We start from the raw sequence: 57,671 nt of genomic DNA on the forward strand, positions 1-57,671 counted from the left end.
CACCTATGGTAAATTTCAATGGTGCATTCATTCACCACCCGTATGATAATAATTGGGATGCAGTTCACTCACCTCTCCCCAATCGAACAGCTAAAGAAATCATACAATCCTGTTATAAATTAGAAGTAGATAATATATTGGCTGAAATTCAAGATGATATTTATTTGGACCAGTACGATGAAAGCATTATACAGTTCTTCACTAACCCTGAAGAATCTGAACAAATTACAATTGGAAGTTTAAAAAATAATCTAAAAGGAGATCCAACCTCCCTAATGATTCAACCTAAGGAAGGTAAAGTGGATTCCATTCGTGAATATTTAGATAAACATCATGCATCCATAATAGAACATCGGAAGTGGGGCGTACCTTGGGATGTTATCGAAATCGTAAAAAAAGGTGTAAATAAAGCTACAGGGCTTGAAAAAGTAGCTCATTACTTTAATATTCCTGCGGCTAATATTATTGCTTTTGGTGATGAAGATAATGACCTAGAGATGATTGAATACGCAGGAATTGGTGTTGCAATGGGAAATGCTATTGATGAATTAAAAGAGAAGGCAACACATGTTACTAGTTCAAATGACGAGGATGGTATAGGTAAATTTTTGGAGGCGTATTTCAATGAAAAGATTCAACATACTTTTACCAATTAGCTTTCATGAATAGTTTTATCCTTAAGAGCCATAATAAGTAGCGAGCACGAAAGAAGTGCTCTCTTAACTATACTTTTAAGCGGTATTTCCGCTAACGAATCGAATAGTAATCAATAGGTTAACTTAACGATTCGACATGATCAGGAGGGTATAGGATGGCTAACAACATGTTCCAGCAAGCAAAAGATGCAGTAACTCGTATGATGAATGGCGAAAATGGCGGTTTCAGCGAGCAAGATAAGGAAGCGGCTAAACAAGCTATTCAGTCTGCATATCAGAATGCATCTGCTGAAGAAGAGAAAGAACTAAGAGCTTTAGAAGCACAGCTTAGACAAGAAGACGAGTTAAAATAAGCGGTGTTTACAGCAAAGCCAAAGAGAATCTTTATCTCTTTGGCTTTTGCTTATTAATATAGAAGTTCAATAAAAGATTCGACAACATTTTATCCTACATACAACAAGCAAGGACTTTTTGCCTTCCTCTTTTTAATTGTGACAATATTTGATATGATAGTAGTAATGTTATCGTACAGGAGGTAAACGAGATGAGTATACATGTAGATGCTACACCAAATCCTAATGCAATGAAATTTACGACTGATAAAATGATCTTTCAAGGCGATGCTAGCGTATCGGTCATGCCAGGTGAAGAAAGTGAACACGAAATTATGAATGAGCTATTACAATTAGATGGTGTCGCTAATGTCTTTGGGTTCCAAAACTTTATCACAATTAATAAAGAACCTGATGCAGAATGGGAAGGTCTAATTGAAAGAGTGAAAGACGTAATGAGTAACAAAGGATTCTAAGTACGTACTAGTTAACTTCAAGAAGCTGAGCATCCAGAAGACTGCTCAGCTTTTTTCATGTCACAATGAATGCCACTTTATAAATTTATAAAGTTAGTCATTTTTTCTGAAAAAGCCATACACTCCAGCTGTCTGGATAACATTCGTAAAGGCATTTTCATCGACTGACTGAATAATTTTTTCTAAATCATATAGCTCATATCTTGTGATCACCAAATACAACATATTTTTATTTTCTCTTGTGTACGCACCTGTAACTGGTAATATTGTAATTCCTCGAACCATTTTATTATGGATGGCTTTTTGTAGTTCTTCCGCCTTCTTCGTTACAATCATCGCAGTTACTTTCTCATGTCTTGTATGTATCGTATCAATCACTCGTGTCGTCACGTATAATCCAATCAATGTATAAAGCGCGTTTTCTGGTTCGTTTAAAATACCAGCAACTAAAATAATCATACCATTTATAACCATTAAATAACCGCCGATTGGTTTATCACGAAGTCTCGAGAAAAACATAGCAACAATGTCGGAACCACCAGTAGAAGCACCCCACTTTAACGTTATACCAACACCAACTCCTGAGATAACTCCTCCAAAAACGGCATTAAGTATGATATCATTGGATAGTTGAATAATGGGTAATACTTCTAATGCAAGCGAGGTAAACAAAACAGAAATAAGACTATAAACGGTAAATCCTTTTCCTACTTTTAACCAACCTAGAATAAAGACGGGAATATTTAAAAGTAATAATAGGACACCTGTAGTAATATTAATACCAACATAATCTACAAATATCGTATTTAATATTTGGGACATACCTGTAAATCCGCTCGCATATACATTAGCGGATATAAAGAAAAAATTGAGCGCAATGGCATTTAGTATTGCGCCCACAATTACTATTGCAATACGTTTCGCTTCCATGAAAAACATGTATGATAACCCCCTAGCTTAAGAATCTAACAACTATGTATAATACCATACCCTTATCGTAAACACTTTAAAAAGCACTCTTACAAACTTATACCATTCTTTAAATCGATTACATAAGGGAATCTTATATTGTTTCTCGTGAATATGTTTACCCATTAATTTTGACGTATTTGTTGCTTGAGATTAAACTTATATTAAGCTATTATCGTAAAAACATACCAAAAGGGGAGGTAAAAATTATGGCGATAAAAATTTTAGCCGATTCCGCATCCGACTTAACAACAGAAGATTGTCAGAAGTATGATATAGAAGTTTTACCATTAACGGTTCAGCTTGATGGAGAGGAATACCAAGATGGTGTTACCATATCACCGAAAAAAGTATATGACGCAATGCGTAACGGAAAAGCACCTAAAACTGCACAAGTGAGTCCGCAATTATTCAAGGATAGTTTTGAGAAACACATTGAAGAAGGAAATACTGTTATTTATTTAGCATTTTCATCCGAATTATCAGGGACGTACCAAGGTGCTAAGCTAATGGAACAGGAAGTAAAAGAAAAGCACCCAGACGCAAATTTACATATTATTGATACAAAATGTGCTTCTTTAGGTTATGGACTTGTTGTCCTTAGAGCTGCTGAACTTGCTCAATCCGGCGCTAGTGTGGAAGAAATATTAGAGGCTAGTAAGCACAATGCACTTCATATGGAGCATATTTTTACTGTCGATGATCTTGAGTATCTATATCGTGGAGGTCGTGTTAGTAAGACAGCCGCATTTGTCGGTACGTTACTAAAGATTAAACCTTTATTACATGTTGAAGATGGTAAATTAATTCCATTAGAAAAAATTCGGGGATCGAAGAAAGTTTACAAACGTATGTTAGAAATTATGGATGAACGTGGTATGGATTTAAGTGATCAAGTAATTGGCATTAGTCATGGAGATGCTTTAGATGTTGCAGAGTCCATCGCAGATATGTTCCGTGAAAAATGGAATGTAAAAGATGTCAAAATTAACATGGTCGGTTCTTCGATCGGCGCGCATGCAGGGCCAGGTACAATTGCTGTTTTCTTTTTAAATGATAAACAAAAATAACTGCAAAAATAGAATTTTGGAATCGGAGTATTCTTTAGATGCGTTCGATTCCTTTTTCTTTAGCACTTTTGATCACTAATTTATTTTTAACACGATTCTTAAAACCTAACGATACTCCTCTTTGTTGCAAAAAATCTACAGTCCACTTTAAATCGTCTTTACCTAATTGAAACTCTTTATGGATCCTATCCATCCAGTCTTCGATATTATTAAATTTAGTTGTTCTGTCTTCTTTACTGTGTCGAACCGTAATCTGATTGTTACGAACCCATATATACTTAGTTCCTGTCACCTTTGCCATACTAACTCTTCGCATAAATGGATTGGCGTCGCTATCATGAAAAGATGCTTCTATATTTGTTTGGAAGTCGATTTCCTTCATAGGTGAAAGATGAATTTACTAGTAAGTTCGTAAGGAACACGCGCGAGATGATGCTGATAGAGTTTTATTAGAAAGTCCTTTGTTGGTTCTTCCTTTTCTAAGCCAAGATAGGCGATGTATTTATTTAGCCATGTATTCATCACAAATCCTCCCCTTTTTTTAACTTTATTGTACCAGAAATTCCCTCTTTGAAATTATTTAAAAAAACAACTTTTTTATAAAGTTTATATGTATCTTTTTCAAACTATTTCGTGTAAAGTAATTCTTTATAGAACAACTATATAGAAAAAGAGGATTGCAAATGGAAAAGACAGAAAAGAAACTGAGTTTATTCGCTCTGACATGGCCAATCTTTATTGAAATTCTTTTACACATGTTAATGGGGAATGCGGATACACTCATGCTTAGTCAATACTCGGATAATTCTGTAGCTGCAGTTGGTGTGTCTAATCAAATTTTATCGTTTATTATTGTGATGTTTGGCTTTGTAGCAGGTGGTGCAGCAATACTAGTTGCGCAAAATCTAGGTGCCAAAAAGCCACTTGATGCTGGTAAAGTAGCCATGACCTCTATTAGTCTTAATTTATTAATAGGTTTATTGCTCAGCTTTATCCTAGTCATATTTAGTAAACAAGCTCTGAATCTTATGGATATACCTAGTGAACTTATGGGCGAAGCTTCTACGTATATGAGTGTTGTTGGTGGATTTATGTTTATTCAAGCGCTCATTATGACGATTGCAGCAGTATTAAGAAGTTACGGTTTTACGAAGGATCCAATGTTTGTAACAATCGGAATGAACATTATTAATGTAATAGGTAACTATTTTGTTATTTTTGGGCCATTCGGCTTCCCAGTTCTAGGTGTTGAGGGGGTTGCATACTCTACTGCTATTAGTAGATTACTAGGATTCATTGCACTTATCATCATTCTAATCATAAGAAGTAATCGTCAGTTACCTTTTCAATCTATTTTTAGATATCGAAAAGATGATGTAATGGGATTATTACGAATTGGTGTTCCTGCTGGAGGAGAACAACTCTCCTACAATGGAAGTCAGATGGTAATCACATATTTTATTGCACAAATGGGAACGATTGCTCTGACAACGAAAGTATACGTTCAAAATATCGGGATGTTTATCATGTTATTCTCTGTCGCCATTAGTCAGGGAAGTCAAATATTAATTGGACGATATATTGGTGCAGGTGAGATTGATAGCGCCTACCAACGAGGTATAAAAAGCTTAAAGATCTCTATCCTAATCAGTACAATTGCGGCCGTTATCGTCTATACCTTTAACCAGCCACTTCTTGGAATATTTACGGATGATGCTAGTATTCTAGAACAAGGTGCTATGTTATTATTAATGACGGTTATTTTAGAACCTGGTAGAGCCTTTAACCTAGTCTTAATAAACTCTCTTCGAGCTGCAAGTGATGTTAAATTTCCTGTATACATAGGTATTGCTGTTATGTGGGGAGTCGGCGTTACATTTGCATGGTTCTTTGGAATTTTCTTAGGTCTAGGTCTTATTGGTATATGGATTGCTTTCATTGCAGATGAATGGATACGAGGTTTCTTCATGCTAAAAAGATGGAATTCTCGCGCATGGTCTACTAAATCCTTTGTTAAACAGAAAAGTGCCGTCAACGAATAAAAATTCTCATATACACCTCCTGATAATCATTCATTATCAGGAGGTTATTTTGTTGGGTAATAATGTTTCTTCCATCGAAAAAGAAGCTGAGACGGAATTATTTAATCATACTAAAAACCAAATGATTCGGTAGAATCAGTTCAGTTTGTATGTTTTTTATAATTACTTCGCTAAAACACTTCGCTTTCCGCAGGCAACGCTTCAACTAATTACAAAAGTTCAATTGAACTTTTGTAATGGATTTTCAGCTGTTGCTTTCCTGCAGGAGTCTACGTGTTTTTGCTGCGTAATTTATATTTCATTTTTTAATTGTTCGCCTTTAATATTGTAAAATTTAGTTATTTCCCAGCCTCTCGATTTATGCGAACGCAAAGCACTATACTTGAGGTAAATGTATGTTGAGATCATATACACATGTTAGTAAGTATGCCCTCGATATTAAGCGTATCTCAATCTATGGGATATTTAATAGGGAAAAGTAGTGTAATTGGATCGTCACGCCAATCTCAAATATAAATACGGAAATCGCAAGTTTTGGTGCTGTGGTTTATTAGGAATCAGCTCAAAGAAGATTACATGACGGGCCAATTAACAATATTCGAAGAGTTTGATCCGTTTACAGGAAAAAAACAATAAGGGATCCTTTTAGAATCAGTGAGTAAATGTGGTGCAGAGGAGAATCATTCGATAGGCCTTTCAGGCCGAGACAAAAAAATAGCACGAACATCCAACTAAATCATAGAAATGATATAAATAGCCAAGTCAAAATACAAGACTCCTGCAGGAAAAGCAACAGCCGAGGGATTACAGGATGTAATTCAGTTCGGCGTTGCAACAGGACGTTGCGTTATTCGCTGAACATCACAAACTAAAGTTTTTATATAACTTTTGTAATTAGTTGAGGCGTTGCCGAGGTATAGGAAACACTGTGCAAGTGTTATTTCTTGCACAGATGTTGACTTATACCCTATGGGTAAAAGCGAAGTATTTTGACTTGGCGTTAGTATAACATTCGAATTTTGTATTATGAAAATTACTTCTGTCTTAGTCTCATTCGATTAGTTATCCTTGTTGTTGTTTTGCTTTTTTATTATGACGCTCTAATCGAACGATAACCCATACAAATCCGACAAGCACGAATACCATCGGCAATAAAAACAACCAATTAATACCTGTATTGTTTTCCATGATGAATATATTACTTGATTCACGATCTAAGATGATTTTATGTGTACCATCATCTTGTTTCCTTACGATATCGTCTTCTAATAGGCCTCGCAATTGTAATTCTTCAGATATATCATCAATTTCTAGCATTTTGGTTTCCACATCATTGTTAATTGCAATATACATTGTCTCTTCCTCGGTGAATCGCTTATAAACTACCATGCCATCAATTTCACCAACTATTTCTAATTGCCCGTTTTGCATAGCATCTGATATAGAAACAATATTAATTAATTTGTCTAAATGTTCTTCGAGCTCTTCGTCTTTTTTATTTAATTCTGCTACTCGATGATCAGGTTCTTCTACACCACTATCCATCGGTACCTCTGTTCCTTGATAAATCATAGACGAACCAGGTAGTGTGTAGATAAAAGTAGTTGCCAATTTCCACCTAGTAACCGGGTGATAACCTGCCTTGTTTGATTCAAAAGCAAACCTTGTCGTAGTAGGAGAATCCAAATAATAGACAGATTCTGTTTCGTCAGCTTGGATTTGTTCAAGAACTGGTAAAAGTGATTCTCCTGCATGTTGTAAAGTATCTACAGTTTTCTCCTGGAAATCATGATTCATTGAGCAAGTCGAAGAAGCTCCATCCATTATTACGATTGCTTCTTTATTCTCTGCCTTTAGACGAGTTTGTAGCTCTTCAATTAGCAAGGTAGGTGTCGTCTCATCTACATAAAAGTGAAAACCATCAATTCCAGCTACATTCATCCAATGAATCGCTGTCTCTATTATATACTTTTGAACTTCTGGATTATTTGTGTCCAATTTAGGCAAATTGTCGCCCCAATGATTCGATAATGTTCCGTTAATCCACTCACTATTTTCATTAGCCCATGGATGGTCAGGAGAAACGTGAGTCAGTACAAAGTCTAGCACAACCCTGATATCTTTTTCATGTGCTTCTTCTACTAAATTCTGCAAATCTGTGACTGTTCCAAAACGCTCATCAATTGTCTGATGATCCATCGTTGTGTATCCATGATACGTATCAGTTTTCATGATTGGACTTAGGTTAATCGCTGAAATACCTCCGAGCTTATCTAAACTGTTGGTAATCCCTTGTATGTCTCCACCATGAAACGCCTTTGGGTCTTTAATATCTATCTCAATATCATTGTCACTACTTCCATTAACAAACCGATCTACAAGTATGTAATAGAATTGTTCATCTGAACATTCATCAACCGCTAATAATTGCGGGGAAAACAGCAAAAATCCAATCATCGTTAAGCAAATTATCTTTTTAATGTGACCCATAAATATCTCCTTCGTTTTCTCTAAAGTATGTCCTATTACTATTATCCGTTATGAAAAATAAAAGTCAACGCGATTCCGTTACAATTTAGTGAAGGAAGTAATGTCCGATTCCAAGTCGTAAAGACAACTTGCCTAGCGCCTTGCTCACCATCTAAGGATTGACGTTGTCTGACCTCGAGAGGGCGGCGTAGAAGCTAGACATAGAAAAGCTTTATGAATACTTCTTCTCTTCCATTAGTTTACAGGAGCGCCGTTCTGCTTTCAAATAGAAAAGTCCGAACCTGTTAATTTCTAGGTTCAGACCGTCTGGATTATTTTTCTATTGTGACATTGTATTTTCGTAACCAAAAATCAATCTGTCCTAAATGTGCCAACAATTGTGGTCCACTCATTAATTGACCATACCAAGGGATTTTATAACTCTCAGCCCCAGAATGTACCAATCGGGCCACCTTATCTTTATCCAAAAGCTCAAACAAGCGGGACTCTTTATCATTTATGATGTTATCAAGCCATGCTACGACAGCTTTTGTGTAGCCTGGATGATGTGTTTTTGGGTATGGACTCTTTTTGCGATACAGAACCTCGTCTGGTAAAATTCCTTCCATCGCTTTACGTAAAATACCCTTTTCTCGGTCGTTATACATTTTTATTTCCCAAGGAATATTCCAAACGTACTCCACTAAATGATGGTCCCCAAACGGTACTCGAGCTTCTATACCCGCTCCCATACTCATTCTATCTTTTCGATCCAAAAGTGTAGGCATAAACCAATGCATATTCAAATAGAACATTTGGCGGAGTTTCACTTGTTCTGGTGTTTCACTTGCCAATAATGGTGTCTCTTGAATTGTTTCTTGGTACTTTTCTTTTGCATATCCTTCCAAATCTAAGTCATTTCGTAAATCTTGACGTAGTAATTGCTGTCTCTCATCGGATGAACGTATCCATGGAAACCCTTCTCCCTTTAAATCTTCTTCTCGATGAAACCAAGGATATCCACCAAATATTTCATCTGCTCCCTCACCCGATAAAACCACTTTCACTTCTTTACTAGTTTGCTGACAAAACCATAATAAGGAGGAGTCAACGTCGGCCATACCTGGTAAGTCACGATAATAAACTGCATCCTCTAGCAATGATTGTAATGTATCATGATTAAGCTCATAATTAAAATGCTCTGTCCCTAAATATTCTACCATTTTCTTAATATAATCTTTGTCTTGGTTTGGTTGAAAGCCACTCTTTTTAAAGTGTTTTTCGTTATCTTCATAATCAATTGAAAATGTTTGTAATCGTTCAAGATTGTTTGCTTTACGATACGTATTTACGATTGAGCTTATTGCACTTGAATCAACCCCACCGGATAGAAAGGTTCCAACTGGTACATCTGCTCCCAGTTGTGACTCAACCGCTCGAATCAATAAGTGTCTCACTTTTTCTGCTGTTTCTTCAACCCCATCTACATGTTCTTCACTTTTGACATTCCAATAACGTCTCGTCACTAAGCCATTTTTGTTAAAAATAGCGAAATGTGCTGCTCTTAATTCTTGTATTCCTGAAAATACCGCACTGCCCGGTGATTTAGATGGGCCTACAGCAAATAGTTCTGTTAAACCTTCGGAATCAATCTTTGCTTTTATATCATCATGCGCGAGTATCGCTTTAATTTCTGAACCGATTAATATACCGTTCTGATATAAGGAATAGAATAGCGGTTTAACTCCTAATCGATCACGAGCTAAGAAAAGCTGTTCTTTTGCTTCATCCCAAATTGCGTAGCTAAAGATGCCATTTAAGTGCTCTAAATGATCTGCTCCCCATTCTATATAAGCCTTTAATAGCACTTCTGTATCCGAAACTGATTCAAATGACCAGCCTCGTCTTTGCAACTCATCGCGTAGTGAGGGCGCATTATAAATCTCGCCATTGAATGCAATAATGTATTGATTTGTATCATTTTTGACACTCATCGGTTGTCGTCCACCATCACGATCAACAATTGCCAGACGTTTATAACCCAATCCAACATGCTGATCAAAATAAAAATTGGTATCATCGGGTCCTCGATGTGCTAATGTATTTGTCATATTTTCTACCGTTCTATAATAGCTGGGAATATGTCGGGAAAAGTCTATCCATCCTGCTATACCGCTCATTTCCATCCCGCCCTTCTCGTTTTTCCTTTATTAATGTATGATAAATGACCAGAAAAGTGACCTACTATTTTGTGCAAACAAGCTAAGGACATTAAAAAAATACCCCAGTAAGAGGTCATTCCATCTCTTAACTGAGGTATTTGTAATTACATAGGTAAACGGAAGAATCCAAGAATTACTGCAATAAGGAACGCAATAACAAATTGAATCCAGAAACTCTTTGCTGGTTTAGATTTCGATGTTTTTACTAATATCATTTCCATCGCAGCGATAACCCATAAGCCGGCTATTCCTTTAACGATAAGCTCTCCTAAGAACGGAAATCCTTCTCTCGCATATTCTGCAAATAAATCTCCACCCGTATAAAGAATCAGTAGATAATCTAGTCGTAAAACCATATGCAAGATTTTACCTGCTTTATTACCCTTCTTATACATGACATAGGAAACGATCAGTAAAATAACTCCTAGTACCCATGCAGTAACGTGTAAATGTGTCATTAACAATTAGCCACCTTTCCTACTTTTCCTTGGTCTATCATACCATGTCCTTGTTAACATTTCATTTTTTATCCCTGCTGTTCATACAACTGTCATGAATCTCAGCTAGCCAGCTTATCTTTTCTTATAAATGGTATTGGTTTACCATATATTAAACGTCTCCAAATCCATTCTACTGGTCCCCGCTCAAATCGTTTTAACCATAACGTACTTAAAATGACTTGAAGGATGTAAACAACAAGTACGAAAACTAATGTTTGCTCCATAGAAAGCTCTCCATACCAACCTAAACCAATCGAATAAAAACAGAACACACTAATAATGGATTGGAATAGATAGTTGGACAGAGCCATTTTTCCAACATTTCCAATGAGATCAAAGAATTGCTTAGCATAAGAATAAATAAAAGCAATGCTTATACAGTAAAAAATGGCCGATGCTGTACCACCAATACTATCTTGGAACAAGCTAAACCAGAACGGATTTCCAATTGCATATGGTCCTGCTTTAAACAGAATAAATAATCCAAGTGTAATCAGCCAAATTTTCATTAAAAACTTTTTATTTCCTTGAATATCATGCAACCATTTATTACGTGCAAACATAAGTCCCAATAAAAAGATGGGAAGTAAGTTACAAATAATAAAAAACAACTGAAATGGATTATTCGCATACAACCAATCTGTCATATTCTGCCCTAGTATGTCTCCCCATGAGCCATTACCATAATTTTGAAAGGACGCCTCAACAGCTGCTTGCTGAATCAAGCTTTCATTTGGTGCCAGTGCAGTAGCAAGGAACAACAATGCTGACAACATAACAGTTGGGATAAGCATGAGACACAAACTCCAAACTAGTAAACTTGTATTACTTTGCTTCATAAATAATAGCAATAAGAAACCAATGATCGCGTAACTTATTAAAATATCTCCGTGCCAAATTAAGAAGGCATGTATCATACCGATACCTAACAAAATGAATAGGCGTTTAACTAATATCGTGTTCGGTTTTTCTATTTGTTTAGCCTGTAAGTTGCTATAAATGATATACATACCGAAACCAAACAAAAAGGAAAATAGTGAGTAAAAACTTGCTTGTACAAAAATATCAATTATACTTTGCCAAAGCGTAGATTGGTTCGGACCCCACATATTTTGTCCATCACCATAAAGAAAATATGGACTATTAAATGTAGCGATATTTACTAAAAATATTCCTAGAATAGCGAACCCTCTTGCAGTGTCTATCCACGGTAGACGTTTGGAAACCGTAAGTGGTTGTAACTCTTGCATTTCCCTTCCCCCTAATATCTTTATAGATTTATTGTAGCCAATTTCTTCCTACTTAACAAATAATAATATGTACTTCACCAATTAAATATTTGGTCATAAGATAATAACAAAAGACATCTTTTATGAGGATGATTCATGTGCCAGGATTTGTAGGAGCAGTGAAAATTAATACGATTGGATCCTCTAGTATTTTTCATATTGGCGATGTTTATAAAATGGAGCCGTATACACAATCAAAGACCTTTGCTGGTGGAGGCTCTTTCAATACAGGAAACGGTATGCAGGTCCGATTAAATCATGCACAGACAACAATCGTTGATGATGACAAATTTGATCAAACAATACTAAGATAAACAGAAGGTGAGAACATGGCATCAATTACTGTTCATCAATCTATTCAAATCCATTTTCTGAAGGTGGAAAACATTTCAAACTCATCGATTTTACAAATCGGTAGTACTGGGAATTTCACAGCTCTCTCCGAGCAATATAACACTGGCCAATTTAAAGAGCCAGCTATGGAAGCGACTATTTCTTCCACTCCCCCACTTGTTCCTTTGTCGTCGTTTGCTTAATACTTTTTCCTAGAGATTTCTTGAGTGATTAAGGGGGTATGTATGTGGATTATCAATTACTTCTTCACTATATGAAACAATTAGAGCAGCAGATTATCATCTTAAATCAAAATATAGAGAGTCTACAAACAAGAATTGATCAATTAGAAAATCAGGAATCACGAAGAACATCAATAGAAAAGATAGAGTATAATTTTGATCAATTAAAAATAGAACAGCTAGATGGCATGCTGCAAATCGGACTCTCCCCTGAACAGTTAAAGCAGTTAGACGAATTCACTGTCCCTACACCAACCAATGATCCGTCCTCACAGATTGAGAAGGATCTCCAAGAATATACAGAAAATCATTTATCATCCTTTATCAAACATTTAGAGGAAAAATATAAACACCCTCTAACTGATGAGCAACGTCGAATACTTTTAGATGACGTCCAGAGTCAGTTAAAGGAAAGAGTCGCATTCCATTTAAAGTCCTATGATAGGATCAGTTTCAATGAAGAAAAGATTACAGATTCTATTATTCAGGAGATCGAGAAAGGTATAGATAAGTGGTTTCATAATCATTAGCTTAATAGGAGAGGATTAAATGAAATACAATGTATATAATCATGAGCTTTCTGTCGGTAATATATATGTTTCAAGCGTGTCAGGTTCCTCTCTTTTTGTTATAGGAGACAGTCACGTTGTAGAACTTCAGTCTCTTTTTGATACACCACCTGAATCGTATATTGTTCTTGGTAACAATGAAGTTGTTCAAAGTGACGTTCAAATAGGAGCTCAGGATGGATAAGCGAGCAACTAGGATTCGATACTTGGATGTGGAGACAGTTAGCTTTAGCTCGATTGTTCAAATTGGAGATAGCCGTAGCGTGAAGCCTTCAGCAGATATCTTAGCCGTTCAAAAATCTGGGCAACCTCCAAGTGATTTAGGATTCGCTTGGGATCGGTATCCTATTTTTCAAACAAAACTTCTGCCTAAGATTCGCACAAATATAATAGATGGGGACCATTTCCATGCGAGTGATATTAAAATTCGTAAAGTAGACGTTTTAGGTGTATCTGCTTCCTCTATCATTCATGTTGGAAATACTTCTCACGTAAACTCCTTAGCACGCACGAAGCATATACGACTTGTTCATTCTAACGATCATTCCTAACGGATACTATCAAAAGTTAGAAAGCGTAAGCACGGAATTTAAACAAATTCATTCTGGATATCATTACTTCCTTATCTTATGAAAAAAGGATGTGAAGGAAACATGCCTTCGATTGTTGGACCAATTAAAATTAATAGTGTTGGTGGAGGAGTTATTAACTTTGGAGATAGCTTTTACTTATCACCAAAAAGTTCCTCAAAATCTGCTTCTGGAGCAGGTGCCAATAATACTGGTGACTTCTTAAACACCAACACAGGTTTTAATATTACAAATGCCATTAATCCCGACGCTGTAGATCAACTTATGGGCGGCAATGCGTAAATTTTTTTGACTGAATTCAAAATACGAATTCAGTCTTTATAGTTTGTAACAACCGGAATATTGGATAAGAGGAATGTAACGTTGGATTCTTGCTCTTAACATTCGATTCTAGCTCTCAACATTCGATTCGTACGTTTAACACGGGATTCAGAGGCAGCAATGTTGGATTAGGATATCTTTATTGAAAGTGAGCGTCTATTTTTCTTTTATCTAACGTTCAAGTGAGTTATCCGATTTTAACGTCCTGTAATCTAATGTTCAAGCGAGTTATCTGATTTTGACGTCTCGCTATCTGATGTTCAAGTGAGTTATCCGATGTTGACGTCCTGTAATCTAATGTTCAAATGAGTTATCCGATTTTGAGGTTCAGGGATGTTTTATATGTATAGAAAAACAGCGGTGTTTTAAATTACCGCTGTTTTTGCCTAACTTTTTATTAATAGTCCTTTGTCGAAGAAGTATAAGTACTTCTCGATAACGGGTTGTTTCCAAATGGACTCAAGTGCCTTTGCATATAGATTGATTTGAATTTGGTACCGTTCCATTAGCTTAGCTTTCGTTTCTTCAGTTATCGTTTCATTGATTTGATCTGTTTTGTAATCTACTAGAACGATTCCGTTTTCGGTTTTCATTACACAGTCAATAACCCCTTGTAGAAAGATCCTTTCCTCTTCCCCATCTCTCCATTGTGGATACACTTCTGTTGCTGGTAGTGTAATACTAAACGGAATTTCCTTCTCTATTTGTGAAGCATTAATAAAGCGTTGGGCAATGTCCGTAGCAAAAAATTGTTCAATAGATTGTAAGTCGATAACCTCTGTTTCTTGTTCGGTTAAAATCTCTCTAACTTGTAGGGATGATACAAACTCTTGTAAATCGTTCACTTTCCATTGACGGTCAAATGGTAAATGCTGCATGACTGTATGCATCGCTGTCCCAATCTCTGCTTTCGTTAGTTTTGCTTCTTCTTGAATAAAACGAGGTCTTTTTTGAATCGGTGTACGAAAAGCATCTATTATTTGTTGGTCACTGTACACGTCCTTCATTTCATATTGCCGCTTTAACTCTGTAACTGTCTGTTTAGCTCGATAAAACACCGCATCTTCATAGCGATATTGATAGGTCAATCTTCGCTCTGCCTCTATTTTTGTATCACTATCTTCCAAAGGAACTGGTTTCCATTCTTCGATAGCTTCCTTTAGTTTTTCTTGCGTCTGACGATTTTCTTCTTCAACTTTTTGGTACTTATTACTTTGCACTCGCTGAATCTTCCATTCAGAAGCATCTTCCACAATATCACGTTTGATGGTTAGATGCTCTCCGTCCCGAAGTAGTTCCCCTTGTTGATGGCGTGCCAGAGCTGCACCTATCCAATCTAAATACGAGACGGATTCCAATCGATAGTGAGATGGTAGAACCCAATCATCATGATGAATAATATCTTCCCATCTTTTTTTCTTCTTTTCAAAAGAAGCAATATTACCTACTAGAACGAGTCGTTCCTTTGCACGTGTAAGGGCTACATAAAGAACTCGCATTTCTTCTGCAATCATTTCCCGTTGTGTCTCTTTTTTTACTGCTTGATAAAATAAAGTTGGATAAATAATTCGAGTTACTGGATCAATATACTTTGTAGCAAACCCATACTCTTTATGAAGTAAATACTTCTGGCGAATATCTTGTTGATTAAATTGATTATCCAATCCACCTACAATTACAAAAGGAAATTCTAAACCTTTACTTTTGTGAATGGTGATGAGTCGGACTACATCCTCTTCCTCACCTAAAGCTTTTGCTGCTCCTAAATCTTCGCCCTTTTCTTCCATTCTCTCGATAAATCTAAGAAATCGGAATAGGCCTCTGAAGGATGTAGCTTCATAGCTTTTCGCTCGGTCAAATAATGCTCTTAAGTTCGCCTGTCTTTGTCGTCCACCTGGGATACCACCAACGAAATCATAGTAGCCTGTTTCCTGATAGATTCTCCAAATTAAACTAGACAATTCTCCTTGTCTTGCTTCCTGTCGCCAGTTTTCAAGACTTTTCAAAAATGCTTCAACTTCTTCATGATGATTGGATTTCATATATTCCTTTAAAGCATCGTAAAACGGAGCACCTTTTTTAGCTAAGCGTATTTCTGCTAATTCATTTTCATTGATGCCAACAATCGGAGACTTTAGTACAGATGCTAAAGCAATATCTTGTCTAGGATTATCAATTGTTTTAAGCAAGCTTATCATTACTTGTATTTCAATTGCCGCAAAATAACCCGTAGATAATTCTGCATACACGGGAATTCCTTGGCGTTTGAATTCCTCCATAATTGTAGGTGCCCATTTCATGGAACGAAGTAAAATCACCATATCACGGTAATTGGCAGGACGTAATCTGCCTGTCTGCTTGTCCATTACCATCGCTGGTTCATTTTCCTGTGAGCCAATCCACTGTTTAATTTTCTCTGCATATGCTCGAGCCTCAATTTGGGCTTTTTCTAAATCTTCCATACTTTCTAGCTCATCGTCTGTGTAGTCTTCTCGATCCTCTTCTTGCATTTCTCGATCTAATAAAAGTAACTCAATCTCTAAGTCATTTATTACAGCTTCGTCATACATCTTATTTCCATATTTCAGTTCAGCGTCCTCATCGTATACAATATCGCCAGCTTCTTCATCAAATAGTTGGCGAAAAATGTAGTTGGCTGCCTGAAGCACTTCGTTTCGGCTACGAAAATTCTTTGCTAAATCAATTCGATAGCCAGGATTATCTGGGTAAGAGAACTGATTATATTTATGAATGAATAACGACGGGTCAGCATGACGGAAGCGGTAGATACTTTGCTTCACGTCACCTACCATAAACATGTTTCCTTGATCTGTCTGATCTGATATAGATAGCAATATCGTTTCTTGAACTAAGTTTGTATCCTGATATTCGTCTACCATTACTTCCGTATAACGTTGCTGTAATTCTACTGCCACGCGAGAAGGCTGCAAACTTTCCCTATCCTCTAACAGGATTTCTAGTGCATAGTGCTCCAAATCAGTAAAATCTACTACACCACGTTCTTTTTTAGCAGCTTGGTAGTTTTGCTGGAAAGCTTTTATCATTTTTACTAGATGTTGAATGACTGGATATAAAGTTCTCATGTCTTGTAGCTGCTGTGTAAGGCTTCGTGTAAAGTTTTCTTCTTTTATTTTGTTCCATCTTTTCTTCACTTTATCACGGATTGCCTTAACTTCTTCCTTCTTCTCTTCACTACATTCTGTCTTTTTTCGGGATAGTGCTTTAAATGTAGTTCCTTGGAAGAAGGTCCGAGTCTCCTCCCATGATTGTCCAATTGTTTCTCGAGCTTGAGCAAGCATGTTACAGTCTGATTCTAACACGTCTAGATATTGAGATGGTCCATCACTTTCTCGAGCGATGTTTATTGCTTTGGATAGTTGACCTTCTATTAAATCTAACTGCATTCTAATTTCTTGTTTTAATTTCTCCAGCCAGCCTAGCTGTTCCTCTGGCGTGTCTTCGTCCACATGGTAAACCTCTGCTAATTCATCCAACCATTTCTCGGGATTTGGATGCTGAATGGAGAATTCGTATAATTTCAATAACAGGGATTCCACTTCGATATCATTTCGGTCATTAGAGAAACGTTCCACCACTGCATAAAAAGCATCCCGTTCCTCTTCCGATTCCTCGCCATACCAGTTTTCAAAAAGTTCCTCTAGCACCTCTTGCTTAATCATATCTGCTTCTAGTTCATCTGCAATACGGAACTTAGGATCAATATCGATTTGATATGCGTATTTACGAGCTAGCTCCATACAAAACGAGTGCAGAGTGGAAATCGACGCATGTTGCAACAGAGCAAGCTGCTTTTTCAAATGTAAAGACGTTGGATTTTCTTCTAGCGCCTGTTCTAATGCTTCACCAATTCTGTTCCTCATTTCTTGAGCCGCTGCATTGGTGAATGTTACAACAAGCAATGTATCAATATCAATCGGCTTATCCGCATGAAGAAGTTTTTGAATAATCCGCTCTACTAATACTGCTGTTTTTCCTGAGCCTGCAGCTGCAGCTACAAGAATATTTTTTCCTGATTCATAAATAGCTTCTTCTTGTTCTTTTGTCCATTGCGGCATTATTCATTCCCTCCTATTCGTTGGATAACTTCCTCGTCTTTTAAATCTTGCAGTCTACGATACTCATTTTCTTCTAGTGTCGGATCGAATTGACATACAGAACGGAAAGAACAGAAAGTACAGGCAGTCTGTTGTTTCTTCTGATACGGGTTTAACTCTACCTCTCCGTTACTTATCGAAAGCCCTGCTTGCTTCATTAAGTCATAGATATAATCCTGTAATTTTGTCAGGTTATCCTCTGATGTAACTCGTGATCCTTTATAAAATTGGCCTGTTTTTCCGATACCTGCAGGAATAATATTACTTCTTCCACTCTCAAGGGTTGTATCCATGTGCTTAATTAAAGTTGTATCTTCTGTTAATAACCCGTCCATTTTAAATTTCTTGAAAAGTTCTTTTTCTATCTTTTCTTCCGACCATTTTTCATTTGCTGAAAGCATTGGATTATGAACATGAAAGTATAGTACTCCTGCTGGGGAAGCTTGCTGTCCTAGCCACTGCTCTGAGTTTTTTAAGACAACATCTAAATAAGCTAACATCTGTAAAGCTAGTCCATAATAAACTTCCGTCAAATTCAAACCAGTGGAGCTGGATTTGTAATCCACAATCCGTAAATATAAATGATCGTTGATAAGTGCCTGATCTACTCGATCAATTCTTCCTCGTAAAACAAGTTCATAATCGTTTGGCAAAGTAACACGTAATGGCTCTAGCTTATTTGGAAATCCAAATTCCACTTCTAAACCAACCGGTGCAAAATGTGTCTGGCGTGCTTGCTCACTCAAAACATACGTAGCACGAGCAATTACATTTTCAAGCTTTTGTTGAATATACTTATAGCGATTTGAGCTATGCAAAATTTGGTTCTGTAATATTGGAGCAAGCTGTCTCATCGCACGATTAGCGTATTGTTGGGAAGTGGTTTGATCTAAGTCAGCAAATTGCTTCCTCTCTTTTCTAATCCAATCCGTTATTTGTCGTAACGCCTCATGGAAGAGTTGTCCGACGTCCGGCGCATCTAATTTATATATTGGCCTTTCCTCTAATCCAAGTCCATATCTTGCAAAATGCTGATAAGAACAACGGTAGTACATCTCTAATCGAGAAATACTTGCTTTTATTTCTTTTGGGTACATTTCTTGTACAACTTGTTCGGAAAGATTACTTGGTTTATTTTCATAAAAGAGACTTTGTAGGACATTCTGATTTGTTAACCTGTGTGTGTCTCTCTCTAAATACCAATTCAATACATAATCCCATATAGGATGGATAGGATAACCTCGTAACTTTCTAGATAATTGAGCTGTTAAGGCGCCTCTTGTTTTTTCTGGAGTAGTAACAAAACGCTCAGCATGAATCATCTCTTCAGGATCTTGTAGAGATATCACATCTTCCTGAACTGGACATAATTCTGTTATTCGTTTAATAACAGAGGAAGCAATCTTTTGTTTCCCTTCTTCATTACTAATTGGGTAACTTATCCATAAGTAATCAGTCGGTAGCGTAAAGGCCAAATAAACATAGAGCCAATCATCTAATAGCTTTCGCTTGCTTCCCTCCGCTATCTTAATTCCATGCTCCTCTAACAAGGCTCGTTCGTCTTCACTCATTAATCCATCGTCGCCTTGTTTCATTGGCCAAGTACCTTCGTTAACCCCTAATAGAAGCGCACATCGTATCCCGCTCATTCTTGATCTGTCAATAGACCCTACTACGACATGGTCTAAGCTTGGTGGTACATGGGAAAAAGAAAGTGTTTCGAAACCTGCTTCCATAATATTACGAAACTTTGAAATGCTCACTGTTTCTTTTCCTGCTATTTCCGTTAACTCTTCTAATAGCTGAATAATCGCGTCCCATACTTGGTCCTGTTCTCTCGCTTTTTCTCCTCTTCCTGCTTCATCGTAACTTTCACGAATTGATTCCAATCGTTCCGGAGCATGTATTTGTTCTAACCATTGAAACAATACGATTGCTTTTTCTCGAATCGTTTCAGCACTTCTTAAAGCTTCATCTATTTCTTCCAATGCATCCCGTACTTTTTCTCGGTAAGCATTGATTCGTTCTTGAGTATCTCTTTCACGATCTGTTTGGACACTTTGTTCAAATCCACGGAAACGTTGAAATATCCAAGGCTCCTCTGAGAACCAACGATTTCTTCCTCGAATTCCGTATTCTAATACATAATTCTCTAATTCATCAATAGCGTCTTGTGTTAACCGATAGTCTCCTTGTCCCTCCGGTATAAATCCTGCTTTTAACAGTCGAAACACCGCGTCATATCGCCAATTTCCTTCAATCACATCTAACAAAGAACGGATCGATTCTATTAATGGATGATTGAGCATTGTTTTTTTCTCATCTACGAATATCGGAATACGATAATCCGTAAATATCGTTGTTATTAAATCATGATAGACGTCAGGTTCACGCAATAAAATCGCGATGTCTCGATAACGATAACCATGATCGCGTACAAGTCGAACAATTTCCTGTGCCGCACCTTCAACTTCTGCTCGCGGATGAATCGCTTCTGCAATCCTTACCGGAGCATGCTCGGAATATGGTTTTGCTGGTCGCTCATCAAAATGTTTATCGATATGCACGAACGCTGGGTGGATTTTTCCGCTATTCTCTATCGTCTCCACTTCGCTAGATATATTCCACTTTCGTGCAAGCTCCATTAACTGCTCATATGTTTCATGTGTTTGATAAAATAAATCGAGAGGTGATTCTACTTGTTGATCAATGGAATCTATTGTTAATGTAACTGTTACTTCTTTTGCATTTTTTAACATAGCCTCTATTACTAAAAGTTCTTGCGGTGTAAATTGATGAAACCCATCTATATAAACACTAGTATCTTGTAAGAAATCGGAATCCTCTAGCTTTTCAGCAAGTATCCTAAGTTGATCCTCACTGTCGATATAATTTTTCTCTAAAGCAATCGTCATCTGTTCATATATATATACTAAATCATCTAATTTTTCTTGTAAGGCTCGTTCTTGAAGTGTTAAATGCTGGTATGTCTCCATTTCGGATAACTGTTCGTGTACCATTTCTGGTGTAACACAATACCTCTTAAACTCTGTAATCATTGTTTCTAATTGCTCGACAAACCCTTGTTTTTCGATAGCCTTTTTAAATATCTTCCATTCACTTTTATCCCGTTCTTCTATAATCTTCCTTAACATCATTTGGATACCTGATGAAGTAATGAATTTTTTCGTTGCCCCACCTGTTAATTGCATTAACCGCCAAGCAAGACGAGTAAAGCTATATACTTGTGCACGAATGGAACCATTGAGATCCTCATCCTTCAAAAGCGCATACTCCTGTTGGAATGTCATTTGTTCTGGAACTAAATAGATAATGGGTGGGCCTTGTGGGGAAGCCTTCAACATTTGTTTTATTTCAAGAAGGCACTGTTCACTTTTATTTGCTGTAGCACTTCCAATAACGAAACGAAGCAATTATTACACCTGCTTTCATTAAATACTTATATACTATTATAACAAACGTTTGTTCTGAGGGGAAGTTGCACCTTTCCACTCTAAACCTAAAGAAAGAAGGCCTGTTTACAAAGGAGTATCACAGACCTTCCTACCTCATTTTTGTATTTTTTCTCTCGATTGTAATCTTTTTTCCATGTAATTACCTGCAAACCATAGCACAACAATGATAATCGCAACAACAATGGATTTTACAGGGTTCTGTGCAAATGATGCAAGACTATCACCAACATAGGACACAATAAAAATCATGACTGCTTTTCCTAATAATTCAGCAAGAACGAATTGGTAAATCCCTACACTCGAAAGAGCTGCAACTAAATTAATAATCGCGGAAGGCGAAAATGGAAAACAGAGCATAAGAAATAGTGGACCAAATCCATGTCGTTCTAACCAACCCGTTACACGCTGAACTTGTTTATTTTTGTGAATCCATCGTAAAAATTTGAGATGACGGTAACGTCGTACAAGTAGAAATACTGCGATTCCACCTGTACTCGCCCCCGCCCATGAGAGCAAAAAGCCTTTTAACAAACCGTATGCAGCAACATTGGTCATTACAAAGACAATCAGCGGAAGAAAAGGTAGAAATGCTTCTAAAAAAGGTAGTAAAAAGCCAGGAATTGGACCTAGACTCTCATAGCTTTTTAGTAAGAAAGTAACAAGCTGATCATATTCATTCGCTTCAATTAGCTGTTTAATTTCATCCATATCAATATTTTCTAAATTGGAAATTTGGAATAGATGCATAAATGTCCTAGCCCCTTCAATTCACGAAACAAACTTCTTTCTTTCTATTTTAATATTTTTTTCGTGAATTTCCTAATACTAACTCTCTTTAATGTACAACAATTGCACGGTATTAGGAAATAGTAGCGTCGCTCTTGGCTAATAGCTTTATTATTTTTAAAATTTCTATGCCTTCCTTTTATTCCCTGTCAACTTTTTATTTATCTGGTTGATTTTTTTAAGAATTCTGCATATACTAGAACATACGTTCCTATTACGAAAGGTGGAGTTACGGATGAGATATTTGACAGAGCATGAGTGGAAATTAGCATCACGATTCTTATTTCTTTCTATGGCCTTGCTTGTTATACAACAAGATTTAGAAAAAATTCGGAAATTCTCCCCTTTTAAGATTAATGAATTCTATATTCGGTTATTAGAACAAATGGAGAGACTAGCTACGGAAGAGCGTAGGCATTTACGAAAAGAAATGAAAAAAGAAAGATTACAAGTACTCTTAGATGAAAAGAACGAGGCATTTACGTCGTATTTATTTATTTGCAAAGGGAAAGAAGAAAAAAGAAATTATTTTAATCCTGCAATTCGTAAAAAAGTAGAAGTAATTATCGAGGAGCTTGCTGGACGTGCAGCTACCACTCTGTATGACCATAAAGAGGATATACCACAAACCTAGGTCCCTTACTCTTTTATCTGATTGTCGTCTGTAGGGATGGAATGATAATTTAGTCGCCTTATTTGTCTTTTTCTTGTATACGCTGGATGGAGCCAAGTGGATTCGGATACATACTCATGCTCGTTCCATATATCTTCCATTTTATTAGTTAGTAAATAACGGAATTGCGCGGTGCGATATAACTGATTAATAATTGTGTGGTAGGAGGCGGGGACAAATAACTCACGGCCATTTTTGAAAATGATATTGGTCCCTCTTTCTGTTTTTTCTAATTCAAGCACATGCGAGTGCGCTATCCATGAACAAGAACGGTTTTGAGGAGACTCCGTTGGGAAGAAGTACATTCCGCTTACCCTATCAATTGCGATAGGTGGTTTATGTGTAATCCTACTTAGCATTTTGGAACCTTCAATTAGTCCCCTTAGACTAATACCGAATTCTCTACATGCGATGTCCATTACCTTTTTTGCACTCAAATCAATCTCTTGGTCATCCTCTTCGTGAAAAGACATAATCGTCGTATAAAATTGACCGTTATTCAACTCCTCTCCAACTACTGCTAACGTATGTGGGCTAATAACCACTGTTTTTTCCATAAATGATCCCTCCAAATAGATTTTTTCAAGCAACTTTAATCTAACAAGAAATGTTGGAAAGGGAAATGAAATTCGCCTTTTTTGTAATGAAATCGCTCTTATTCGCTTTTATCAGCAAGTATTTGATACAATTTAGATGAATAGGTTCATTCAGTCGATCATTTTTAGAGGATTTGATTCAAGTCGGAGGGCAGGATACATGTGGTTTTTTCGTAAAAGAAAAAAAGAGGATAAAAAATATCCTATAAAGTCCATTAGCTATGAAGAAATAAGAGATGCTATACGTGAATATGGGAAGAACCTTCCTGATAACGTACCATTAGGTATCATCATTCAAGATAATCTAGAAATAGATTATCAATTATTAGCACCTTTTTTAAAAGCGGTTCCAAAAGAGAAGTACTATATGTCGAAGGAAACGTATGAAATTTTCCCAGAAGAAGAAAAACATATTGCAGTAGCCGTTGATACTATCCAACGCGCCGTCGATCAATACGTTGACATAAAAAAAGAGTTGCCTGTTATAGATGATGACCCTTACCGAAGAGTAAGCTATCATAAATTAGAGCAACTCAAATTGTTAGATGAAAGACCAAATCCAATTATCGATTTTTATATCACCGATGAAGAATATTTAATTACACGGAAGAAACCATCCTAACGGTTCAAAGACAGAGTACCCTAGTGTGGATTTTCTTCCTTCCATCTCCGTTCCATTTCTTGTTCTATTTTTTCTATTCTTGTGCCGATAGGTGGATGCGTAGAGCGTAACCATACAATCCAAGGGGCTGGGGAAATATCGGTTTTCGATTGCATAGCAAGCTGCACATAGCTTTGTAATGCCGGTTCTAAATTCTCCGTATGTTGTATAGCATAATCGTCGGCACTTAACTCCATTTGGCGAGATACAAAAAGCTCGATAGGCTGTATCAAGAGTAATAGTAAAACTGTCATTGCCATTAATCGTATCACCGTATGTAAATCACTTTTTCGTTCCCGTGTCGTATTCCACTTTTGCAAAAACAATAGGACAAGAAAGCTTAATAAAACATAAAGAGCCGTCCCTATGTAAACGTGTTTGTATAAGTAATGCGCAATTTCATGGGAAACGATAAAAAGAATTTCATCCTTCTCCATTCCATCAATTAGCGTATCCCACAACACAATTCTCGCGTGTTGAAAAATCCCTGTCACATAGGCGTTATAAGTAGTGACTTTATTGCTTTTTTCTACTACAAAAAGTTGTACATCCTCTAATCCTTCTTGCTCTGTCATCGAAACGATAGAATGATAAAGGTCTCCATTTTCCATTTCTATAAATGGATCAAATAACGGATCAATCCAGATTGGCTTCACAAAAACAACTAGTAAAACAATTGGAATCGCCACTCCCCAGACAATCATTGCCCAGTATTTAGGAAAACGTTGCATAACGTAACGAACGGAAATAAAAATGACAAACAAAGTAACCGCGAACAGTGTAGCGGACAACAAATTTTCTCCTAACCATGAGAAAAAGCTTTGTGTTCGTATACCTTCTGATATCGTAATCCGATACCAAATATAGCGATAAGGGAAATGGAACAGAAAGTCCAATACCGTAAATAATAGTGTAAATAGAAGTGTTTGCCAAAATAATGAGGAGATAGACTGTAACCATAACGTCCATTTTTTATACGTTAAGAGCATGCCTAATAACAATAAGCGAAGAGGCCACATTGCAAAATAAAAAGCATGTGAAAGGGCACCATAACGTGTATCTCCATAAGATTCTAGCGAATAGCCGTAGTAGAAATAGAGAAATAAACCGATCACATATATGAAGTAGATGATGAGCCATTTTTTCATAATTTTTCTCCTGACAAAGCTATAGAGTATAACAAACTCTCCTTATTTATAAGGAGAGTTTGGTTTGTTAATACACGAGCTGTAAGAATTCTTCTTTTGTAATCTTTCCTAAATAATGAGAGGTGTCTACATCTGCTAGCGCTTCAGCTATCGCATCTCTATCATAGCGAACACCTTTCAACTTCTCTTCTAATTCATCAATCGTTCCAATGCCAAAAAAGTCACCATAAATTTTGCAATTTTCAATAATACCTTTGTGTACATCTAGTCGAACTTCTAGTAAACCACCATCAAATTTCTTTGTTTGTTGAACATTAGATTTCGGAGATTTACCAAAATTCCATTCCCATTTCTGATAACGATTTTCAGAAATTTCATGAATATTGCTCCAATCCTCTTCCGTCAAAACATATTGTGGCACATCGTTTACATCATCTACATTAAAAATATGTCGTAGAATATGCGCTTTAAACTCGTCCATTGTCAATTTTTCATCCATAAACTCAGAAATATTAGCTACACGACTTCTAATAGACTTAATACCTTTGGATTGAATCTTTTCTGTTTTTACTCGTAAGGAGCGAACCACTTCTTCAATCTCTGAATCATACATTAACGTTCCATGACTAAACATCCTACCTTTTGTTGAAAATTGAGCATTTCCAGATATTTTTCTTCCATTTGCGACAAGGTCGTTTCTTCCCTGAAGCTCAGCAGGAACACCTAGCTTTTGCATCGCTTTTACTACCGGCTCTGTAAACTTAGCAAAATTATGAAAGCTCTCCCCATCATCCTTCGTAATAAAGCTAAAATTCAAGTTGCCTGTATCGTGATAAACTGCTCCACCACCGGAGAGACGACGCACGACATGTATTCCCTTATCTTCAACGTAGTCTGTATTGATTTCCTCAATTGTGTTTTGATTACGACCGATGATAATAGAAGGCTCATTTATATAAAATAAGAGATATGTATCATTTTCACCAAACTTATTTAAAACATATTCCTCTATCGCAAGATTTATTCTAGGATCTGTAATCCCTTTGTTATCAATAAACTTCATCGTCTTCCACTCCTTTTTTTATCCTATAACCTCTATCACAAGTATAAATAAATTAGGATAGCTTTGCTAGGAAGTTGAATTTAGAACGACTCTTCTCTTAAAAATCCACATTATTTTACTTCAATACTTAAATAGTTATACGGAGAAAAAGGTTTTATTTTGTACTAATACAAAGTCTTGATTTTTACATTTTGTTATAATACAATACAAATACATCCGCATGCAGGTTACATGCTTTACTCCTGCAAGAAGCAGAAAATTCCGAAAAATGACCATTCATGTAATCGTCATTTTTCTGTATGAACTGCTAGACATCCTGCTTTGTAACGTTTATGTCTTTTACCCTAATCTCTTTCATTTCCTTCATCAACTCATTGTCACGTGGGCTAGATGAACATTCCCATCCAAAAAATCGAGATATATGTAGAAGACGATAGAAGCAGCCTTAATCGGCTGCTTCTTTTTTCTAGCTAAGGTTAAACAAAAGTAATGAGCTAAGTTATTCACTTTTAATGAAATACGTTTAGGGAAACGATTATCACACTTTATTTTGGATATAATCCAGCAATTTATCGGTAGCTACTTCTCCTTGATCAATACAATCGGGAATTCCTATTCCACGATATGAACTACCCGCAACAAATACACCAGGTAATTTCGTTGCCAATTGCTCTTCTAATTCTCCAACAAATTCTTGATGGCCAATAGAGTATTGAGGCATACCATCTTCCCATCTTGAGACAACAGAAAAGAGTGGCTTCCCTTCTATTTTCATAACTTTATTCAAATCATTTAAAACAAATTCTTCTAGTTCCTCATCAGAGTAATGAATAATTTCTTCATCACCAGGTCGGCCCACATAACAGCGTAGCAAAGCTTTGTTCTCTGGTACTGTTGTTTCTGGCCATTTTTTGTGTGTCCACGTACATGCAGTAATACGATAATCACTATTTCTTGAAACAACAAATCCAGTACCATCTAATTCATCTTTAATTTGGTCTAAATCAAACGCCATTGCAACGTTAGCAACCGAAGTAGCTTTCATTTCTCCAGGCAGTGATAGATATGGCGCTAATAAAGTTTTCGTTACATTATATGGTGTCGCAAACAGAACTGCATCCGCCTCATACACCTCTCCATTCGTAACATTTAGTCGATACCCGTCTTGCGTGTATTCAATATGCTCCACTGCTACATTTTTCTTTAAGATTTCTGGTTGAATTGCAGAGGTTATCGCATTAACTAATGCTTCTAATCCACCCTCTATACTAAAAAACTTACTTTCCTTTTTAGCATTTGGATTGGAAGGAGGTAACGTATCTTGTAACCCTTTGATTAAACTACCGTATTTCTGTTCTAATTGATAGAAATTCGGGAACGTTGCCATCAGACTCAACTCATCCAAATCCCCCGCATAAATTCCTGACAATAATGGTTCGATTAGATTTTCTACTAATTCTTCACCAAAATGTCTTTTAAAAAATTTACCTAGAGATTGATCAGCCATTGGCTCACTCTTTTCCATCGTGAGTTCTTGTTTTACACGCGCTTTTCCTTCATCCGAAAGAAGGTCCGATGCGAAAAAGGCTTCCAAATCAATTGGAATTCCCATGAAGGAACCTTGTGGCATTGGATACAGCTTATCACCTTTTAACACATAGGATTTCCCTGTCCCATTTTTCACAAGCTTCTCTCCTAAACCAACATGGCGTGCTAAACGTTCTGCAGATGGCTTTCGAATTAAGAAGGAATCCGGGCCTCGCTCAATCGTAAAGCCAGACTTTTTTATAGTGTTGATTTTCCCTCCAAATCGATCACTAGCTTCTAACAATTTCACTTCTACATCTAACTGATTTTCTGATATTGCTTTATTTAAATAAAAAGCGGTAGTAAGCCCCGCTATACCACCGCCAACAATGACAACTCTTTTCACGTCATCAGCACTCCTTATATTTATCTAAAGTAACTGTTGCTAATGTATCGATAAAAGTAGCATTCGTATTCGGCATTTCAGGTCGGTAATATGCCGCTCCTACCTCATCACAAACTACCTTACACTCATAATCATTGTCATATAATACTTCTAGATGATCTGCTACAAAACCAACTGGTGCATAAATAAAGGATTGATAGCCTTTTTGTTCATGTAAATCTCTCGTTAAGTCTTGAACGTCTGGACCTAACCAAGGATCTGGAGTATTCCCTTCACTTTGCCAACCGATTTCTACGTTCGTAATGCCCGTTTTTTTCTGGATTAAATCTGCAGTCTCTTTTAATTGCTCTGGATATGGGTCACCGTGCTGTAAAATTTTCTCAGGTAAGCTGTGCGCGGACACTACGAGAACAGCTTTCTCTTTATCGTCTACTTTATTATATTCTTCCATAATTGCATTTGCCCAATAATCAATAAAGCCTTCTGCATCGTACCAGCTTTCTACAGAACAAAGTTTGATTCCATGCTCTTCTGCTGATTCTTTTGCACGCCCATTATAAGATTTAACACTGAATGTTGAATAATGTGGTGCTAACACGATAGAAACAGCTTCTGTAATACCGTCTGCTGCCATTTGTTGCACGCCATCTTCAATAAAAGGCTCAATATGTTTTAATCCTAAGTAATGAACAAATTCTACCTCATCTTGGACTTCATTCATTCTTTTCTCTAAAGATTCTGCTTGGGCTTTCGTAATTTCCGCTAGTGGAGAAGTCCCACCAATTGCACGATATCTTTCTGTTAAATCGTCTAATGCTTCTTGTGATGGCTTTCTTCCATGACGAATATGTGTATAGTACCTTTCGATATCTGCCTCTTCATACGGAGTACCATACGCCATTACGAGTAATCCTACTTTTTTCTTCGTCATCTTGTTCATCCTTTCTTAAGTCCTAGAATAACTGTGTATTAATTCTGTAAGTTTCTTTAGTCGCTCTGGTTTAATCTCAGGAGTCACACCATGCCCTAAGTTAAAGATGTGGGCCGGATGCTCTCTACCCTGATCGATAATTTGTTTCGCTCTTTCTTCGACAATCTCCCAATTGGAGCGTAAAAGAGCTGGGTCTAAATTACCTTGTAAAGGTTTCGTAATCCCCATTTCTCTCGCTTCTTTAATCGATAGTCTCCAGTCTAAGCCAAGAACATCAACAGGTAAATCGTTCCATTCTTGAATTAAATGACTCGCTCCTACTCCAAAGAGAATAAGCGGTACATTATTTTTTCTTAACTCGGTAAAAATTCGCTCCATTACCGGTTTAATATACGTACGGTAATCCGCTTCGTTTAGCGCACCAACCCATGAATCAAAGATTTGAATTGCCTTTGCGCCTGCTTTTACTTGTGCTGCAACATATGTAATTGTCATGTCCGCAAGCTTATCCATTAGCTTAAACCACGCTTGTGGCTCACTATACATAAAAGCTTTTGTTTTATGGTAGTTCTTCGAAGGACCACCTTCAATCATGTAACTCGCAAGTGTGAATGGTGCACCACTAAACCCAATTAAAGGCACATTCAATTGTTCCTTTGTTAATAATCGAATCGTCTCTAATACATACGGAACATCTTCCTCAGGATCTATCGTACCTAAGCGCTCTACATCACGTATGGAAGTGATCGGATTATCGATTACTGGTCCAATTCCAGATTTTATTTCAACATCTACACCAATAGCCGGTAAAGGCGACATAATGTCTTTATAAAGTATCGCTGCATCCACGTTATACATTTCGACAGGAAGTCGTGTTACGTAGGCACAAAGCTCTGGCTGATGTGTAATTTCGAACAATGAATATTTTTCCTTTAATTTTCGATATTCCTCTTGCGAACGCCCTGCCTGACGCATATACCATACAGGTGTATAGTCTGTTTTTTCACCACGGAACGCTCTTAAAATAGTATCATTGAACCCAGTCATTTAAACTTCACCCTTTATCTGCTCATTACTTAACATTCTATCTATAAACTGCTTTAATGTATAGCTTTTTGGAGCTTTGTTCACTAAATTGTAATTATTATAACTAAAAAATAATTATAATTATTAATTTTTTAAAAGTCAATGGAGAGTTTTGCCGTGTTAGACGGCGTTCCACTTTGTTCAATGAAAGGATTATAAGGAATGATAAAATATTCACCCGTTGCTAATAGACCAAAGCTATCCAACGTGTATTCTCCTTCTCCTTGAACTTCCCCAAGAAATGTATGGGAACCATCTTCTTCTTTTTTATAAATACGGTAAATAACACGCTCATCGGAGGAAGCACTCCAGTTTAACTGTGCTTGAATAACTGTATAGCCACCAAATTTTAATTTTGCAGTTAAATCGGTAATTTCAGGCAAACGAATCGGCTCTTTTAAATCTTCCACATCATCTGGTAATGTAAACTCCTCTGCTTGTGGATGTAGCTTATCTATATCTGAAAGAATAGCTTTCGTTAAACGAGTAGGCTCACTGCTACCAGATGTTAAATAATTATCATCGCTAGCTGTTTCATAACCAATCCAGTTAACCGCAACATAATCTTGTGTAAACCCAGCAAACCATACATCTTTTGCATTGCCTTCTCCATTTGGATGTTCAGTTGTACCAGTTTTACCTGCCAATGCTTTTGAAAATTCTCCAGCTTGAGCCGTTCCTTCTTGCACTGTTTTTTCAAGCATTCGGACCATGTCCCAAGCAGTTTGCTGCTGAAACACACGTTTATTTTCTCTATCTTGTATGGCTAGGTTTTCTCCATTTCGATCGCTAATTTGTTGGATAGACGTCGACTTTATAAAGTTTCCTGAATGAATAAACGTACGATAACCTTCTGCAATCTGAATAGGAGTTACGCCATAAGTTAAACCACCGAGAGCTATTGCCAAACCGTCGTCCTCAATAGCCATACCGAGCTCCTCTAAATATTTTTTCGAAAGTGGGATGCCTAGTTCATTCAATAACCAAACAGCGGATGTATTTTTAGACGTTACAACTGCATCGTATAATGGCACTTCATCTTCAAACGTACCGTCCGCATTCCTAACACGGTAACCATCATAATCCAAATCTTGGTCCTTGAGCATACTATAGGCAGTAAATTTCTCCGTATCTAAAGCTGGACCATAGACTGCAAGTGGCTTAAATACAGAACCAGGCTGCTTTCTAGTGAGTAACATATGATGGTCCACTCCCGATTGAAAATCACGGCCACCAATTAGTACTTTCAACGCCCCGCTTTGCTCATCCATTAGTACAAAACCAGTATTAATATCCTCATTGGAACCATGAAAGTAATCATCATCTTGTATTCTGTCATAGGCGATTTGTTGTAAATCAGCGTCCATATGAACGGTTATCGTATAGCCGCCGCGTTTTAACGTGTCTATATTTAAACCATATACACTATTTAACTCGTCCAAAACATAGGCAAAATAATCATCCATCCAAGATTCTCGCTCTTCTCCCTGAGTAGTTACGTTAACAGACTTTGCTTGAAGCTCTAATAGTTCTTCCGTTGAAATATAGCCTTCCTTTTCTAGCTGAGAAAGTGCCACATCTCTTCTTGATTTGGCTTTATCAATATCATGATACGGTGAATACGTATTTGGTGCTTTTATCATTCCAGCTAGTAAAGCACCTTCCTCCACCGTCAATTCTTCTATTGTTTTACCGAAGAAATAATCAGCTGCCGTACCCACTCCATATATCCCATGTCCAAAGTAAATCTCGTTTAAATATAATTCCAATATTTGTTGTTTGCTGAAATTTTGTTCTAAATAGATAGAAGCCATCACTTCTTTTGTTTTTCGCATCCAAGACTTATCATTCGTTAAAAATAGGTTCTTCGCTAGTTGTTGTGTTATTGTACTAGCGCCTTCTTCTTTACTCATGGAAATTATATCTCGGTATACGGCTCTAGTTACAGAAATAAAAGAAACCCCGGCATGATCATAAAATCTTTTATCCTCCAACATAACGAAGGCTTTTTCTACGTGATCCGGTATTTGTCCAAGAGTTACATAATCACGATTTTCTGTATATACTTTACCAATAACAGTTCCATCCTCGAGTTCTATTTTAGAAGCAACAGGAAGGATAAGTTCTTTTTCATCTATAACAAAACGGCCGCCAAAAATAATGAATAAATACCCAAAAATAGCTAACAATAGTGTTCCCATTATAGCGCCGGCTAACCATTTATAACGTTTCACAAAATTCCATATTGTCTTTAAACCTTTTTGCAAATAACTTTTAATCAAAAGGCACCACCTTGCTTTTCTGATTTACATTGGTTTTATTTTAGCATAAGAGGGAATGGAAAACATTGCTTTCCGACAAGTAATTTGCTACGTTAAAACAAAATATGACAAAGGAGTGAACGTCATTGTACGGATATTTTACGAATGGAACCTACGATTATCTTGAAAACCTAAAAGAATCGAGTAACTTCTCACCTTTCGTACTGATGCATTCAGAAGATAGCGCACTTGCTTATTATGAAGCATCACAGCAATCACTTTTCAATGAAAGTAGAGACTATGAGATTGTTGCTTCTATTGGTGACCTTTATGAGGAAGGGTTTCTCTCTCTTTATTACACACCAGTGACAGAGGAAGGAACGCCAATTTTTGAACTGGATTACAAACAGAAAATCAAGGAATTAACCAATGTTCCAGGTTCACTTGCTGCTCGCGTCCTTAAGCCAATGGCTACAGGTAACTATATTTTATTAACCCTATGGAGTGACGAGGAAACATATAATATGTGGAGGGTACAAGAGGAACTCTTTTTTCCAGCACAAGGAAAAGAAGATTATATCGTTAAACCACCTTACGAGAAAACATATATCGTTGGTGAAAAAGAAGACGAGGACGATTAAAAAAATTCGGGAATAATTCCCGAATTTTTGTTTTCTGCTTGTCCTACTCAGCTAATACTTCCTTCTCAAAAAACTCTTCAAAGGCTGGTTGTTGGTGCTCACCAACAATACGCGCTACTTCTTCCCCATTTTCGTAATGTACGATAGTAGGAGTATTTTTAATATTATATTTTTGCCATTGATCCGGGAATTCTAAAAGATTGAGCTGTTTTAAATCAATACCATAATTTTCTGCCATCGGTTTAACAACTGGTGTTGTACGTTGACAGTGTACACAGCTTGGACTATAAAAATAAATGGTAGTTGGTTCACCAGATTCTACCGCCTCTTCTAACTCATCAGGCATAATTAGATTTTGATACAAGTCATCATTTAGCTGAGCGATAGTAGCCGGGTCTAGGTCGGATTTACCGTATGGGTTGCCTTCTACTTTTTTATTATTTTGATAGTTCACTACTGCAAATAGTGCAACAAATATAACAACAAGCACTACTGCAAATATAATCATTTTTTTCAATTAGATTCTCTCCTTTGCTTGATGATCAATACGATATGTATTGAGAAGATAACAAGAAAAGCGATAAGAGCTTGGAAAGGTATCGTAATGAAGCCTAGAAACTCAACATATTTCATATTACAAGGAATAATTCCACATCCTTGTCCTGCTTCTTGTAATCCTGGTAATTGCTGAACTAAATAATGATAGGTAGAAACGAGAATTCCGATTCCACTCAACAGTAAACCTGGGTACGCATAGCGAATATCCTTTTTATATACCGCATACCCATAGATAATAACTAACGGATACATTAATATACGTTGAAACCAACATAACTCACAAGGAACAAAACCCATCCCTTCCGAGTAAAATAAACTACCTAAAGTTGCTATAACACTTTGAGCCCATATGATAAAGACTAAACGTTCCTCCCGAGTGTTCATCGGCGTCCCCCTCAACTACTTCATTATACATATCAAATTTTAACATACAATTTTTTAAGTTAGAAGTTTTTGTTCCCCAGATATAAAATTTTGAACAAATTACCAAAAATCCGAAAAATAAAAAAATAAGCTAAGTCAAAAATACGTCGCTTTTACCTATAGGATGTAAGTCAACGCTTAAACTAATTAGCTGTTGCTTTTCCTACAGGAGTCTCGTATTTTAACTCAGCTTAAGAATTCATCAAATTTCAAGTTAATTAAGTACTTACTCTTTTCACTTATCCACCAATATATTGGTTATAAACTTTTTTGGCTTCTGTTATATCTTTTGTTCCATGGATTAGTGTTCTCCCATCACGGAAAACGACAATCCGGTAAGGATCCGCTTGAAAAGATATGAGAAACGCGTTTTCAGAAACGGATAGCTTTTCATTTTGCTTTAATTGATCCATTAGCTTTGCTATATCGGTATTTTCATCTTTACGTGGTCGGATTTGCACAGTATTTCTTCCACATAAGACAGCTGGCTTCATCCGATTGTCATACGATAAATTAGGATACAAATGCTTGCCACAAGTAGTACAATCCTTCTTTTTCAGTTGATTTACACTTAAAGACATCTGCTCATTATTCCACAAATCAAATGCCATTAGTTTTCCAGATAATTTATCCTTGTTTCCTGTTAATAGTTTAATAGCTTCACTAATTTGGTAGGAAACAACCATCTGAACAACCGGGCTAATAATTCCGACAGTATCACATGTAGCTCCATCTTGTGGTAAATGCTCCATTAAGCATTCTAAACATGGTGTCTCTTCCGGAATTACAACAAATGAAACTCCATAACTAGCTACGCACGCACCGTAAATCCACGGTATTTGATGTTTAATTGCGAGATCGTTAATAATAAATCGGATGTCAAAATTATCCGTTGCATCTATTATTAAATCTACATCATTCAGCAAGGGCTCCATTTCATCAGGTCCTGCATCCATAACCAATGCTTTAATCGTTACACTGCTGTTAATCTGTTGCAAATGGTCACGTGCCGCTATCGCTTTTGGCGTCTCATTCTTTACATCTTGTTCCGTATAAAGATGCTGACGCTGCATGTTACTCATTTCAACATAATCTCGATCAATAATCGTTAATCTTCCTAGTCCGGCACGTACAAGCATTTCCGCACTACTCGTACCGAGTGCTCCTGCACCGACTAATAGCACATGGCTATTCAATAATTGTTTTTGTCCTTCTTCACCTATTGGTTGAAATAACATTTGTCGATGATAACGTTCAAGTTCCAATACTTATTCCCTCTTTCGGACTACTAGCTACTGCATATGTTTTCTCCGCTATCCTACCTGCCTCGAAACCTAGTCTTCCTGCTTCGGTTGCTAGTTTCATAGCTTTTGCCATTTTCACAGGATCATCTGCACCGGAAACGGCAGTGTTTAATAGAACACCGTCTGCACCTAATTCCATCGCATATGCAGCATCCTTAGGTGAACCAATACCTGCATCTACTATTACTGGTACATTGGATTGATTAATAATAAATTGTAAATTTAACGGATTAATAATGCCTTGGCCTGAACCAATCGGTGAAGCACCAGGCATAATTGCATGTGCTCCTAGCTCTTCTAATCTACGAGCAAGCACCACATCATCGGATGTATAGGTAAGTACAGTAAAACCATCCTCCAATAGCATCTCTGTTGCTCTTAATGTCTCCACAGGATCTGGTAACAATGTTTTATCGCAACCGATAATCTCTACCTTTACCATATGACAAAGCCCCGATGCCTTTGCTAATTTCGCAATACGAACCGCTTCTTCCGCTGTTTTGGCACCAGCTGTATTCGGTAAAAACTTATACTTCGATACATCAATCTTTTCTAGAAAATTAGGCTGCTCTGGGTCAAATATATTCATCCTTCTTACGGCAAATGTTAAAACTTCTGTTTCTGAAACATCGACAGCCTCTTTCTGTATATCGAAATTCGGGAATTTCCCTGTTCCTAAAAACAATCTTGATTGAAATTGATAATCTCCTATTTTTAGCATTTTAGCCACCTCCAACAAAATGTACAATCTCTAGACGATCTCCGTCTTTAATACTTACATTAACATGCTCTTCCTTCGTGAGTATGTTCTGGTTATGCTCCACGATGAGCGATTTGTCTGCTAACTTTAGCTCTTGTAAAAGCTCTGCAACACTTTTCACAGAATTTGAGATTTCTAAAGAATTACCATTTACAACAATCGTCAATGATACTCCTCCTCTAATATTTGATAACTATTTGGAACAGAAAACATTTCTTTATAGGCTGGTGATACAGACTTATCTTCCAATATATCTGCCATATATACACCCGTCATAGGTGCTAAAAGTATCCCATTTCGATAATGTCCTGCCGCAACATAGAGTCCTTGCATGTTGTGCACCTCAGTTAAATAAGGAACCTCTCTCTTTGCTTTAGGCCGGAATCCTGCCCATACATGAGAAAATCGAGTCTGCTGTAGTTTAGGCATCACTGTAAATGCATCATGAAGAAGTTTGTGAACACTCCCAGCATCAACCGACAAATCACGTTCCCCTTCTCTAACCGTTGCACCAACAAAGATATATCGATTACTTTTACTAACGATATAACAACGCTCCGAGAAAAGGGTCGTATTAAAAATGTTTTTTTCAGATTTTAGAGCAACACATTCCCCCTTCACTGGCGTAATAGATATGTCATCAGGTAAAAAAGAAGCAAATTGGTGCAAGCTAGTTCCTGTTGCTAGAACTACTTGATCTGCATAATAATTACCTATTGCCGTCTCTACACCAATAATTGTTTCTTCTTGAGTAATCAGGTTTGTTACACCCGTTCCTTCAAGAATAATAGCTCCATTATTAGCTGCTGCCTTCGCTAGAGCCAAGGTTAAGTGAGGTGCGGATACATGAGCCTCTTCAGGACAATACAAAGCACCAACTATTTCATGACTGGCAATATTCGGCTCAATTTGCCCAATTTCCCTAGGTAATAAGATTCTTGCATCAAGTCCAGCTTGTTGCTGAAAGTGAGCTATAGCCTGTAATTGGATGAATTCTGGCTCAGAAAAGGCTAGCTTCATTGCACCCTTTTTCAAATATTGTACGTTTATTCCTGTTTGCTTATATAAGCTCTCCGCTAAAACCGAGTGCATGTTTCTGCTTTCTTGAGCGAATTCAAAAAAAGGTGAATATTCCGTAAATTCCATTTGTACGCCTAACATACCAGCCGCTGCGCTCGACGCTCCAGCTGCAATTTGATCCGCTTCCAAGAGAAGTACTTTTTTACCTCGTTTGGATAGGTGATAGGCAATTGAACTACCGGAGACGCCTCCCCCTATAATAATTTGGTCAAAATTCTTATTCATTATCTGCCTCCTTTCAAAGATGACTAGCGTTTCGGTACTCATTTATAAGCTGTAATGGGTTCTTCGTATTCCAGATTGGTGACATTATCGCAATACCCTTGGCTCCGTTGGCAACAACTTCTCCAACGTTCAATGGAGTAATCCCACCAATTGCAACCACCGGAATATCTACGGATTGAACCACGGCATGTAAACTTTGTACTCCTCTAGGTGGCAAGCCTTTCTTAGAATTAGTAGAAAAAACATGACCAAAAAGTAAATAATCTGCTCCTTCATCTTCTGCTCGAATGGCCTCTTCAACATCGTGTACCGATTTGCCTACTTGTAAATGTTCAAAGATTTGCTTTTGCGTTACCACCGATAATGGAATACTTCGATACCCTAACTGTATTCCATACACGTCCATTACTAGTGCAAGATCAAGACGATCGTTAATAATTACTTTATTAGCAGGAACACCTTTCTCCAACAGCATGTTCACGATTGTGAATAATTCATTGGCTGTTTTAGATTGCTCCCTAATATGGAGAAAATCTATCTCATTAATAAATTGAGGAATTCGTTCCCAATGTTCTAGGAGCATATCTCCGTTTGTAATCACATGTAGCTCCATTGTTCCCTCCTTATAATAAGGCTCATGTTAGTCAACACAAAAAACCACTCTTCCAGCGTCGGAGAGTGGTTTGTTATTATCTCAAAGTTAATCGTTCCATGTAAAAAGATAATTAGCCACTTCCCTACGCTGGTATTAACCAGATCAGGTTTTGAGGGTCCAGAGTTTTGTCCGTCTCAGCCTTTAAGGCTCCCCTAGTGCAACAATATAAAGTTTAGATTACTTAAAAGAATAGCATATATTTTCATTTAGTACAAATAAGGATTTCTATGAAAACATGTTTATTTTTCCGAAAGCAGGGTAAAGTGTAAAGGAGACGATGGTTAGGTATTAGATGAAAGGATGAGGATGTATGGCACAGACTGATCAAAAATTACAACAGCTAATAGATGGACTAAATGAAGACTTAGCTAATGAATACGCAGCAGCAATCATGTATACGTATCATGCTGCCGCAGTTAATGGACTTTACCGTTCATTATTAAAACCTTTTTTCGAGGAAGAAATAAATGATGAAATGGGACATGCTCTCTATCTATCTGATAAAATTAAAACATTAGGTGGTACTCCGACAACGACACCAGCTAAGGTGGAGCAATTAACAGATGTACAAGAAATGCTTGAGGCCACTTACAAAGCGGAAAAGGCTACTGTGGAAAGATATGAAAAACGCAAAGAACAAGCAGAAGAATTAGGCTTAACAGAACTAGCAGTTAAATTAGAGGATTTCATTGCTGATGAAACACATCACAAAGAAGAAGTTGAACGATTGTTAGCAGATAAAAGTTTTTTCAAATAATTTACCTGTAACACTTTCATTTCCCGCTTATAATAGATTGTAGCACCTGTTCATTTTGAATAGGTGCTCTTTTTTAGTGTAAAAATTGGAAGTCTTCCGTCATATTCTCGTTCCTATGCTATACTATTTTCAAGTAAAGAGTCCATAATGTGCGTTTTCAATAGGAGGAGCTTATGATGAAAGATTCTTTATATTCCTTATTAGATGAGCATTATAACGAAATGGTAAAAATCAGAAGATATCTACATCAACATCCTGAAGTGTCTTTCAAAGAGTACGAGACAGCAGCATATATTGAAAAATTCTATCAAAAATTAACTATTCCATATCGATCCAACGTAGGAGGAAATGGTATTGTTGCGACAATAAAAGGAGCAAAACCTGGTAAAACTGTTGCATTACGAGCTGATTTTGATGCTCTACCAATTCAAGACGAAAAAGATGTTGCCTATCGCTCGAAGACACCTGGGGTTATGCATGCTTGTGCCCACGATGGACATACAGCAATGTTGCTTATCATAGCAAAAGTTCTACATAGTAAACAGGCAGAACTTTCAGGAAATGTTGTTCTCATTCATCAGCATGCAGAGGAATTAGCACCTGGGGGAGCAAAATCAATGATAAGCGACGGTGCTTTAGATGGGGTAGATGTTGTTTACGGCAATCACTTGTGGACGAATACTCCTTTTGGTGAGATTCATACCGCATCTGAACATCTAATGGCTGCTGCTGACCGCTTTACCATCACACTTCATGGAAAAGGTGGCCATGGAGCGATTCCACATCAAACAAAGGATCCAATCGTTATAGGGGCACAATTAATTACTGCGCTTCAACAGATCGTTAGCCGACGTGTGAACCCACTTGATACTGCGGTTATTACAGTTGGTCGATTCGAGGCTGGAAATACCTTTAACGTGATTCCCCATTCGGCAACAATTGAAGGAACCGTTCGTACCTTTGATTCTAATTTACGAGATTGGATAGTAGAAGAAATGGAACGTGTCATTAAAGGAACGACTTTCGCTGGAGATATGGAATATAAATTTGAATATTTTAATGGGTATCCACCCGTTATTAATCATCCAGAATATGCAGAACGAGTCATTCAGGCGGCACAACAGGTTCCCGACGTAAAGAAAGCAATCTTCGTCCAACCTACAATGACCGGAGAAGATTTTTCTTACTATTTACAAGAACGGCCTGGAGCATTCTTTTTTACGGGAGCAGCAATCGAGAACAACTTCGTTCCCCATCACCATCCATTATTTGATTTTGATGAACGAGCCATGTTAATCGGAGCAAAAACATTAATCAACCTTACCCTACAAACATTAACTAGTGAATAAAACACACCAACCTATCTCCCAGAACTGGGGGATAGGTTGGTGTTTATGCTTCTTTTCGATATTTTTGTTGAATATAAGACGGTATAATCATGTAAATAAACACTAAAGATGCTACCATCATAATAGCTCCTTCTAGCCATCTCTGTTCAAATAAGAACGGAATTATAAATAGAATGGCTGAAAACAACATGATTTGACGCATCCATTTCGTAAAAGATGCTAGTCTTTTTTCTGCTTTTATAGGATATAGTTCAATCCACACTAACGTTCTGTGATGACGGTATAACGGCAACAGCTGTAAGAAAATAATATACATAAACAAAAAGCCGAATATAAGCATCAACCATTGATTAGGAACAGTCCATACGAGAACGAGTCCGATTACAAGTAAACGCAAAAATATCCCTAAATAATCTGTACTACGAACGGTTGTTAATCGAAACAGGTAAAGAAAGGTAGACACTGTCTTGATTGGCATACCTTTTGTTAACATTGTGGCAAGAATGCGTCGCTTCTTCACCTGTGTTTCCAAATGGGGTACATCTGTAAACATGTTTGCTAGACGATAAAATGCACGCTTCCTTTGATAATCTTGCTCGATTAATAATTCCCAATTCACACTGTTTGTCTGCTTGGCAAAGAAAATATTTACAAGCCAAAGGCCAATTAAAAGTACAGTGAGAATGATGGTAAATATAATTTCTTGCTGCATAAAGAAAAATACCAATGCAGTAACAAGCAAAAATCGTAGGATCCATTCCATCCTTCTTGTAGACGTATCCCTCACTTTATGCATCCACCAGCTCACAACATAAGCCCATACTTTTAGTACGATTAATAGAAGAAATAACAAACCTAGCTCTTTCCCTGTATAGTTGGAATAAGTTTGAAAATACAATGGTGCTAAAGCAAATACAGCCAAAACAAGTAAATACAATTGAGTAAAAAAACTATACAGTATCGCTCGTAGGAAAAAACCTTTCAACCGATGCTCCGCTGGGATTAAAAAGACAAGATCCGCTTTCTTTAGAAAGGTTTGAATAGGAGCATATACAGCAACAAATCCGAAGATTATTGCCATTAGCCATTCAGAAGGAAACCCCTCTGGCATTTGTTCTAACCATTGCTGATAATATATCGACAATGCTCCAAGAATAAATACCATCGCAATTGCTAAATGACCAGTGAAAATATATCGTAAGTATCTCCCCAACTCAAGTACATGTGCCTTTAATCTATCTGAAAATAATTGTTTAACATCAAGCATTGGCATCTGCTTCTTTCGTTAATCGAACATATATATCATCCAACGTTGCACGTGGCATTTGGAATGTTTCGCGAAGCTCTTCTAATGTTCCCTGTGCACGTACTGTTCCGTCATGTATAATAACGAACCGATCACAATATCTTTCTGCTGTAGCTAATATATGTGTGGACATGAGCACACCTGCACCATTATCTTTCATTTCATTCATCCACTGTAAATACGATTGAATGCCGAGTGGATCTAATCCTACAAACGGCTCGTCCACAATATATAAGTTTGGTTCCGTCAAAAAAGCACACATAATCATTACTTTTTGGCGCATCCCTTTAGAGAAATGGATTGGGAACAATTTTAATTTATTCTCTAAACGAAACTCCTTTAATAAAGGTGGTACACGTTTCTCATACTCTTCTTCTGTTAACTCATATGCCATCGCAGTTAATCGCAAGTGTTCTTCTAATGTTAATTCATCGTATAAGACCGGCATCTCCGGAATATAACCAAATTGTTTTCGATACGTTTCCGGCGCCTCATTAAAACTCTTCCCTTGTATTGTTACGCTTCCTTTTTTAGGGTGCATTAAGCCAATTACATGCTTTATGGTCGTACTCTTTCCAGCTCCGTTAAGACCAATTAAAGCTACAATTTCATTTGGAAATATATCAAATGAAATCCCATGCAACACATTTTTATGTGTATATCCACCCTCTAATTCGTTCACTCTCAGTAGTGGTTCCATTACAATCATCCTTTCTCCTATCATACTGCTTGTCCTACGCGATATAATCGTAATAAAGTAAAGTTTTTTTATGTGGTGCTCACATGACAAATTGTTGTAAGTTAATTTGCATTCTATTGTTGTGCTATTTAGTAGTTCGTTTTATGTAACTGGAAGTGTAGCATAACTTATACTTCCTGTCTGTAGTTGCTTGCAATACCACTAATCAATACTATAAAATAAATGTAAGCATTTTATAGAGGAGTGTTTAATAATGAGTACGGCGCATGATTGTATCTTTTGTAAAATAATAAATGGTGAGATCCCTTCTGCCAAGGTCTATGAAGATGAAGAAGTCTTTGCCTTTCTAGATATTAGTCAGGTGACAAAGGGGCATACATTAATTATACCGAAAAAGCATGTAGAAAACATTTATGAAACAACCGAAGAGGTTGCCTCTAACCTTTTTGCTCGCGTTCCAAAAATCGCAAACGCCATTAAAAAGGCATATAATCCAGTTGGTATTAATATTCTTAATAATAACGGAACTGCTGCGGGGCAATCTGTTTTCCATATACATATTCATCTTATCCCTAGATATGACGGAACCGACGGATTTGATGCTAAATGGATTACACATAATGACGATTACTCAACTTCTGATTTAGCAGATATCGCTCAGAAAATAGCTACAGGAATATAAACATAAACTTCCAAAGGAAAATAGCGTTTGAAATGGTTGAAAAAAGAGAATGTTATAACTAACAACTCATAGATGGATGATTATACATTCATCTCTTCCCAACCGAGCGCATAATAGAAAGGAGGGTTCAGAATGATTAATAGCAAATCACTTCTTTTAGGAATCCTTGCAGGTGGCGTAGTAGGTGCTGCGGCAACGCTACTTAGCACTCCAAAGTCCGGTCGAGAAATGCGTGCTGATGTGAAACAACGAAGTGAAGATATTGTACAAACAATGAATCGCTTACGAGCAGAGGGTATGGATTTAAAGGAACAAATCACGAAAACTTCTAAAGAAGGTGCAGCTCTTATTAAAGAACTATCAACAGATATGAAAAATTCTATTGAATCATGGAAACAAACTGTAGAACCTCATCAAAAAAACATCCAAAAGTATTTAACACAGATTGAATCAAGCTTAAGGGAATTAGAAGAAAAAACAAAAGGCGAAAAACAAAGTGAGCAATTAAATGCTTAAAAGGTTTTTTCTCCTTTATTATTTAGATTCTAAAAGTTTCAATTATCGAACTGAGGTAAATTCAGGATAATTGAAACTTTTTTTACATATTTAGAAATTTTGTTTACACATAGATACATCCTTACCTCACCTTTGTTTTCTTGTATCTTTTCCCTTACACAACATTAAAGCAAGGAACAAAATGATAGATTAGAAAACCTTTTTTCTGCCTTTCATTTTTTCTTCTTATACTGTTCAAATCACACTTTTTTTGTTAAAGTAATGAAAGGACTAGCAAGGGGGTCGAAATTAATGTTCTTTATTTTTACGTTTTTTGCTTTTTTTGTATTACTCATCTTTAATTCTCTTACGATGAGGCTTTGCTTACAAACAGAGATGTCGCAGGAGAAACAACCAAATGTGTTTCGAACCGTTAATATTTTAATTACGATATTACTAGTATCCTCTTATGTAGAGATTATTAATATTTAACGATATCCGTCTGGTACATTCATGAGACCAGGCGATTATATTCATTTTGAAGGTACATAGTAGATACAAGAATAATCTATCCTATAGTAACTATATAAAAATATATAAAAATTAAGTAATCTCGATTTTTCCAATCTTTTTCAGACAAAATATGTTATAGTATGGCAAGAATGAAAAAATTAGTCTAAACGTATTAGGAGTGTAGTCAATGAGAAAATTAGCGATTGCAGCAACATTTACAGCTGGAGTATTAGCACTTACAGCATGTTCATCAGGCGATTCTGAAACAGTAGTAGAAACGGAATCTGGTAATGTAACGAAAGAAGAATATTATGAAGCGTTGAAAGCGGAGAGTGGCGAACAAGTACTTCAAAAACTCGTTTTGAAAACAATATTAGAAGATAATTATGATGTCTCAGACGATGAAGTAGATAAAGAGTTAGAATCCTATAAAGAGCAATTTGGTGAAGAACAGTGGGATATGGTCCTACTACAAAGTGGTTTTGAGGACGAAGATCAATTTAAAGAAGAATTACGTTTACAAATGCTTCAAGAAGCTGCAGCTACAGAAGATGTAGAAGTTACGGACGAAGAGATCGAAGCACGTTATGATCGCATGAAGTATACTATTGAAGCTAGACATATACTAGTTGCTGATGAAGAAACAGCAAATGAAGTAAAAGAGAAACTAGACAATGGTGAGGATTTTGCTTCTCTAGCGGAAGAATATTCTACTGACCCAGGAAGCGCGGCAAATGGTGGAGAATTACAGCCATTTACTGCAGGCGACATGGTTCCAGAGTTTGAAGAGGCAGTATACACAATGGAAATTGATGAAATTAGTGAGCCAGTACAGTCTACACACGGCTTCCACGTTATCCAACTTCTAGGTAAACAAGAAGCAGAAGATATCGATGATTTAGATAACATGAAAGATCAAATTCGTCGTGAGATTGCAGCTACAAAAGTAGATAATATGGCATTCCAAGCAAAAGTGAATCAACTTATTGAAGATGCTAACATTGATGTGAAAATTGACGAATTTAAAGACATGTTTGAAATAGCTACTCCTGAAGCTCCAGTTGAAGAGGAACCAGCAGATGAAGAGTCTGCGGAAGATACAGAAGCAACAGAGGACAGCGAAGAATAATAGACAGACAAAACCAATCTCTGCATAGAGGGTGATCCATATGGGCACCCTCTATTTTCCATTATTCTCATTGAAACACAAAAAGGCGGTGTGTAAAGTGAAAAAATATTTCTATGATATGATACCAATCACCTATTCATTGGAGGAAGATGTAAAAAACGATTTAATGGAGAAGTATTTACCTCCCCAATTCAATACCGAAGAAACTTCTTTTATATTAGATGACCATGATAAAGGAGCACCTGTCTCTACAACTGTCTTAATCAACGACTTTGAATTAAGAAACACGAAAACCAATAAAAAATTTCTTAAACTCTCCTTTAGTAATCCGTCAGGTAATATTCCAGCAAAAATGTGGGATAACGACGGAGAAATTGAGAAATATATTCCTACCTTAGAGAGTAATGGTGTCTTTTATATTAGGGGACAGGTGGATGAGTTTAATGGCTTTAAAAGTGTAACTGTATACGAACTTTCACCGAGTAAAGAAGATGTTAATCCTTCTCTCCTACTCGCTTCTACTAATCAAAACTTAGATCAATTGAGCGAAGAATTATTTGCCTATTTGCTTGAACTGCAAGAACCTTATCAAACGTTAGCTTTTCGAACGCTAGATTTATTCTGGGATTCTTTTAGTAAGAGCCCTGCCGCCAAAGGAATGCATCACAATTATTTAGGTGGGTTATTAAAACATACCGTTGGCCTTATGCGTTTTTGTCGTTACATAATTAAGATAGAAGAAAACCCATTTCAAGCTGTCATTCGACTGATACATCAAGTTGAAAAGCAATATAAAGTAGAAATATGGGAATCATTAAAAAGTGAGGAAGATTTTCATAGATTCATATGGAAGGATACAATTGATCACCTGTATTCCATGCTCCATGGTATGACAGAGTTTAAATATGATACGATTAATGAAGACGCATTGATGACGAGTATTTTGTTCCATGACATTGGGAAACTAGCAGAATATAACTATGCCGGTCGTAATGATGATTTCTTTACGTATCTTTTCCCTTCCGCTCTATTTGAGGATACTCGACAAGTACAGTCTGGCATCGCAATGGATTCACTTGGTGTCATGGTTGGTCATATTCCGTACGGTGTTCTAATTTTAAATAAAGTCGTCAATGACCATCAAATCCAGCTTAGTATGGAACAAATTCATTTAATGTCACATTGTATTTTATGTCATCATGGTTTACCAGAATGGGGTAGCGCCGTAAGAAAGCCTCAAAACATCGAAGGATATATTATTCATATTGTCGATTATTTAGACAGTCGTTATGAAAACACAGAAGCAGATAACGAAAAATAAGCATTCCTATTTGCTATAGAATAGTTAATGTGATGCCCTGTGTCATATAAAATCTCGGAAAGTAAGACCGCACTAAAAAAAGTGCGGCCTTATCTTTTATATAGCTTAACATCTCGGTCCAAATGGACAGTTGAAAAATAAATGACTTGATGTCGAGTACTTATTTCTTCTAAAATCCTCATCATTTGCTTCCTTCTCTCGGGGTCAAAATGTACAAATCCGTCATCAATAAGAAATGGTAATGCCATTGTAGAACTCGTAACATGAGCTAATCCTAGTCGAAGTGCAATATATAATTGGTCCAACGTTCCTTGTGATAAAGAATCTATCGTATAATTAAATCCATTTTTATGTTCTGCAAGTAAGGAGTGGTTTTCTTCATCAAAGTATATACGAATATAATTCCCCAGTGTTAACTCATTAAAATATCTAGAGGCATTTTCTAACACTAGCGGTAAATATTTTTCAGAAAAACTTGTTTTCGTTCTCTCTAGTGATGCTAAGGCATATTGATGCACACTCCATTTATGGGCATAGTGTCGTAATTCTTCCTGTTTCATAGCTAATTCATAGCGAACAATAGAGCTATCAGCACTTGTTTCTAGAATAGAAATTGCAGCTTGCCGATCACTTATTTCTTTTTGCAACTTTTGTATTTGATGTGTTACTTGATCTATATCTTCCTTGATTGCTAATAACTTGTTATCAACTGTCTGTTTCGCTTCAATCTTGCCATTTCTCCATTGCTCCAATTCCGATTCGCTAAACAATACGAGTAGGCTATCCTTTAACTGTTTTAATCTATCATCCATTCGTTTAGCTTCGGCATATTCTTCCCCTAGTTTAATAAATACTTCTTCATTATCCGTATTAGCTGAAGATAATAATCGATGAATTTCCTCTTGATATGGTCGGATTTTCTCTAATATATTCTCACGCTGTTGAGAAAACTCATCGTATTGCTTCTTGTTATAATGGAGAGTTTCTCGCTTTTGAGTTTCCGTTTTTATTTTTACTTCGATACTTTCTAAGTCATACGAAAAGTCCGTCGCTAATTGTTCCTTTAACCGTTGAATATCCTGATTTTTTGCTTTTACTTTTTCCTTTATTTCGAGAACCGATCTGTTTTTTGCTTTAACTTGCTGTAATTGCGAATAAAGCTTTGGCCAATATGTTAAAGGAATCCCATCTAAAAATGGAAAATGGCTGACTTGTTCTTTAATCCGATTTTCCAAACGGTATTTTTGTCTATTTATTGTTTGTAGACGTTCTTCTAATTGAATCATTTCTCTCTGAATTTTAGTCTTTTCTCTTTTATACTCTACAATTTGGTTTTCTAATTTATATTGATCTTCCAAAATCCCTTGAATACGAATTCGTTCCTCGTTATTGAGAGGTTTGCTTTGGTTCGTCCCTTCAGGCTTCAACCATTTTTCTAACGTATTTCCGTATACCCAATAGCCTCCTGTTAGTACGATTGCTAGACCTCCACCTAAATATCCGATAATTGGATTGGTCAAGAAACTAATAAGAACAGCCATGGTTAAAATAGCTAAAGACACGAGGAAAACAGTTTTACCTACCTTTTTATATTGCGTTTTCCAGCGCTTATATTTCTTCGATTGCTTTGCTAGTTCACTTGATTCCTCCTGTTCCGCTAACAAGTTAGCATAATTCCTGCGGTCATTGTCTGTTAATGCTTTGGCTTGGAGACGATCTATGTCTTTTTCTATCGCCTTATCCTTACGTTGCACGCCTTCAATTTCTGCTTTAATGTAGCTTTCTTCCATAATGATCTGTTCCTTCTCTTTTACAAGAGTGGACCACTCTTCTTCTGTTTGGAAGGATAGCGTCAACGCATCCAAATCAATGTGCAATGGACTCAATTGAAGAGAATTTAGCTTTTCTTCTATTTCTTTTACTTCTTTGTTAACTGTTTCCTGTAGATTCCCTAACTCTTCAGATAACCCTTCTATTTGAACAAGTAGTTGCTTTTGATTAACAAGTTTGTTAAATTGCTCATCTGTTAAGGATGAGGATTTCTCTATTTCTTTTTCAAGAGATTGCATATTCTTCTCTAAGACGAGGAGTTCACTTCTTATTGGTAAAATTGCCTCTTTATATTGATGAAGTCGATTTATTCCGTCTGTTGGAAACGTTAATGGAGCGTCTAATCGTTTGCGCTTTTGAGAGAGGAGATAATATTCCTCTATATTAGGGTAATAAGCACGTATCCTTTCGTAGTAGGAATGGGTATCTTCTAACATTTTCTTTTGCTCGTTTACTCGTTCTAGCAAAAGCTCCTTTTCTTTTAACTCAGTTAAATGATTTTCGTAAACAGACTCTTTTTCTTGAGCACTTGCTAATTGTTTTTTTAACTCTTTCAATTCTTGCAATAGAGTATTGATTATTGGTTTCTTTCCATATGGTTTAAATAAAAGCTGCAGCTCTTTTTCTAGCTTTTTCTCTGACTCATATATTCGCTCCGAACCAATCATACCAATCGTTAATAATACTTCATGCAAGTCATCATGATGGAGTGATTTTATCCGTTGTAAGTCCATCGAATCAAATGTAAAAATCGCTTCATAATGTGCACGATCCATTCCTTGCATAGCTTGTTGTAACCAGCTCTCATCTTTCATTGTTCCATTGTTAAAATAAACAGTAGCTTTATTTTTATTTTTTTGATAGACTCGCTCAATCGTGATGTCTTCGTTATCTAATCCAGCAACTCGTAATCTACCACCTAAAACCGCACCATCGTTTGGAATATATTTCTCAACATCACGTGGTTTTTGCCCAAATAGTATATATAAAATAAATTGACGCAAAGTTGATTTTCCGGCTTCATTATCTCCTGTTATTTGGACGATGTCGTCATCATTAAATTGCCAGTTTTTTTGCTGCCATTTGCCAAATCCAAATATATGGGCTTCTTTAATTCGCATGTCGATCTATCCCTTCTTGCAGCATATTCCGTAATAGTTCTTCTGCTTCCCCCCGAATCGTAGCTAGTTCCTCTTCATCTGGTCTTTCTAGCCATTTACTACCTTCTGTATGTAACCAAAGCTCTTCTAATGCCCGTTCATCACCATTGTGGATTTGCCTCATTAACTCGACTAAAAATTTGTTTCCTGGTTGTTCCATCGATTCTTTCTTTTCTTGCTGATGATGAATTTTATATATATAGACCCAGTTTTTTTGATCTGTGTATTTTTCATTCGTTATATCAATAAGTTCTTGAATTCGATCCATACTCCAATCTTCTTTCCTATTTTTCAAGATTAAAGAAAGGAAAACTTTACCATATCTGTCTCCAGCTCTTTCCACAAGCCTGTCTACTACATCTGCTAGCTCATAAATGTTTTCCACAGGAGACATATCTAGTATTTCGTTTTCATAGCGAATCTCTTGTAAAGGGAGAAATGTAAATTCAGTTTGATTTTCGGATAAGCTTACAAAATAGCATCCTTTTTCACCTGATTCTTTCCTAGACCTCCCTTGAGTATTTCCTGGATATATAATAGGAGGTTCGTGAGAGATTTCCTCTCGTTTATGTATATGGCCTAATGCCCAGTAATCCATCTTGCTTTGCTTTAACTCTGTCAATTGGAAAGGTGCATAAACAGCATGATCCTCGCTGTTCTTTTCATTACCAAGGCTTCCATGTAATGTACCGATATGAAAAATACTCTCTTCTTCAGTTGGTTTGTATTCGGGCACTTTATTAACTAGTACCTCTCGTTTTGAATAGCTAAAACCATAAATATTAGCTAGCTTTTGATTATCTTTTATAAAAGGAAAATGAGTGACATTACTAGAATTAAAAATGTGAACATTCTCTGGGTAGTTTCTAGGTAACGTGTGACTTTCTAAAAAATCATGATTACCGTAGGAAAGATAGACCTGTATGTTGTGCCTAGCTAGTTTTTCAAACCCTGTTTTAAGTGTAATATGTGCTCTCATACTTTGTTGTTCGCCATCGAAAACGTCTCCTACGATGAGAACGAAATCTACATTTCTATCAATTGCAGTATCAATTAAACGTTGAAAAGCCCGATATGTACTTAACTGAATTTCTTCCAATAATTTAGTTGGAATATGTCGTAAACCTTTAAAGGGGCTATCCAAATGTAAGTCTGCACAATGAATAAATCGAATGGTTTTTCTCACCGTAATCACCTCTACATCTATCATAACAAACGCCACGAGCGAATGCACGTTCGGAGGTGCTAGCTTTCCTATTGAATATGTCGACTGTTCATTTGCGCTAGTTGTAATACAGGCGAACATTATAGTAGCGCTTTTAATAGACATAAAAAACCGGACAGAGTTGGTTATAGAAACCAACAACTTTCCGGTATAGTTAACTTATTCCTTTTTCGAGAGCTGGATTGCTCGCTTAAAGTCTTTTAATGAGCTTGAAGGACCGTACATTAGTACACCACCACGGTATACTCTTGCACCTATCCAAGCTAATATCGCAATACTTGCTACTAAGATTCCGATACTTAAAGCAATTTCCCACATCGGAATAGAGAGTAAGCCTGCTCGTAAGAACATGGCTAATGGTGAGAAGAATGGTATATACGAAGCGATAACGACAAGCTTGGAATTCGGCATTCCTAAGCCATACATTGCAATGAAAAAGGCAACAATGATTAGTAACGTAACAGGCATCATTAATTGCTGCACATCTTCTGTTCTACTTACTAATGACCCTAACATCGCTGATAATGTCGCATATAAGAAATAGCCTAACAAGAAGAAAATAATTGCATAAATGACGACATTGAAATCAAAATTCGTAAAGCCAAATTCCTCCATGATACTTCCAATCATTTCATCCTTTTTCTGTGTAAATATAATAAAGGCTGTCATGAGGAAGATAGAAATTTGAACTAACCCCACTAGACCAATACTTAATATTTTGGCGAACATTTGACTTACTGGCGAAGAACTAGAAATAAGAATTTCCATTACTCTAGATGTTTTTTCGTTTGCTATGTCCATGGCAATCATATTTCCATACGTAATAACTGCAAAATAGAGTAAGAAGAGAATAATATAAACTAAACCTCTTGCGCTATTTAATTCCGATTCTGTCTTTACAGAGCTCGCAGACTGGTCAGATGATTGAATGTATTCATTTTGAAAATCAAGTGGTGCAAAAATAGAATCAATAACATGTGACTCTATTCCAGCCTGAACCGTAGCGATTTCTGTTTTAATTTGTTCTAGCTCTCCTCGTAGTTGAAGACCTAATGTTTGGTTGGCATTTAGTGTCGTATAAAATACGGCTTTTTGCTCTTGTTCGTTCATGGTTACTTCTAAAACACCGTTGTATTTATCCTCTTTTACTTCATTCTGAGCATCCGTCACCGATCCTTGATAAAGAACTACTTCCAGGTCATCGTTTTTCTCACTGATGGATGCTTCCAACTGTTCAAAGACTTCGGTGTCCTCTGTTACTACAGCAATTGTCCTTGTTTCTTCACTATCGAACAACGAAATGATCGATTGAATATTCCCAAAAAGAATGATGAATGCTACAAATATTATCGTTGTCCAAATAAATGATTTTGACATAATTTTCGTCTTAAACGTATGACCAAAAACTGTTCCAAACTTATTCATAGGATTCCCCTGCTTTCTCAATAAAGATATCATTTAAGCTAGGCTCATCTAATTCAAACTTTCGTACAAATCCTTTACCTTGTAATTCTTCTAAAATCCGCTGAGATACATCTTCATTTTCAATTTGATATAAGCCTGTATCGGAATAATATTTTGCACCTACAACGCCTGGAATCTTTTCAATAAAACTTACATCAAAATCTGCCTGTACTTTTAAGTTTTTCTTTCCAAACGAACGTTTAATTTCTCTTAAGTTTCCATGTAAAATAGGTTTACCATGCTGCATCATACATAAATGTTCACATAGTTCTTCAACGTGATCCATTCTATGAGATGAGAAAACAATGGAAGTACCCTCTTTCGCAAGATCCTTTACAGCATCCTTCATCAGCTCTACATTCACTGGATCCAGACCAGAAAATGGCTCATCTAGAATAAGTAATTTTGGATTATGTATAACAGAGGCAATAAATTGTATTTTTTGCTGGTTTCCTTTGGATAACTCTTCTATCTTCTTGTCTAAGTATTGAGGTACTTGAAATCGATCTAACCATTCCTTTAACGCTCTTTGTGTATCTTGTTTCGACATTCCCCTTAATTTCGCTAAATAAATAATTTGTTCCTGTACTTTTAGTTTTGGATATAACCCGCGCTCTTCTGGTAAATAGCCAATTTCATCCGTTCTACTATAGTCAATCGGTTTCCCTTTCCATGTAATCGTACCGGACGTTGGGTCTATGAGATTGAGTATCATTCGAAATGAGGTCGTTTTTCCCGCTCCGTTTGCTCCTAAAAAACCAAAAATAGCATGTTCGGGTATTTCTAATGATAAATCATTTACAGCGGTAAAATTGCCAAACTTTTTCGTAACATGTTCTAATTTCAGTGTCATTTTTTCTCCTCCTTCTCTTATAAACATACGTACAAAGATTCAATTAGTTTCACCTTTTTGATACTTCCCCATATGAGGGGGGGTAACAAGTATATGAATAATTCCGAGTTGCTTGTTTTTCCTCTGTTCATTTTAAAACAAAAAATCCTAGTTAATGAACGATTATTGTCATTAACCAGGATATCATTTTCATTACATTTGGTATAATTCTTCTAACGGTTTCGTAATAATTTGACTCAGTTCGTTAATTAGATTATTAACGTTTTGCTCCTGTGTCATAAGGTCAGAGATTCCTTCATGCTGTTGTACAACTTCTACAACTTTTTTCGCTTGCTCAATCTCTTCCTCAGTTATTTCCATGCCTTGCATTTGCTTTTGTTGTAACTCTATTTGGATATTACGAAAGTTATCGAACATCTCTTTAGAGCTTGGATCATTCATTACTTTATTATAGGCTGCTTGCAATGCTTGGAATTCTTCACTTTCGCGAATTGCATGTTGTAATGCTTCCGCATGATTGTTAATTTCGGACATAAAATAAATCCTCCTAGGGTTTAGATTAAACGTACACATGAGCTTTTTATTATGTGCTATTTCACTATAACAAAGATTATTCGGTTATCCAACTGATAGCGGATAATTTATGAAAATTGTAATTCCTCACCGATTTTGATGCTAAAACTCCAATATTCTATCCTTGAAATCTCTCTAATTAGTAAAATAAAGTAGAAGACCTTGTAAAAGTCCGATCCATCCACCAAGCAATGCCCCAAGATATGTAATCCATTTAAATTCTTTTCGCGAGATAGAGAGCACCATTTCTTCCATTCTTTTTGTTGGGAATGTGGCAACCTGTGCTTCCACCATCTTCTCTATATTTAGCTGTTTCAAAATTTGAGGAATTTGTTTCACTAACATATCAAAAGCCTTTTCTGTAAAAAGTGGAATCCATTCTTTTGTTACATTCGAATTAACGGGAGATAAAAGCGTACGAACAGAGAGCTGCAGTACTTTATCTACAGACAAAAGTTGATTCAAAGAAGCCTTCATTTTCGTTCTTACTTCCTCTTTATAAAAGAAGCGTAACAGCGTCCCTAGCTCTTGTTCTTTTAATTGCTCCCACTCTTTTTGTACATTCTTATATAACAGTTGATAGCCATCCTCTGTCTGAATATATTGAATGAGCAGTCGTTGAATCTTCATTGAAAGCTCCTGACGATTAACCATTGAAAAAAGCATGTTCCCTAAAAAGCCCTTCGACTCAACATAGTTACTAACAACCTTCTCCAGTTGAAAACGAGTAGATTCACTCGATATGATGCCGAGAATTTTCGTTTGAAGAAAAGAGGTTAATTGATGAACTTCTTCATGAGAAATAAAATCACCAAATGAATCATCTACTGTTTTAGTACTCCACTCTACTACTACTTTGTCGATTTGTTGTAGTCCTTTTTGGGTTACAAACTGCTGCATATCTTTCTTATTAATCTTTATACCTAAATCGCTTAACCATTCATCTACAGAACGGTGCTCCTCTTTTAATTTAGACCACTCACTGATTAACTTATCCTTCACGATACCTTTTAGCTCGTCGTCTTGTAGCTTTTTACGAATGCTTTCTTCTGTTAGTAAATGTTGCACGACTAATTTACCCATTTGTTGGGCAAGTTGATCTCTTCGTTTCGGAATGAGTCCTGGAGTGAAGGGAATTTGAAATTTCCCAATAAATTTTGGTTCATAGGGGCGAAACAACATCTTAATTGCTAATGAATTCGTCAACCCACCGATAAAAGCGCCTATAATTACCATAAATGAAATCGTAATAATCGTTTCCAATCTACGTCACCAACTTTACTTCATAGTTGTGTTTGATACATCATATACTATATTGCCTCTAATCATTGTGCAGGAGTTGTTTTTATGTATATTAAACTAAAATTAAAGAGCTATCCAAGTAAAAAAGCACGTATTATTGTCCCTTCTACTATTTACCCGCGATTTCAGAACATTCATCAATTAAAAAGGGGCAATTTATCAATTCATTGCGAAGTGTTAACTCACCATAAAGACGACAATATTTTATGGATTTCAGAATCATTGTTTCAGTCATTGGGAATGATGCACTCTTCTGAACATTTTATCAAGTTAACACACGATACAATTGATATAAGTATGCCTATTGGAATTGTGCTCTCCAATGACTACTCACTCTTTCAAGAATCTTCTACCAATCATTTATGGATACGCTTCAGTCAAATCGCATTTCTCTTTGGATTCACTCCTATTCTTTACTCGATTGAGAATGTACATCGAACTAGTGAATTCGTTACAGGATACGAATGGGAAAACGATCGCTGGGTTCAAGTTCATGTAAATGTTCCAAACTTCCATTATTTACGCACAACGCTCTATAAGGCGTATGAAGATAATATTAACTATTTGCAAGCAAATTCTATTATAAGTAATCCTCCTTTCCTTAACAAATGGTATTTATTTAAAAGTCTGTTAACAAATCAAGAGGTCTCACATATGATACACGAAATAACCTTTTCGCCATCGATTCAACATATTGAACGACGGTTAGATGATTATCCGATCTGGCTAAAAAAGGATTCCTCTGTACAACAACCTAACCTTTTAATTGAAAAGGCTGATCATGTTTACATGGTAACAACTGAGGACCAAGCATATTATTCATTCCCCAACTTCCAAGCATTAGCGACTCATTTTTTCTCACCGACTCATCCCTACGATATCATGCAACTAGCCGCTCCGCGTATCAATAACAGATTTGCGATACTTTTATATAAAGATTCAGCTTCTAACTGGAAATGTTTGTTTCTAACAAAACGTTATACTTCATTTCCACCTTCCGTATCGTTAGAAAAAAAAATCGAAGCAACAGCAACAAGGTTGGCACAAATTATTGAGGAAAACTCGAACACTAACTTGATTGAATTAGGACTTGTTTTTAGCGTCGAAAATGAAAGCATGCTTTGGCTAGAGGATATACAGCTACAACCAAATTGGGAATCTCATCTCTCGCATCCATCAAGAAAGACAGAAAGCATACAATTCTTTAGTGAGTTATTAAATAGCATAACAACAAGATGGAATGAAACAATGCCTTCTACATAAGCTATGAAGGAAAATCTAATATTAAAGGAGAATCAACTGCATGGCAAAACCATCGTCTAATAAAGAAAAAGATTCGCGCCAGAAGTATGAAGTAGATGTAGACAGAATGATAAATGAGGGAATGGCTGGGGGTACCACGTATTCCGAATATGATCGAATGCAAATAGAACAAGCACGAGAATTACCTAAGCAAGGGGAACCTTTTCCAGCAGAGACAGATGGAAAAAGGGACTCTGAATCGTAATGTTAAATGTCTCTCCTATTCGTTCAATGAGATTCTTTGATATAATGTAGAAAAACGACAATAGGAGAGACAAAATTCTCATGTTAGACCAATTACAATATATGTTTCCCAATTTAGTTAAAGCAGAAAATGGAGCTACCATTAACCATAGTGATTACAAGTGGTTCGTCACAAAAGAAAACGACATTGTTGGAATTCCAGCAGACGACATTACCCAACGCGAATTAGAGCTACTTACTATTTTGTTAACACCGTACAAAGCTAATCAACCTCCAATGACAGAGCAAGAAAAAGTATGGTCGGATATTTTATTTCACCAGCATATCCCTTCCAATTTGGAAGACCACCGCTATTACTTTGTTTATTTTTCCTTGTCGGACGAAACAGTCGATCCCGATAATTTCCGTGAAGCTATTTATGGGATCTTTTTCGAAAAGCCGCCGATTTTATGGGAGAACAATGAAGAAGGTGTCATTATTCAAGAAATCAAAGGGGAGATAAATGAAGAAATCTCCTACACAGAGATAGCAGAAGTGTTGACTACTGACTTTTATATGGATGTGAAATTGTTTGTAGGTCCCGTTCTTCATAATATTAAAAAAGCTAGTACGTTCTATCAATGGATGAAAAATTGCTATCGGATGACAAGAAATTCAAAACAATCTGTTCTTTCTTATATTCAAAGCATTCCCTATATCGTTTTACAACCCATTACAAAAGAGGAAAGATTGTTGCTTTGTGAATCTCTTCTACATGAAGTATCGGATGACGAGGAGCTACTTAAAACGATTCAAATCTTTTTAGAATCCAATTCAAATACAACACTAGCCGCTAAGAAAATGTACATGCACCGTAATAGTTTGCAATACCGTGTAGATAAATTTATTGAAAAGACAGGTATCGATGTCAAACAGTTTGAAGGCGCTATTGCTGTATACCTATGTTTGATTATTGCAAACAATTAACCGGACAGGTTATGTAAACGTGCACAAACAACCAGTGACTTTTTTGTGCACGTTTTCTATTTAC

At 36.6% G+C, this 57,671-nt stretch carries 56 protein-coding genes, 1 pseudogene and 1 riboswitch (1 of these 58 only partly in view); of the genes and pseudogenes, 25 read left to right on the top strand and 32 right to left on the bottom strand.

Annotated elements, in window-relative coordinates:
• The 3 genes from GGQ92_RS06950 to GGQ92_RS06960 all read left to right on the top strand — a co-directional run.
• Nucleotides 1-656, top strand: the 3' portion of a protein-coding gene (locus GGQ92_RS06950) for a Cof-type HAD-IIB family hydrolase (RefSeq protein WP_184246161.1). Its footprint begins 187 nt before the window's first position; only the last 656 of its 843 coding nucleotides appear in the window; the start codon falls outside the window, past its left edge; the stop codon is at nt 654-656.
• A gap of 155 nt (nt 657-811) precedes the next feature.
• Entirely contained in the window at nt 812-1,009 is a 198-nt protein-coding gene (locus GGQ92_RS06955) for a DUF3813 domain-containing protein (protein WP_184246163.1), read from the top strand.
• Nucleotides 1,010-1,200: 191 nt separating this feature from the next.
• Nucleotides 1,201-1,464, top strand: a complete 264-nt coding sequence (locus tag GGQ92_RS06960) for a NifU N-terminal domain-containing protein (RefSeq protein ID WP_184246166.1) — start codon at nt 1,201-1,203, stop codon at nt 1,462-1,464.
• A gap of 93 nt (nt 1,465-1,557) precedes the next feature.
• Here GGQ92_RS06960 and GGQ92_RS06965 read toward each other — a convergent pair whose 3' ends face one another.
• Nucleotides 1,558-2,403 carry a YitT family protein gene (locus tag GGQ92_RS06965; protein WP_184246169.1) on the bottom strand — a complete coding sequence of 282 codons (846 nt, stop codon included), beginning with the start codon at nt 2,401-2,403 and terminating at the stop codon, nt 1,558-1,560.
• A 239-nt stretch (nt 2,404-2,642) separates the two neighbouring features.
• Here GGQ92_RS06965 and GGQ92_RS06970 point away from each other — a divergent pair, with 239 nt between their 5' ends.
• Nucleotides 2,643-3,503, top strand: a complete 861-nt coding sequence (locus tag GGQ92_RS06970) for a DegV family protein (RefSeq protein ID WP_184246172.1) — start codon at nt 2,643-2,645, stop codon at nt 3,501-3,503.
• Between the two features lie 34 nt (nt 3,504-3,537).
• Here the strand turns inward: GGQ92_RS06970 and GGQ92_RS06975 are convergent, their stop codons facing one another.
• Together GGQ92_RS06975 and GGQ92_RS06980 are read right to left on the bottom strand one after the other, a co-directional pair.
• Nucleotides 3,538-3,804, bottom strand: coding sequence for a hypothetical protein (locus GGQ92_RS06975; RefSeq protein WP_184246175.1), 267 nt, complete (start codon nt 3,802-3,804; stop codon nt 3,538-3,540).
• Between the two features lie 77 nt (nt 3,805-3,881).
• Nucleotides 3,882-4,025, bottom strand: a complete 144-nt coding sequence (locus GGQ92_RS06980; RefSeq protein WP_184246177.1) for a hypothetical protein — start codon at nt 4,023-4,025, stop codon at nt 3,882-3,884.
• 161 nt (nt 4,026-4,186) lie between these two features.
• Here GGQ92_RS06980 and GGQ92_RS06985 point away from each other — a divergent pair, with 161 nt between their 5' ends.
• Together GGQ92_RS06985 and GGQ92_RS06990 are read left to right on the top strand one after the other, a co-directional pair.
• Entirely contained in the window at nt 4,187-5,545 is a 1,359-nt protein-coding gene (locus GGQ92_RS06985; RefSeq protein ID WP_184246180.1) for an MATE family efflux transporter, read from the top strand.
• A 402-nt stretch (nt 5,546-5,947) separates the two neighbouring features.
• Nucleotides 5,948-6,181: pseudogene (locus tag GGQ92_RS06990) on the top strand (transposase); the annotation flags it as partial.
• A 426-nt stretch (nt 6,182-6,607) separates the two neighbouring features.
• Here the strand turns inward: GGQ92_RS06990 and GGQ92_RS06995 are convergent.
• From GGQ92_RS06995 to GGQ92_RS07010, 4 genes are all read right to left on the bottom strand, one after another.
• Nucleotides 6,608-8,035: an alpha-amylase family glycosyl hydrolase gene (locus GGQ92_RS06995; protein WP_184246183.1), complete on the bottom strand. Its 1,428-nt coding sequence runs from the start codon at nt 8,033-8,035 to the stop codon at nt 6,608-6,610.
• A gap of 311 nt (nt 8,036-8,346) precedes the next feature.
• Nucleotides 8,347-10,194, bottom strand: a complete 1,848-nt coding sequence (gene asnB, locus GGQ92_RS07000; RefSeq protein WP_184246186.1) for an asparagine synthase (glutamine-hydrolyzing) — start codon at nt 10,192-10,194, stop codon at nt 8,347-8,349.
• A gap of 146 nt (nt 10,195-10,340) precedes the next feature.
• Nucleotides 10,341-10,694, bottom strand: coding sequence for a YisL family protein (locus tag GGQ92_RS07005; RefSeq protein ID WP_184246189.1), 354 nt, complete (start codon nt 10,692-10,694; stop codon nt 10,341-10,343).
• A 101-nt stretch (nt 10,695-10,795) separates the two neighbouring features.
• A complete protein-coding gene (locus GGQ92_RS07010; RefSeq protein ID WP_184246192.1) occupies nt 10,796-11,986 on the bottom strand; it encodes a DUF418 domain-containing protein in 1,191 nt (396 codons plus the stop codon).
• Nucleotides 11,987-12,123: 137 nt separating this feature from the next.
• Here GGQ92_RS07010 and GGQ92_RS07015 point away from each other — a divergent pair, with 137 nt between their 5' ends.
• From GGQ92_RS07015 to GGQ92_RS07040, 6 genes are all read left to right on the top strand, one after another.
• On the top strand, nt 12,124-12,339 hold the full coding sequence (locus tag GGQ92_RS07015; protein ID WP_184246195.1) for a spore germination protein: 216 nt from the start codon (nt 12,124-12,126) through the stop codon (nt 12,337-12,339).
• A gap of 15 nt (nt 12,340-12,354) precedes the next feature.
• Nucleotides 12,355-12,561: a spore germination protein GerPB gene (locus GGQ92_RS07020; protein WP_184246198.1), complete on the top strand. Its 207-nt coding sequence runs from the start codon at nt 12,355-12,357 to the stop codon at nt 12,559-12,561.
• Between the two features lie 44 nt (nt 12,562-12,605).
• Complete coding sequence (gene gerPC / locus GGQ92_RS07025) at nt 12,606-13,130, top strand: spore germination protein GerPC (RefSeq protein ID WP_184246202.1); 525 nt, start codon at nt 12,606-12,608, stop codon at nt 13,128-13,130.
• A gap of 19 nt (nt 13,131-13,149) precedes the next feature.
• On the top strand, nt 13,150-13,353 hold the full coding sequence (locus GGQ92_RS07030) for a spore gernimation protein GerPD (protein WP_184246205.1): 204 nt from the start codon (nt 13,150-13,152) through the stop codon (nt 13,351-13,353).
• A complete protein-coding gene (locus GGQ92_RS07035) occupies nt 13,346-13,720 on the top strand; it encodes a spore germination protein GerPE (protein ID WP_184246208.1) in 375 nt (124 codons plus the stop codon). Before GGQ92_RS07030 ends, GGQ92_RS07035 begins: the two co-directional genes overlap by 8 nt.
• A 102-nt stretch (nt 13,721-13,822) precedes the next feature.
• Nucleotides 13,823-14,041 carry a spore germination protein gene (locus GGQ92_RS07040; protein WP_184246211.1) on the top strand — a complete coding sequence of 73 codons (219 nt, stop codon included), beginning with the start codon at nt 13,823-13,825 and terminating at the stop codon, nt 14,039-14,041.
• 425 nt (nt 14,042-14,466) lie between these two features.
• On the opposite strand, the gene addA is transcribed toward GGQ92_RS07040, so the two are convergent.
• The 3 genes from addA to GGQ92_RS07055 all read right to left on the bottom strand — a co-directional run bounded on the left by addA (nt 14,467) and on the right by GGQ92_RS07055 (nt 22,439).
• Nucleotides 14,467-18,177 (bottom strand): helicase-exonuclease AddAB subunit AddA, encoded by a 3,711-nt coding sequence (gene addA, locus GGQ92_RS07045; RefSeq protein WP_184246214.1) that lies wholly within the window; start codon nt 18,175-18,177, stop codon nt 14,467-14,469.
• Nucleotides 18,177-21,650, bottom strand: a complete 3,474-nt coding sequence (gene addB, locus GGQ92_RS07050) for a helicase-exonuclease AddAB subunit AddB (protein WP_184246217.1) — start codon at nt 21,648-21,650, stop codon at nt 18,177-18,179. Before addB ends, addA begins: the two co-directional genes overlap by 1 nt.
• Before the next feature lie 135 nt (nt 21,651-21,785).
• Complete coding sequence (locus GGQ92_RS07055; protein ID WP_184246220.1) at nt 21,786-22,439, bottom strand: TVP38/TMEM64 family protein; 654 nt, start codon at nt 22,437-22,439, stop codon at nt 21,786-21,788.
• Nucleotides 22,440-22,713: 274 nt separating this feature from the next.
• Here GGQ92_RS07055 and GGQ92_RS07060 point away from each other — a divergent pair, with 274 nt between their 5' ends.
• The gene (locus GGQ92_RS07060; RefSeq protein ID WP_184246223.1) at nt 22,714-23,112 is read left to right on the top strand and encodes a YhjD family protein; all 399 of its coding nucleotides are present in this window, start codon (nt 22,714-22,716) and stop codon (nt 23,110-23,112) included.
• Between the two features lie 5 nt (nt 23,113-23,117).
• Here the strand turns inward: GGQ92_RS07060 and GGQ92_RS07065 are convergent, their stop codons facing one another.
• On the bottom strand, nt 23,118-23,708 hold the full coding sequence (locus GGQ92_RS07065) for a competence protein ComK (RefSeq protein ID WP_184246226.1): 591 nt from the start codon (nt 23,706-23,708) through the stop codon (nt 23,118-23,120).
• Between the two features lie 199 nt (nt 23,709-23,907).
• Between GGQ92_RS07065 and GGQ92_RS07070 the strand changes: the two genes are divergently transcribed.
• Nucleotides 23,908-24,369 carry a DUF3939 domain-containing protein gene (locus tag GGQ92_RS07070; protein WP_184246229.1) on the top strand — a complete coding sequence of 154 codons (462 nt, stop codon included), beginning with the start codon at nt 23,908-23,910 and terminating at the stop codon, nt 24,367-24,369.
• A gap of 20 nt (nt 24,370-24,389) precedes the next feature.
• Here GGQ92_RS07070 and GGQ92_RS07075 read toward each other — a convergent pair whose 3' ends face one another.
• The 6 genes from GGQ92_RS07075 to GGQ92_RS07100 all read right to left on the bottom strand — a co-directional run bounded on the left by GGQ92_RS07075 (nt 24,390) and on the right by GGQ92_RS07100 (nt 32,851).
• Nucleotides 24,390-25,556, bottom strand: a complete 1,167-nt coding sequence (locus tag GGQ92_RS07075) for a M48 family metalloprotease (protein ID WP_184246232.1) — start codon at nt 25,554-25,556, stop codon at nt 24,390-24,392.
• A 67-nt stretch (nt 25,557-25,623) separates the two neighbouring features.
• Entirely contained in the window at nt 25,624-26,619 is a 996-nt protein-coding gene (lplA, locus tag GGQ92_RS07080; RefSeq protein WP_184246235.1) for a lipoate--protein ligase, read from the bottom strand.
• Nucleotides 26,620-27,157: 538 nt separating this feature from the next.
• Nucleotides 27,158-28,552: a protoporphyrinogen oxidase gene (gene hemY / locus GGQ92_RS07085; protein ID WP_184246238.1), complete on the bottom strand. Its 1,395-nt coding sequence runs from the start codon at nt 28,550-28,552 to the stop codon at nt 27,158-27,160.
• 4 nt (nt 28,553-28,556) lie between these two features.
• On the bottom strand, nt 28,557-29,483 hold the full coding sequence (gene hemH, locus GGQ92_RS07090) for a ferrochelatase (RefSeq protein ID WP_184246241.1): 927 nt from the start codon (nt 29,481-29,483) through the stop codon (nt 28,557-28,559).
• Nucleotides 29,484-29,498: 15 nt separating this feature from the next.
• A complete protein-coding gene (gene hemE / locus GGQ92_RS07095) occupies nt 29,499-30,530 on the bottom strand; it encodes a uroporphyrinogen decarboxylase (RefSeq protein WP_184246244.1) in 1,032 nt (343 codons plus the stop codon).
• Between the two features lie 131 nt (nt 30,531-30,661).
• Nucleotides 30,662-32,851, bottom strand: coding sequence for a transglycosylase domain-containing protein (locus tag GGQ92_RS07100; RefSeq protein WP_246384169.1), 2,190 nt, complete (start codon nt 32,849-32,851; stop codon nt 30,662-30,664).
• 125 nt (nt 32,852-32,976) lie between these two features.
• Here GGQ92_RS07100 and GGQ92_RS07105 point away from each other — a divergent pair, with 125 nt between their 5' ends.
• Nucleotides 32,977-33,471, top strand: coding sequence for an antibiotic biosynthesis monooxygenase family protein (locus GGQ92_RS07105; RefSeq protein WP_184246246.1), 495 nt, complete (start codon nt 32,977-32,979; stop codon nt 33,469-33,471).
• Nucleotides 33,472-33,514: 43 nt separating this feature from the next.
• On the opposite strand, the gene GGQ92_RS07110 is transcribed toward GGQ92_RS07105, so the two are convergent.
• The 7 genes from GGQ92_RS07110 to GGQ92_RS07140 form a co-directional block, all read right to left on the bottom strand.
• Nucleotides 33,515-33,988 (bottom strand): thioredoxin family protein, encoded by a 474-nt coding sequence (locus GGQ92_RS07110; protein ID WP_184246249.1) that lies wholly within the window; start codon nt 33,986-33,988, stop codon nt 33,515-33,517.
• Nucleotides 33,985-34,413 (bottom strand): disulfide oxidoreductase, encoded by a 429-nt coding sequence (locus tag GGQ92_RS07115; protein WP_184246252.1) that lies wholly within the window; start codon nt 34,411-34,413, stop codon nt 33,985-33,987. The genes GGQ92_RS07110 and GGQ92_RS07115 overlap by 4 nt, the downstream gene beginning before the upstream one ends.
• A 278-nt stretch (nt 34,414-34,691) precedes the next feature.
• On the bottom strand, nt 34,692-35,717 hold the full coding sequence (locus GGQ92_RS07120; RefSeq protein WP_184246255.1) for a MoeB/ThiF family adenylyltransferase: 1,026 nt from the start codon (nt 35,715-35,717) through the stop codon (nt 34,692-34,694).
• Nucleotides 35,707-36,477: a thiazole synthase gene (locus tag GGQ92_RS07125; RefSeq protein ID WP_184246258.1), complete on the bottom strand. Its 771-nt coding sequence runs from the start codon at nt 36,475-36,477 to the stop codon at nt 35,707-35,709. Before GGQ92_RS07125 ends, GGQ92_RS07120 begins: the two co-directional genes overlap by 11 nt.
• Before the next feature lies 1 nt (nt 36,478).
• Nucleotides 36,479-36,682 carry a sulfur carrier protein ThiS gene (gene thiS, locus GGQ92_RS07130; protein ID WP_221437261.1) on the bottom strand — a complete coding sequence of 68 codons (204 nt, stop codon included), beginning with the start codon at nt 36,680-36,682 and terminating at the stop codon, nt 36,479-36,481.
• Nucleotides 36,679-37,821 carry a glycine oxidase ThiO gene (thiO, locus tag GGQ92_RS07135; protein ID WP_184246261.1) on the bottom strand — a complete coding sequence of 381 codons (1,143 nt, stop codon included), beginning with the start codon at nt 37,819-37,821 and terminating at the stop codon, nt 36,679-36,681. The genes thiS and thiO overlap by 4 nt, the downstream gene beginning before the upstream one ends.
• 13 nt (nt 37,822-37,834) lie before the next feature.
• Nucleotides 37,835-38,434 (bottom strand): thiamine phosphate synthase, encoded by a 600-nt coding sequence (locus GGQ92_RS07140; RefSeq protein WP_184246264.1) that lies wholly within the window; start codon nt 38,432-38,434, stop codon nt 37,835-37,837.
• Nucleotides 38,435-38,538: 104 nt separating this feature from the next.
• Nucleotides 38,539-38,640: riboswitch (TPP riboswitch) on the bottom strand.
• Nucleotides 38,641-38,786: 146 nt separating this feature from the next.
• Here GGQ92_RS07140 and GGQ92_RS07145 point away from each other — a divergent pair.
• Both GGQ92_RS07145 and GGQ92_RS07150 read left to right on the top strand, forming a co-directional pair.
• Nucleotides 38,787-39,233, top strand: coding sequence for a ferritin-like domain-containing protein (locus GGQ92_RS07145; protein ID WP_184246267.1), 447 nt, complete (start codon nt 38,787-38,789; stop codon nt 39,231-39,233).
• 176 nt (nt 39,234-39,409) lie between these two features.
• Nucleotides 39,410-40,582, top strand: coding sequence for a M20 family metallopeptidase (locus GGQ92_RS07150; protein WP_184246270.1), 1,173 nt, complete (start codon nt 39,410-39,412; stop codon nt 40,580-40,582).
• 43 nt (nt 40,583-40,625) lie between these two features.
• Here the strand turns inward: GGQ92_RS07150 and GGQ92_RS07155 are convergent, their stop codons facing one another.
• Entirely contained in the window at nt 40,626-41,849 is a 1,224-nt protein-coding gene (locus tag GGQ92_RS07155) for an ABC transporter permease (protein WP_184246273.1), read from the bottom strand.
• On the bottom strand, nt 41,842-42,588 hold the full coding sequence (locus tag GGQ92_RS07160) for an ABC transporter ATP-binding protein (protein WP_184246276.1): 747 nt from the start codon (nt 42,586-42,588) through the stop codon (nt 41,842-41,844). Before GGQ92_RS07160 ends, GGQ92_RS07155 begins: the two co-directional genes overlap by 8 nt.
• Before the next feature lie 253 nt (nt 42,589-42,841).
• On the opposite strand from GGQ92_RS07160, the gene GGQ92_RS07165 reads away from it, so the two are divergent.
• The 5 genes from GGQ92_RS07165 to GGQ92_RS07185 all read left to right on the top strand — a co-directional run bounded on the left by GGQ92_RS07165 (nt 42,842) and on the right by GGQ92_RS07185 (nt 46,728).
• Nucleotides 42,842-43,270 carry an HIT family protein gene (locus GGQ92_RS07165; protein ID WP_184246279.1) on the top strand — a complete coding sequence of 143 codons (429 nt, stop codon included), beginning with the start codon at nt 42,842-42,844 and terminating at the stop codon, nt 43,268-43,270.
• Nucleotides 43,271-43,402: 132 nt separating this feature from the next.
• Nucleotides 43,403-43,786, top strand: a complete 384-nt coding sequence (locus GGQ92_RS07170; protein WP_184246282.1) for a YtxH domain-containing protein — start codon at nt 43,403-43,405, stop codon at nt 43,784-43,786.
• A gap of 291 nt (nt 43,787-44,077) precedes the next feature.
• Nucleotides 44,078-44,257: a hypothetical protein gene (locus GGQ92_RS07175; RefSeq protein WP_184246286.1), complete on the top strand. Its 180-nt coding sequence runs from the start codon at nt 44,078-44,080 to the stop codon at nt 44,255-44,257.
• Between the two features lie 208 nt (nt 44,258-44,465).
• Entirely contained in the window at nt 44,466-45,407 is a 942-nt protein-coding gene (locus GGQ92_RS07180) for a peptidylprolyl isomerase (RefSeq protein WP_184246289.1), read from the top strand.
• 97 nt (nt 45,408-45,504) lie between these two features.
• Nucleotides 45,505-46,728 (top strand): hydrolase, encoded by a 1,224-nt coding sequence (locus GGQ92_RS07185; protein WP_343068784.1) that lies wholly within the window; start codon nt 45,505-45,507, stop codon nt 46,726-46,728.
• A gap of 89 nt (nt 46,729-46,817) precedes the next feature.
• On the opposite strand, the gene GGQ92_RS07190 is transcribed toward GGQ92_RS07185, so the two are convergent.
• From GGQ92_RS07190 to GGQ92_RS07215, 6 genes are all read right to left on the bottom strand, one after another.
• On the bottom strand, nt 46,818-49,679 hold the full coding sequence (locus GGQ92_RS07190; RefSeq protein WP_184246292.1) for an ATP-binding protein: 2,862 nt from the start codon (nt 49,677-49,679) through the stop codon (nt 46,818-46,820).
• Entirely contained in the window at nt 49,669-50,904 is a 1,236-nt protein-coding gene (locus GGQ92_RS07195; RefSeq protein WP_184246295.1) for a metallophosphoesterase, read from the bottom strand. Before GGQ92_RS07195 ends, GGQ92_RS07190 begins: the two co-directional genes overlap by 11 nt.
• Before the next feature lie 198 nt (nt 50,905-51,102).
• Nucleotides 51,103-52,368: an ABC transporter permease gene (locus GGQ92_RS07200; protein ID WP_184246298.1), complete on the bottom strand. Its 1,266-nt coding sequence runs from the start codon at nt 52,366-52,368 to the stop codon at nt 51,103-51,105.
• Nucleotides 52,361-53,260 (bottom strand): ABC transporter ATP-binding protein, encoded by a 900-nt coding sequence (locus GGQ92_RS07205; protein ID WP_184246301.1) that lies wholly within the window; start codon nt 53,258-53,260, stop codon nt 52,361-52,363. Before GGQ92_RS07205 ends, GGQ92_RS07200 begins: the two co-directional genes overlap by 8 nt.
• 192 nt (nt 53,261-53,452) lie before the next feature.
• On the bottom strand, nt 53,453-53,794 hold the full coding sequence (locus tag GGQ92_RS07210) for a YlbF family regulator (protein ID WP_184246304.1): 342 nt from the start codon (nt 53,792-53,794) through the stop codon (nt 53,453-53,455).
• 174 nt (nt 53,795-53,968) lie between these two features.
• Nucleotides 53,969-55,069, bottom strand: coding sequence for a DUF445 domain-containing protein (locus tag GGQ92_RS07215; protein WP_425486388.1), 1,101 nt, complete (start codon nt 55,067-55,069; stop codon nt 53,969-53,971).
• 111 nt (nt 55,070-55,180) lie between these two features.
• On the opposite strand from GGQ92_RS07215, the gene GGQ92_RS07220 reads away from it, so the two are divergent.
• The 3 genes from GGQ92_RS07220 (at nt 55,181) to GGQ92_RS07230 (ending at nt 57,607) form a co-directional block, all read left to right on the top strand.
• Entirely contained in the window at nt 55,181-56,398 is a 1,218-nt protein-coding gene (locus tag GGQ92_RS07220; protein ID WP_184246310.1) for a hypothetical protein, read from the top strand.
• Between the two features lie 40 nt (nt 56,399-56,438).
• Nucleotides 56,439-56,642 (top strand): hypothetical protein, encoded by a 204-nt coding sequence (locus tag GGQ92_RS07225; RefSeq protein ID WP_184246313.1) that lies wholly within the window; start codon nt 56,439-56,441, stop codon nt 56,640-56,642.
• Between the two features lie 80 nt (nt 56,643-56,722).
• The gene (locus GGQ92_RS07230) at nt 56,723-57,607 is read left to right on the top strand and encodes a PucR family transcriptional regulator (RefSeq protein WP_184246316.1); all 885 of its coding nucleotides are present in this window, start codon (nt 56,723-56,725) and stop codon (nt 57,605-57,607) included.
• Nucleotides 57,608-57,671: the final 64 nt, after the last annotated feature.

Origin of the sequence: Gracilibacillus halotolerans, from assembly GCF_014206945.1 — a bacterium.
Lineage (GTDB): Bacteria > Bacillota > Bacilli > Bacillales > Amphibacillaceae > Gracilibacillus > Gracilibacillus halotolerans.

What these genes read in the sequence shown, in the direction of transcription:
- GGQ92_RS07230 (WP_184246316.1), top strand. Translation starts at nt 56,723, where the DNA reads ATGTTAGACCAATTACAATATATGTTTCCCAATTTAGTTAAAGCAGAA.
- GGQ92_RS07160 (WP_184246276.1), bottom strand. Translation starts at nt 42,588, where the DNA reads ATGGAACCACTACTGAGAGTGAACGAATTAGAGGGTGGATATACACAT.
- GGQ92_RS07005 (WP_184246189.1), bottom strand. Translation starts at nt 10,694, where the DNA reads ATGACACATTTACACGTTACTGCATGGGTACTAGGAGTTATTTTACTG.
- GGQ92_RS07115 (WP_184246252.1), bottom strand. Translation starts at nt 34,413, where the DNA reads ATGAACACTCGGGAGGAACGTTTAGTCTTTATCATATGGGCTCAAAGT.
- addA (WP_184246214.1), bottom strand. Translation starts at nt 18,177, where the DNA reads ATGCCGCAATGGACAAAAGAACAAGAAGAAGCTATTTATGAATCAGGA.
- GGQ92_RS07060 (WP_184246223.1), top strand. Translation starts at nt 22,714, where the DNA reads ATGAGATATTTGACAGAGCATGAGTGGAAATTAGCATCACGATTCTTA.
- hemE (WP_184246244.1), bottom strand. Translation starts at nt 30,530, where the DNA reads ATGACTGGGTTCAATGATACTATTTTAAGAGCGTTCCGTGGTGAAAAA.
- GGQ92_RS07145 (WP_184246267.1), top strand. Translation starts at nt 38,787, where the DNA reads ATGGCACAGACTGATCAAAAATTACAACAGCTAATAGATGGACTAAAT.
- GGQ92_RS07035 (WP_184246208.1), top strand. Translation starts at nt 13,346, where the DNA reads ATGGATAAGCGAGCAACTAGGATTCGATACTTGGATGTGGAGACAGTT.
- GGQ92_RS06985 (WP_184246180.1), top strand. Translation starts at nt 4,187, where the DNA reads ATGGAAAAGACAGAAAAGAAACTGAGTTTATTCGCTCTGACATGGCCA.
- GGQ92_RS06980 (WP_184246177.1), bottom strand. Translation starts at nt 4,025, where the DNA reads ATGAATACATGGCTAAATAAATACATCGCCTATCTTGGCTTAGAAAAG.
- GGQ92_RS07165 (WP_184246279.1), top strand. Translation starts at nt 42,842, where the DNA reads ATGAGTACGGCGCATGATTGTATCTTTTGTAAAATAATAAATGGTGAG.
- lplA (WP_184246235.1), bottom strand. Translation starts at nt 26,619, where the DNA reads ATGAAGTTTATTGATAACAAAGGGATTACAGATCCTAGAATAAATCTT.
- GGQ92_RS06960 (WP_184246166.1), top strand. Translation starts at nt 1,201, where the DNA reads ATGAGTATACATGTAGATGCTACACCAAATCCTAATGCAATGAAATTT.
- GGQ92_RS07225 (WP_184246313.1), top strand. Translation starts at nt 56,439, where the DNA reads ATGGCAAAACCATCGTCTAATAAAGAAAAAGATTCGCGCCAGAAGTAT.
- GGQ92_RS07030 (WP_184246205.1), top strand. Translation starts at nt 13,150, where the DNA reads ATGAAATACAATGTATATAATCATGAGCTTTCTGTCGGTAATATATAT.
- GGQ92_RS07125 (WP_184246258.1), bottom strand. Translation starts at nt 36,477, where the DNA reads ATGCTAAAAATAGGAGATTATCAATTTCAATCAAGATTGTTTTTAGGA.
- GGQ92_RS07065 (WP_184246226.1), bottom strand. Translation starts at nt 23,708, where the DNA reads ATGGAAAAAACAGTGGTTATTAGCCCACATACGTTAGCAGTAGTTGGA.
- GGQ92_RS07215 (WP_425486388.1), bottom strand. Translation starts at nt 55,069, where the DNA reads ATGGTAATTATAGGCGCTTTTATCGGTGGGTTGACGAATTCATTAGCA.
- GGQ92_RS07150 (WP_184246270.1), top strand. Translation starts at nt 39,410, where the DNA reads ATGAAAGATTCTTTATATTCCTTATTAGATGAGCATTATAACGAAATG.
- hemH (WP_184246241.1), bottom strand. Translation starts at nt 29,483, where the DNA reads ATGACGAAGAAAAAAGTAGGATTACTCGTAATGGCGTATGGTACTCCG.
- GGQ92_RS07200 (WP_184246298.1), bottom strand. Translation starts at nt 52,368, where the DNA reads ATGAATAAGTTTGGAACAGTTTTTGGTCATACGTTTAAGACGAAAATT.
- asnB (WP_184246186.1), bottom strand. Translation starts at nt 10,194, where the DNA reads ATGAGCGGTATAGCAGGATGGATAGACTTTTCCCGACATATTCCCAGC.
- GGQ92_RS07070 (WP_184246229.1), top strand. Translation starts at nt 23,908, where the DNA reads ATGTGGTTTTTTCGTAAAAGAAAAAAAGAGGATAAAAAATATCCTATA.
- GGQ92_RS07180 (WP_184246289.1), top strand. Translation starts at nt 44,466, where the DNA reads ATGAGAAAATTAGCGATTGCAGCAACATTTACAGCTGGAGTATTAGCA.
- GGQ92_RS06955 (WP_184246163.1), top strand. Translation starts at nt 812, where the DNA reads ATGGCTAACAACATGTTCCAGCAAGCAAAAGATGCAGTAACTCGTATG.
- GGQ92_RS07040 (WP_184246211.1), top strand. Translation starts at nt 13,823, where the DNA reads ATGCCTTCGATTGTTGGACCAATTAAAATTAATAGTGTTGGTGGAGGA.
- GGQ92_RS07155 (WP_184246273.1), bottom strand. Translation starts at nt 41,849, where the DNA reads ATGCTTGATGTTAAACAATTATTTTCAGATAGATTAAAGGCACATGTA.
- GGQ92_RS07205 (WP_184246301.1), bottom strand. Translation starts at nt 53,260, where the DNA reads ATGACACTGAAATTAGAACATGTTACGAAAAAGTTTGGCAATTTTACC.
- GGQ92_RS07175 (WP_184246286.1), top strand. Translation starts at nt 44,078, where the DNA reads ATGTTCTTTATTTTTACGTTTTTTGCTTTTTTTGTATTACTCATCTTT.
- GGQ92_RS07075 (WP_184246232.1), bottom strand. Translation starts at nt 25,556, where the DNA reads ATGAAAAAATGGCTCATCATCTACTTCATATATGTGATCGGTTTATTT.
- GGQ92_RS07140 (WP_184246264.1), bottom strand. Translation starts at nt 38,434, where the DNA reads ATGGAGCTACATGTGATTACAAACGGAGATATGCTCCTAGAACATTGG.
- GGQ92_RS07055 (WP_184246220.1), bottom strand. Translation starts at nt 22,439, where the DNA reads ATGCATCTATTCCAAATTTCCAATTTAGAAAATATTGATATGGATGAA.
- GGQ92_RS07210 (WP_184246304.1), bottom strand. Translation starts at nt 53,794, where the DNA reads ATGTCCGAAATTAACAATCATGCGGAAGCATTACAACATGCAATTCGC.
- GGQ92_RS07190 (WP_184246292.1), bottom strand. Translation starts at nt 49,679, where the DNA reads ATGCGAATTAAAGAAGCCCATATATTTGGATTTGGCAAATGGCAGCAA.
- GGQ92_RS06965 (WP_184246169.1), bottom strand. Translation starts at nt 2,403, where the DNA reads ATGTTTTTCATGGAAGCGAAACGTATTGCAATAGTAATTGTGGGCGCA.
- GGQ92_RS06970 (WP_184246172.1), top strand. Translation starts at nt 2,643, where the DNA reads ATGGCGATAAAAATTTTAGCCGATTCCGCATCCGACTTAACAACAGAA.
- GGQ92_RS06975 (WP_184246175.1), bottom strand. Translation starts at nt 3,804, where the DNA reads ATGGCAAAGGTGACAGGAACTAAGTATATATGGGTTCGTAACAATCAG.
- GGQ92_RS06995 (WP_184246183.1), bottom strand. Translation starts at nt 8,035, where the DNA reads ATGGGTCACATTAAAAAGATAATTTGCTTAACGATGATTGGATTTTTG.
- thiO (WP_184246261.1), bottom strand. Translation starts at nt 37,821, where the DNA reads ATGAATAAGAATTTTGACCAAATTATTATAGGGGGAGGCGTCTCCGGT.
- GGQ92_RS07220 (WP_184246310.1), top strand. Translation starts at nt 55,181, where the DNA reads ATGTATATTAAACTAAAATTAAAGAGCTATCCAAGTAAAAAAGCACGT.
- GGQ92_RS07020 (WP_184246198.1), top strand. Translation starts at nt 12,355, where the DNA reads ATGGCATCAATTACTGTTCATCAATCTATTCAAATCCATTTTCTGAAG.
- GGQ92_RS07170 (WP_184246282.1), top strand. Translation starts at nt 43,403, where the DNA reads ATGATTAATAGCAAATCACTTCTTTTAGGAATCCTTGCAGGTGGCGTA.
- GGQ92_RS07010 (WP_184246192.1), bottom strand. Translation starts at nt 11,986, where the DNA reads ATGCAAGAGTTACAACCACTTACGGTTTCCAAACGTCTACCGTGGATA.